Source organism: Xanthomonas sp. 3058, assembly GCF_014199765.1.
In the GTDB taxonomy this organism is placed as follows: domain Bacteria; phylum Pseudomonadota; class Gammaproteobacteria; order Xanthomonadales; family Xanthomonadaceae; genus Xanthomonas; species Xanthomonas campestris_B.
The window spans coordinates 1-57,671 of sequence record NZ_JACHOF010000004.1 but is presented as its reverse complement, the minus strand read 5'-3'; the positions used below and the strand labels follow the sequence as shown (position 1 = coordinate 57,671).

The following is a 57,671-nucleotide window of genomic DNA, read 5'->3' as shown; positions in this document are numbered from 1 at the left end:
ACGAATCCCACAACGCCTACCACGCCTACTACCCCTGCTAATCCAACTACACCGACCACGCCTACGACACCCACAAACCCCACAAACCCCACAACGCCCGGCACGACCACGCCTACGACACCCACAAACCCCACGACGCCCGGCACGACCACGGTACCGGGCACCCGCGAGCCCTTCTTCGTGCCGCCGCCGCGTCCCGAACTGCCGCTGTTGCCGCCGCAAACCCTGCTGGTGGTGACGCCGCCGGAAGAACCGCCGCAAACGCTGTCGTTCGTGACGCCGGAGCCGGTACCGGTACCGGTCAAAGCGCCCGCGTACGTAGCGCCGATGCGCGCCCCCAAGCCGTACCGTAACTAGCATGGGGAGCGCAGTCGACTCACCGCTAGCCTTTCGGCCGCTGCGTGGTCTGCGCGCAGCGGCGAAGCGGGTAGGTGTCGCGGCGCTGCTGACGGTGGCGCTGCAGACCGCGATGGCGGCGGAAAGCGCACCGGCCGTGGCCGCAGCCCCGGCGGCGGTCACGGCCGGCACGGGGCCACAGCTGGCTGATTTCAGGGGCGCGGACACGTCACCCGAGGCCAGGGGCGTCGCGGACTGGGTTGTGCACTCCAGTGACAACGCCGGCATGCCGTATCTGATCGTGGACAAGGTCCAGGCCCGCGTGTTCGTGTTCGACCGGCTCGGGCAGTTGCAGGGCAACGGGCCTGCGTTGCTCGGCATGGAACGCGGCGACGGCACCGTCAATGGGATCGGCAAGCGCCAACTCGCGTCGATAGCGCCCAACGAACGCACCACGCCCGCGGGCAGATACGTGGCATCCCTGGCCCTGGATCTAAAGGGAAAACAAATCCTGTGGATCGACTACGACTCGGCGCTGGCGCTGCACCCCATTGCCAAGGGCACGCCAGCGGAGCGGCGCGCCGAACGCCTGGAAAGCGTCACCCCGGCGGACAACCGAATCTCCTATGGCTGCATCAACGTGGCGGCCGCCTTCTTCGAACGGGTGGTCAGCCCCACCTTCGCGCACAGCAACGGCGTGGTCTACATCCTTCCGGAGACGCGCTCTGCGCACGAGGTTTTCGGCTCTTACGACGCGGATGGGACAGCAACATCGGTGGGGATCGCGCCGCATTGAGCGCTCCAAGACGTCACCGCTAGGGCAGGGCCAGGACAGGCTAGCTCCTTGGCGCCTTCATCGCGCCCACGTTTTCCTGGCGCTGCTGCGGTCGGTCAGGGACCGGAAAAGCAAAACTGCGAGCCGTTGTTCCGGTACTTGCAGCGAAACGACATGGTCGGCTCGACGCAGCACCGACTGTATCGCTGGCATTCGCTCACGCACACCTTCAAGCCTCTGATCGATATCGGCTCGCACACCTGCAACACGCTTCCAGATGACGCGAGTGCCAAGGCCAGCAACGGCAAGACGGATTGAGCGGCGACGTGCGGCAAGCGCAACCCCAACTCGCACCGGGGCACATCGCGATAAGCAAGCACCATGTGCACGAGCACAATGAAGCGCACCACTCCCCGCGTCATTGTTGAGCAGGCGAGCGATTGCGGAGCGGTAGACCCGGCTGAAAGCCATGCTGGAATTGGTGGGCCGTGATGGATTCGAACCATCGACCAAAAGATTAAAAGTCTTCTGCTCTACCGACTGAGCTAACGGCCCCCTGACCCGACTGCGCGCCGGGGTGCGCATTCTACCCTACCCTGGCGTCAAGACGAAATCGCGTACCGGGTCGGGTCCGGAACACCGGCGTCGGCGAAGCCGGCGGCGCGCAGGCGGCAAGCGTCGCAGTGGCCGCAGGCGCGCCCGTCGGCATCGGCGCGATAGCAGGAAACGGTCAGGCCGAAGTCCACGCCCAGGCGCAGGCCTTCGCGGACGATGTCGGCCTTGCTGAGAAATTGCAGCGGCGCGTGCACCCGCAGTCCGGCGCCTTCGACGCCGGCCTTGGTGGCCAGGTTGGCCAGGACTTCGAACGCACGCACGAATTCCGGCCGGCAATCGGGATAGCCGGAATAATCGACCGCATTGACCCCGCAGAACAGGTCGTTGGCGCCGACCACTTCGGCCCAACCCAACGCCAGCGACAACATGATGGTGTTGCGCGCGGGCACGTAAGTGACCGGAATCCCTTCGCCGCCGGCATCGGGCACATCGATATCGTCGGTCAGCGCCGAGCCGCCGATACTGCGCAAGTCCACATCGACAACCTTGTGCGCGACCACCCCTTGCGCGGCGGCGACCCGTGCAGCCGCATCCAGTTCCGATGTGTGCCGCTGGCCATAGCGCACGCTCAATGCGTGCACCGTAAAACCCTGCTCCTGGGCGAGCGCGACGACGGCGGCGGAGTCCATGCCTCCGGACAACAGAACAACGGCTTTTTTCATGGGATCAGGCACCAACAATGGGAGCGGAAGGCTAGCAGGCCCGCCGCATGACGGCGACGCGGCGGCCCGCTGGCGAATGCAACGCGGTGGCACGGGCGATGCCGGAGCAGTGCCGACAGCATCCTACGGCTGACAGGTGGCAAAAACGCAGTCGACGAACTCGACGTAACCCCGCAGTAGCGCCGCGATCGGGTACCAGCGTCCAACCCTCCGGACTCGGCAACGGCGACGCCAGGCATGCACCCTACGCCGCCCGGCGAGCTCGGCCAAGCCGCCGCACCAGCGCATCGGTGCCAGCCATCCCCATTCCACTGTCCCCACCCGCTCAGCCGCGCAGTCTCAGCGGCCCGGCTCATCGTTCCATAGCAGCTTGTGCAATTGCATCTGGAAGCGCACCGGCAGGCGATCGGCCACTATCCAGTCCGCCAATGCGCGTGGGCTCACTTCGCTCTTGCTGGGCGAAAACCACACTGTGCAACGACGATCCAGCGCGTGCGCAGCGACTACATCGCGCGACCACTCGTAGTCCGCGCGGCTACAGATCACGAACTTGATCTGGTCGCGTGCGGTCAATAGCGGCAGGTTGTCCCAGCGGTTGCGCGCCTCTTCGCCGGATGCCGGCGTCTTGATATCGACCACGCGCGAGACGCGCGGATCGACCTCCGAGACGTCCAGCGCGCCGGAGGTTTCCAGTGAGACATCAAAGCCGGCATCGCACAATTTCTGCAGCAGCACCAGGCAGCGCTTCTGCGCCAGCGGCTCGCCGCCGGTCACGCAGACGTGACGCACACCGTGACCAGCCACCTCGGCAACGATCGCATCGATATCGTGCCACTGCCCGCCATGGAAGGCGTACGCGGTATCGCAATAGTGGCAACGCAGTGGGCAACCGGTCAGGCGCACGAACACTGTCGGCCAGCCGGCGGTGTCGGCCTCGCCCTGCAACGACAGGAAGATTTCGGTGATCTTCAATCGCGGCAACGGCGACTGGACGATCTCGCTGGGGGCGGCGGCGGCATTCATGGACAAAGTATGCGCCACGCCGAAAGGCGTGGACGTGCGGACTCAGCGCAGTTGCTGGCCGAGGCGGATGGACTGCAGGCGTTCCTGGGCGACACGTGCAGCGTCGGAGCCCGGATACTGCGATGCGACCTGTTGCAGCGTCTGCTGGGCTTCGTCGTTCTTGCCTTCGCCATACTGCGACAGGCCGAGCTTCAACAGGCCGCCAGCGGCCTTGTCATGCGTGGGATAGCGGCTGACGAGATCGCGGAACTGCACCTCGGCCAGCTGGAAATTTCGGGTGGCGTAATAGCTTTCGCCCAGCCAATACAACGCATTGGGGGTGTAGACGCCGTTGGGGTAGAGCTGGAGAAAGCTCAAGAACAATTGCGAGGCATCGTCGTACTTGCCGTTCTTCAACGCATCGAATGCGACGTTGTAGGCGGTACGTTCGTCGCCACTGACGGCCAGGGTGCCTGGGTCGCCATGGACGGACGGCGGCTTCTCGGAAGTTGCCGCCGCTGCAGGCCGCGCGGCCGGAGCCGGGGCGGGGGTGGCGCTGCCGTTGGCCGGAGGCAATGGCGGTGTTGCACCACCTGCACCTTCCAACCGATTCAGACGCCCGTCCAGGTCCAGATACTGGTCCTTGGACTGTTGCTTGAGTTGCTCGTTGTCGTGCTGCAGCTGTTCCACCGTCGCTCGCAAGCCCTGCAGGTCCGAACGCGCCTGCTGCAGCTGATTGAGAAGATCGGTGTTGGCCTGACTGTTGGCCTGCTGCTGCTCGAGTACGGCCACACGATCAGCGAGACTGGCCCGCTGTGCGTATGCCGGCGCGGCGACCACGAGGGCCGCCGCGACGAACAGGGATGTCACTCGAAAGCGCATCGCTTCTTACTGAGCCGTGTACACGATTTCGACGCGGCGGTTCTGCGACCAGCAGCTTTCGCTGGTTTCGGTGCAGACCGGACGCTCTTCACCGTAGCTTACGACGGTCAGCTGGCTGGCCGAACCACCGGCAGCCTGCAGCGAGGACGACACGGCGTTGCCACGGCGCTCGCCCAGGCCCATGTTGTACTCACGCGAACCGCGTTCGTCGGCATTGCCCTGCAGGGTGATGCGCGAGGACGGACGGTCACGCAGGTACTTGGCGTGGCAAGCCATGATGGCCTGGAATTCCGGCTTCAGGGAGTCCTGATCCAGATCGAAGTAGACAACGCGCTGGCGCAGGCAGGCATCGGTATCCAGGTCGCCCGGGCCGTACAGGCCAGAGGTGGACGGACCGGTCGGAGCAGTGGAACCGGCGGTGGTATCAGTTGCAGGAGGCGGAGTTTCCTTCACCTTCTTCGAGCAACCAGCCAGCACGGCGACGGACAACAGGGAGACAAGCAAGACGCGGGTGGACTTGTTCATGGGATACCTATGGAGGCTCTGGGCCAATGAGTGGTTTAACGCAGCGAAATATTAACATTAATGCGCGGTTCGGTAAGGCCCCCATGCGGGTTCTCTTACATCTCCATCGGCCAGGACCAGACGCTGGCGGACGCGAGCGTCGGAAGACACGGCGTAGAGCACGCCCCGGCCACCCTCACGAGCGGCGTACAGGACCATGCTGGCGTTGGGCGCGAAGCTCGGCGACTCGTCCAACGAACCCGGCGAGAGCGTGCTCCAGCTAGGCGAACCCAGGCTGCGATCCATCATGGCGATGCGGTAGCTATTGCCACTGCCCTGCGCCACCGCGATCTTCTTGCCGTCGAACGACACGCTGGCGGTGGCGTTGTAGTTGCCCTGGAAGGTCACCCGATTGGCGCTGCCGCCGCTGGCAGCCACCTGATAGATCTGCGGGCGACCGCCGCGATCGGAGGTGAAATAGATGCTGCCGCCGTCCGGCGCCCAGGTCGGCTCGGTGTCGATGCCGAAGTGGTTGGTCAGCTGGGTCAACTGCTTGCTGCCCAGATCCATCACGTAGATTTCCGGGTTGCCGCTGCGCGACAGCGCCAGCGCCAGGCGGCGACCGTCCGGCGAGAACGAGGGCGCACCGTTGATGCCACGGAAGCTGGAGACCAGTTCACGTGCGCCGGTGGAGATGTCCTGCAGATAGATCGACGAATTGCCGCGCTCGAAGCTCACGTAGGCCAGCTTCTTGCCGTCCGGGCTCCAGTTCGGCGACAGCAACGGCTCGGCCGACCGCACGATGGTCTGCGGGTTGTAGCCATCGGAATCGGCCACCATCAGCGCATACCGCATCGCGCCGCCCTTACCGCTGGCAGTCACGTAGGCGATACGGGTCCAGAACGCGCCGCGCACGCCGGTGATCTTTTCGTAGATCGCATCGGCCATCTGATGCGAGACATCGCGCATCGCGTTGGCGCGCGCAGTCATTGCCAAGCCGAGCATGCGCTCGCCCTTGGCGACGTCGAACAATTCGTACTCGACGCGGTAAGCGCCCTCGCCCGCATCCATCACGCGACCGACCACGATGTAGTTCTGCTTGAGGGTGCGCCAGGTCTGGAACTGCACTTCGGTGCCGCGCACCGGCTTTTCGACGATCTGCGCCGCCGGCAAGGTGCGGAACTGACCCGAACGATCCAGGTCGGCGCCGACCACGGCGGACACATCGGTCTGCGGGGCAGTACCGGAACCCTGGTAGGGCATGGGGATGACGGCGATCGGCGTGGCCGAGGCACTACCGCCCACGATATCGATGGTGAGCCCTTGCTGCTGCGCGAATGCGCTCAGCGGCAACAACAGGACAGTCAAGGCAGCTAGCCAACGCAGTGGTTTTTTCATGGACGGCTCGGATGGGCGGGAAAAGTGTGCAAGGGATACCAATCAACGAGTGAACATACTCGCAATCGTGAACGAGACAGCGTGAAAATGGAGCGAGCGGTCGAGCACCGTCATCTGCGGGCTCGGCGCGCGTACCGGCCACGCCGCGCAAATCGATCGCTCGACAACGCGGCGTCCGTGCATCCCAGCCGGCACACCACCCACTCAATCCAACCGAGGCGCGGCGCCAACTGCGCTGCCGCACCTCGTCCTCCCAGGCCAGCGTCTACTGGTCCTGCGGAGTGAATACAAAGGTCAGATTGCGCTCGAACACCGACTCGAACCCGCGATACGGCAGCGGCTGCGCACTCAGCACCGCAGCCTCGATCGACCGCTGGCCGGCTTCGTCGTACGGGCAACCCGGCGCAACCTTGGCCTCCATGACCGTGCCACCGGGCAACTGGCGGATGTTGATGGTGCACTTCTGACCCGGCGGCACCGACGGCGGGCGCACCCACTGCGACAGCACCTTCTGCTGGATCGCGGCCGCGTACTTGGCCGACAGGTCGGTATTGGTACCGCCCTGCCCTGCTGTCGGTTGCGCGGTGGCAGCGGCAGCCGACGAGGCTTGCTGCGCACGCGCAGCAGCGACCTGGCGCAACTTCTGCTCGGCCAGCGCCGCTTCCTTGTCGGCCTGGGCGCGCTGACGGCGGATATCGGCGATCTTCTTCTGGCGATCGGCGTCGGCAGCCTGCTGGGCAGCGGCCTGCTTCTTCTTGGCGTCGTCTTCTTCCTGCTGCTTGGCCAGGCGCAATTTCTGCTCGGCTTCTTCCTGGCGTTTGCGCTCGGTCAGGTCGATCTGTTCCTGGCGACGCTTGGCCTCCTGTTCCTGCTTGGCCTTTTCGGCAGACAGCGCGAGCGCATCGACGCGTTCCTGATCGACCTTGTCCGGTTGCGCGACGCGCTCCTGTGCCTGTGCCTGCTGTGGCGTGGGCGCATCCTGCGGGCGCGGCTCGGGAATCGGCTGCGGCGGCGGCACGCTGTCTTCCGGCGCGGGTTCGGGCAATGGCGCGGGCGGTGGTGGCGTCTCTACCGGGGTCGCCTTCAGTGCCTGGCGTGCAACACGCGCCTCGGCAGCGGACACGTCCAGCGAGGCTTCCATGCTGGGATCGCCCGCGGCCGGTTCGACCGAGCGTTCGGGCGACCACAGCCAGCCGGCGATGAACACCAGCGCGACCAGCACGTGCACGACCAGGGCCAATACGACCGGTCGAAGCCAGCCATCCTCGCGCGCCGTCTGCGTGGGAAGTGCGTCAGCGTGCATCGCTGCCTGCAGTGGCGCCGGCGTCGGAAATCAGACCAACCTTCTCGACCTTGGCCTGCTTGAGCACATCGATGGCGTCCATGATTTTTTGATACGGGGCAGCGCGATCGCCAGCCACGACCACGCGCGCCTCCTTGTCCTGCGCCACGATGGCGGCCAGCTGCGCCTGCAGCGCGGCCACGTCCATCGCCTGCGGCTTGCCCTTGGGCAGCTGCAGCGCGAGCTGACCATCGGCAGCGACCACCACCACGATCGGGTCCTGCTTGCTCTCCAGCGCCTTGGCGCGTGAGCTCGGCAGGTTGACGTCGGTGCTGAGGGTCAGCAACGGTGCGGTCACCATGAAGATGATCAGCAGCACCAGCATCACGTCGATGTACGGCACGACGTTGATGTCGGATTTGAGCTTGCGCTTCTTACGGCGGGAAATACCGGAAATCATCGCGAAACGTTCCTATTGATCCCCCGCACAGGGATGTGCGGGCTCTTGCGAGGGACTCGCCCATCCAATCCCTCGCACACGCCTGTGCGAGCTGCCGCGAGTGGCTCGCCTGTCCAATTCCTGCGCGCTGGCACACAGGCGTGTGCAACCGCCCCGCCTGCCACGTCCACGCACAGGAACGTGCGGGCGATGGCGAGGGGCTGGCCTACGCGCCAGCTGTCGCAGGGCACGCGCATCACTCGTCCGCGCCAGCCTGGCGCTGCAGGATCGAGCTGAACTCGTCGGCGAAGGTCTCGTAGCGCACCGACAGCCGTTCCACACGGGTGGTGAAGCGGTTGTAGGCCCACACTGCGGGAATCGCCACGAACAGACCGATGGCGGTGGCGAACAAGGCTTCGGAGATGCCCGGCGCCACGGCCGCGATACCGGCCTGCTCGCCGCTGCTGACCATGTCGTGCATGGTCACCATGATGCCGAACACGGTGCCCACCAGGCCGACGTACGGCGCAGTGGAACCGATGTTGGCCAGCAACTCGAGATTGCGTTCGAGCTGATCGACTTCGCGGGTGAAGGCGGTGCGCATGGCGCGCTGTGCGCCTTCCAACTGCACACGCGCATCCAGCCGACGCCGGTCGCGTAGCCGCGAAAATTCGCGGAACCCGCTTTCGAACATCGACTCCAGACCGCCGACCGTGCGGTTGCGGTCGGTGGCCGAGGCGTACAGCTTGGCCAGATCGGCGCCGGACCAGAAGCGGTTTTCGAACTCGTCCGCCTCGCGGTTGGCTTGCTTGAAGGCGCGCGCCTTGCGGAAGATGATCACCCAGCTGATGAACGAGCCGATCAGCAGCAACAACACGATGATCTTGACCGGGATACTCGCCCGCAGGATCAGATCGACATAGTTGATGCTGCTGTTGTGCGCCACGCTGGCGGTCTGTGCCGCAGCGGCGGCAACGTCCTGCGGTAGTGCTTCCACTACCGTGTCCTGCAGGGCCAGGAGCAATGCAATCGACATCCGTTTGTTCCTCAGTAATCGGATTCTTGGGTTTCTAAAGCTTTCAACACGTCATACAGCGCATCGTCCATCCCACGCGGGCGGAAGTCGCTGGCGCCGAGTGCGGCAATACGCACCTCGGCGGTCAGCAGCACTTCGCCCTCGCGACGTACCGACTGCGCAAACAGCAGGCTGGCCCGTTTGCATTTACGCAAGACCGCCGACACTGACAGCGCGTCGTCGAGCCGGGCCGGCTTGAGGAAATCCAGTTGCATCGAACGGACCGCGAACACCAGATCGTGCTCCTGGCGCATGCGGTCCTGCCCGTAACCGAGTGCGCGCATCCACTCCGTGCGCGCCCGTTCCATGAAAGCGACGTAGCGCGCGTGGTAGACCACGCCCCCGGCGTCGGTATCTTCCCAATACACGCGTGTCGGCCAACTGAATACAGGCGGGGATTGGGGAATCGGGAGTCGGGAATCGGATGTCATGGGCACGGATGCTTGATCGAGACGGCCCGGGCGCGGGACTGACGGAGCGTCATCAGAACAGGTCTCCCGGCTCGCCGATGCCCGGAGAGCGATCGCGCGGTGGCTTCAGGCCCAGGTGCAGATAGGCCTTGGTGGTGGCCATGCGCCCGCGCGCGGTGCGGATCAGAAAGCCCTGCTGGATCAGGTAGGGCTCGATCACATCTTCCAGCGTGCCGCGTTCTTCCGACAGCGAGGCGGCCAGCGATTCCACGCCCACCGGGCCGCCATCGAAGTGATCCACGATCACCCGCAGCATGCGACGGTCGAGCTCGTCGAAGCCTTCCGGGTCGACCTTGAGCATCTGCATCGCCGCCTGCGCCACCGGCAGGTCGATATGGCCGGACGCCTTGACCTGGGCGAAGTCGCGTACCCGCCGCAGCAGCCGGTTGGCGATACGCGGGGTGCCGCGCGCTCGGCGCGCGATCTCGGCCGCGCCATCGGGCGTGCAGTCGATGCCCAGGATCGCCGCCGAGCGGATCACGATGCGGGTCAGTTCCTGCGGGGAGTAGAACTCCAGCCGCTGCACGATGCCGAAGCGGTCGCGCAATGGCGCGGTCAGCAGGCCGGCGCGAGTGGTGGCGCCGATCAGGGTGAACGGCGGCAGGTCGATCTTGATCGAGCGCGCGGCCGGGCCGTCGCCGATCATGATGTCGATCTGGAAATCTTCCATCGCCGGATACAGCACTTCTTCCACCACCGGTGACAGCCGATGGATCTCGTCGATGAACAGCACATCGTGCGGCTGCAGATTGGTCAGCAGCGCGGCCAGGTCGCCGGCTTTTTCGATCACCGGGCCGGAGGTCGAACGCAGGTTCACCCCGAGCTCGTTGGCGATGACGTGGCTGAGCGTGGTCTTGCCCAGGCCGGGCGGGCCGAAGATCAGCACGTGATCCATCGCCTCGCCGCGCGCCTTGGCCGCTTCGATGTAGATCTGCATCTGCTCGCGCACCGGCTGCTGGCCGAGATAATCGGCCAGGCGCTTGGGGCGGATGCTCGCATCGGCGGCATCGTCTTCGCGGGTGGCGCTGCTGGCGATGATGCGCTGTTCGGTCATCCCGCCATCTTCTCATGCCGCGCATCGCCGGCGCAGCATTGATCCGGATTTCTAGAGCTAAAGCTCGGCTTGCCGCAACACGCCGAAGAACGCCTCGAAGCTCGGCGCGCGCCAGGTCGGCACCAGCCCGTCCCAGTCCTCGAAATAGACGACCTCCGGCTCGCATTGCGGGCCGCGTGCGCGATAGTCCAGGCATAGCAGGCAGTCGATGTTATGGGCCGACAGCACCAGCAGCTGATCCAGGCCGGCGTGCAGGCAGGCTGCGGCGCTGAAGTCATTCCGGTCTTCGAAGGCATCGGCAAAATCCAGCACGCTGCGGATTTGCGCCAGCGGCAACAGATCGCGATCCACCAGCACGCATTCCCAGTCCACGTAATGACCCGAAGGAAAGCGGGTCCGCGGCACCCAGCACCAGCGCGTGTCGCCGCCGTCCTGGACACTGTAGAGGCGCTTGAACAATGCCGGCAGGCGCACGCCCAGGCGCGCCTCGGTGGCAGCCAACAGGGTAGCGTCCGCAGCGGCTCCGCCGTCGTTCCAGTGCCCGGCGCCGCTCCAGAACGTGGTCAATGCGGGCGGCTGCGGCTGCCACTGCAGCACATCTCCGTCGTGCTTGGCCTGCAATGCGGGCGACCAGTACACGACATCGACCAGTTGCGACAGCAGGTCATCCACACCGTCGAACACGATCAGCCGACGATTCTCGCCCGTATCCACATAGACCAGGCTGGGCTCGGCGTCCGGCTCGGCGTCCGGCGCGGAGTAGTCCAGGCACAGCGCGCGGCTGGGCGTGCGGTCATCGGCCGCGATGGCGATCAGGCGGCGATCGTCGCCACCTGCGGCCAGGCCGGCATACGCATCGTCGCGGTATTCCTGGCGGGCGCGCACTTCGGCAAAGGAAAACAGTGCGGCGGCGCCCAGCAGGCGCGCACGGGGAATCAGCCACTCGGCCTTGAGCCAGTTGTCGGGCTGCTGCAGCGACCGGCCACGCGCCATCTGCACCGCGCCGCCGTCATAGCGCGCATACAGTTGCCGCAGCCAGGCCGGCAGACGGATGCCGAGCCGGGTTTCGGCCGCTTCGATCGCCTCCGCCGTAGCGGGCATCCGACCAGGATTCAGTGCTTCGTCCCAGAATGTGTCCAGGGTCGGGGAGCAGCCGTAAAGCATCCACTTGAGCGCGGCCATGCTCAGATCTCCACTTGCGCGCCCAGTTCGACCAGGCGATTGCCGGGGATGCGGAAGAAGCCGGTCGCCGGGGCCGCGTTGCGATGCATCAGCGCGAACAGCTTGTCGCGCCAGATCGGCATGCCGCGGTTGGCGCTGGCCACGATGGTTTCGCGGCTGGCGAAGAAGGTGGTATCCATCGGGTCGAAATAGATCCCGCCCTGGTCGCAGGAGCGCATCAGCGCCAGCGGCACGTCCGGCGTTTCCATGAAGCCGAAGCGCACGTAGACGCGGTAGAACTCGTCGCCGATGGCGTCCATCTGCAGCCGTTGCCTGGCGGTGGCATACGGCACGGGCAGCGTCTCCACGGTGAGGAACACATTGCGCTCGTGCAGCACCTTGTTGTGTTTGAGGTTATGCATCAACGCATGCGGCACCACCATCGGGTCGGCGGTCAGGAAGATCGCCGTGCCGGGCACGCGCACCGGTGGCGCCAGCATCAGCCCGGGCAGGAAGCTATCCAGCCCGATGCCGTCCTTGCGGATCTCGCTCTGCAACAGTTTGCGGCCACGTCGCCATGTGCGCATCAGGATGAACAGGATCAGTCCGAGCAGCAGCGGGAACCATGCGCCGTCCATGAACTTGATGATGTTGGCGTACAGAAAAGCGCAATCCACCACCAGGAATACCGCTGCAAGCACCCAGAGCAGGGGGCGCGGCACGCGTGGATTGGCGCGTGCGTAGATGATCATCAGCACCGTGGTGATGAGCATGGTACCGGTCACCGACACGCCATAGGCCGTCGCCAGCGAAGCGGAATTACCGAAGCCAAGCACCGCCACGATGACCAATGCCAGCAGGATCCAGTTGATCGCGGGCACATAGATCTGGCCGATCGTGGAGTGCGATGTATGGCGGATATGCATGCGCGGAATGTAGCCCAGCTGCATCGCCTGGCTGGCCACCGAATACGCACCAGTAATCAGCGCCTGCGAGGCGATCACCGTGGCGGCGGTCGCCAGCACGATCATGGGGTACAGGCCCCAGTCGGGCACCGCTTCGTAGAACGGATTGCGCACCGCAGCCGGGTCGCGCAGCATCAGCGCGCCCTGGCCCAGGTAGGTCAGGGTCAGCATCGGCAGCACCAGGAAGTTCCAGGAGTAGCGGATCGCCTTGGCGCCGAAATGCCCCATGTCCGCATACAGCGCCTCTCCGCCGGTGACCGAGAGCACCACCGCGCCGAGCACGAACACCGCATGCCAGTTGTGCTCGGCAAAAAACCGCACGCCCCACCACGGATTGAGCGCATGCAGCACTTCCGGCGCCTGCGCCAGGTTGTAGACACCAATCGCACCAAGCACCAGAAACCACAGCAGCGTGATCGGGCCGAACGCCTTGCCGACCTTTTCGGTACCGAACCGCTGGGCCAGGAACAGCGCCACCAGCACCGCCACGGTGATGGGGACGATGAAATTGTGCAGCTGTGGCGCGGCGACCTCCAGCCCCTCCACTGCCGAGAGCACGGAGATGGCCGGGGTGATCACGCCGTCGCCGAAAAACAACGAGGCGCCGAAGATGCCGAGCACGCCAACCACGTAGACCGAACGCGAGCCGCCAGGCAGCGCGTTCTGCGCCAGCGCGGTCAGCGCCATGATGCCGCCTTCGCCGTCGTTGTCCGCACGCATGATGATGGCGACGTACTTGAGCGTGACCACAGTCATCAACGCCCAGAACACCAGCGACAGGATGCCGAGCACGGTGTCGTGGTCGGGGGTCAGGCCGTAGTGCGGCGAAAACGCTTCCTTGAGGGTGTACAGCGGGCTGGTACCGATGTCGCCGAAGACGACGCCAATGGCACCCAGCACAAGCGGCAGACCGGTCTTGCCATGCGAATGGCTGGAGCTGGGGGGAGTTGGGGTGGAGGCCATGTGGGAGTCAGATTAGCGCCGCGAGGCGTGAAGAGGGAGATTCGCGCGCAACTCAGCGCAGCGCGGCTTGAAGTGCCTTGCGGATGACGGTGGCGACTTCGTCGCCCTCTGCCCCGGCCTCGCGTGCCATGCGCACGGCCTCGGCCGGCTTGTAACCCAGTTGCTGCAACGCCACGGCGGCTTCGGATACCGCATCCGGGCCGAGCTGACCGGTGATCGGCGCGCCGCTGCTGAAATCGGCGGCGCGGTCGCGCAGTTCCACCACCATGCGCTCGGCGGTCTTCTTGCCGATACCGGGGATGCGGGTCAGCGCGGTGATATCGCCACTGGTGATGAGGCGGGCGAATTCGTCCACGCTCACGCCCGACAACACCGCCAGCGCGATCTTGGCGCCGATGCCGGTGACCTTCTGCACATCGCGGAACAGCCTGCGCTCACCCTCGCGCAGGAAGCCGTACAGCGAGACGCTGTCTTCCTTCTGCGCGTAGTGAGTGAACAGGATGACGTCACGGCCGACATCGGGCAGATCGTAGAAGGTGCTCATCGGCGCCTCCAGTTCATACCCCACCCCGCCCACGTCGATCACCAGCCACGGCGGCTGCTTGTAGGCCAGGATCCCGCGCAGGCGGCCGATCATTGGGCACCGCCATGGCGGTGCCGGGATTGGGCATTCGGGATTGGGGATTGGCTGGATCCCTCGCTGCCGTTAACGACGGCCGCGCACCGCCGCATCGGCACCGCACGCGTGGACTCGCCTTTGCGAATCCCCAATCCCGACTCCCGAATCCCTGCTCTCATCTTTTGCGGCTCCAGGCCTGTTGGGTATTGACGCCCATTCGCTGCGCAGTGGCGCGGACATGGGCGTGGGTGATGGCGACCGCCAGTGCGTCGGCGGCGTCGGGCTGCAGCTTGCCTTTCAGGTTGAGCATGATGCCGACCATGTGTTGCACCTGCACCTTGTCCGCACCGCCCTTGCCGACCAGTGCCAGCTTGATCTCGGTGGCAGCGTACTCGTGTACCGGCAGGTCGCGTAGTACCACCGCGCAGATCGCCGCGCCGCGCGCGTGCCCGAGCTTGAGCGCCGAGTCGGCACTTTTGCCCATGAACACCTTTTCGATCGCCACTTCATCCGGCCGGTAGGTCTCGATCACCTCACCCAGCCCGTGCAGCAGGCGCTTGAGCCGCTGGGCGAAGTCGCCCTCGCCCAGCAGCACCAGCGGCGCGTGATAGACATGCCGGCTGCGACCGCTCTCGTCGATGTCGATGATGCCGAGCCCGGTGCGCTGGGAGCCGGGATCGATGCCCAGGATGCGGGTCATCGAGGGGCCGGGATTGGAGATTGGGGATTCGGGATTGGTAGCGTACGTACAGCGCGGTGCATCCATCGCTGTTGCGAATCCCGAATGCCAAATCCCGCCATCCCGGCTTGCATCAGGCGCCGAGCGCCGCTTGATCGACGTTCGAATACACGTCCTGCACGTCGTCCAGGTCTTCGAGCATGTCGAGCAGCTTGCGGACCTGGATGGCGGTGTCGCCGTCGACGGCGATGTCGTTTTCGGCGCGGAAGGTGATTTCGGCGTGGGCCGGCTCCAGGCCGGCGGCGGTCAGGGCGTCCTTGACCTGGGCGAAGGCGTCCGGGGCGGTCAGCACGTCGATGGCGCCGTCTTCCGGGTACACCACCACGTCGTCGGCGCCGGCTTCAATCGCCGCGTCGGTGAGGGTGTCTTCGTCGCTACCGGCGGCAAAACTGAGCACGCCCAGGCGCTTGAACATGAAGGCCACCGAGCCATCGGTGCCCATGTTGCCGCCGCATTTACTGAAGGCATGCCGCACGTCGGCAACGGTGCGCACGCGGTTATCGGTCAGGCAGTCCACGATCACCGCCACGCCGCCGGGCGCGTAGCCCTCGTAGCGCACTTCTTCGTATTCCACGCCTTCCAGCTCGCCAGTGGACTTCTTGATGGCGCGTTCGATCACGTCCTTGGACATATTCGCCGACAGGCCCTTGTCCATGGCGGTGCGCAGGCGCGGGTTGTTGGACGGATCGCCGCCGCCAGCGCGCGCGGCCACGCTGATCTCGCGGATGATCTTGGTGAACATCTTGCCGCGTTTGGCGTCGGAGGCGTTCTTGCGGCCTTCGATCGAGGGGCCTCTACCCATGGGTGGTTCCAGACTGGCTTGGATGACAGGGCGCGGATTTTACCTGATTGCTCGTCCGCACCGGGGCCGCAACATCCGCCAGCGGATGTTCAAGACGCAAACCGGCCGCTGCGCAGGAAGGCCAGCGCCTGCCGGGCGGCCTCGGGCGAGCGCAACAGCCCGCTGTGGCTGGCGTGCACCACGCAGTGGCCGCGCAGCCCGGGCAGACGGGTTTCGGCCAGCGCCACGGTGCCGTCCGAGCCCTCGGCCAGCGGTGCCAGCCAGCGGCCGACGCCGCGCGGCACGCACCCGGCAACCTGGCCGATCTCCGCCCGCCCGTCCCAGCGCGCAAACCCTTGCTGCAACAGGGTGGCGCTGCGGCCCATCGCCCAGACGCCGCCACGCCGGGCCAGCCCGCGGGCGGCGGCGCTGCCGCACAGGGGCGAGCCCAGGCAGACCACACGGCGCACAGCCAGGTCGGGGGCATCGCACAAGGCCTGCAAGGCCATCAGCCCACCCAGGCTGTGGCAGACCAGCAATTGCGCGCGACTACTGCGCAGGCGTTCGATCAAGCGCGGCACCGCCTGCGCCGGCCCGCCGAGCACGCTGGCATAGCCGAACAGCGCGGGTGACAGCCCATCGGCGCGCATCCGGCGTGCGAGCGGCAACAGCCAGTGCGCGGTATTCCAGATGCCGTGCACCAGCAACACATCGGCGGTGGCGGTGACCGCGTGCTTGCGAGGACTGCGCCGGGGAATGACCGGGATGGCCGACGATGGGCTGGACAAAGGCGTGGTTACCGGGATGGGAGGCGGACGTCAGGCGCGTGTCTGACGCGCGCACGGTGTGCAGGGAACATCGCTGATGCCGATCGCATGCACGCGCTACGCCGATCTTGCGGCAAACGCCGCACACGACTGACCGAAGGCGGCGTCACGTCGCACGGACGCCTGGCTTACTCGGCCGCAACAATCGGCTTGCGGCGCAGGATGAACTCGCGGTCGACGATCTTGCCCACCGGGAAATCGTATTCGCCAACTTTCTCGAAGCCGTAGCGGGCATAGAAGCGCTGCGCGCCGAAATTCTCCGACCACACGCCGATCCATAGCGTGCGTGGGCCGTCGCGCTCCAGCCATTCCAGTGTGGTTTCGAACAGGCGGCTACCCCAGCCGCTGTTTTGATAGTCCTTCAACAGATACAGCCGCTTGAGCTCTCCATCACCGGGACGCACATCTGCGTGCGGCAGCCCGCACGGCCCGGCGGCGGCGTGGCCGACCAACAGGTTGTCCATCTCCAGCAACCAGATCGCATAGTCCGGGTGCGCCAGCACGATGCGGGAGCGCTCCACTGCGTAGGTCTCTTCCAGAAAGCCGTGCAGGTCTTCTTGCGGATACAGATGCCCGAAGGTTTCGGTGAAGGTCTGTGCGGCCAGCAGCGACAAGGCTTCGGCATCGTCCGGTGTGGCGCGGCGGATGCGGGTCATGCGGGACTCTCGTGCCGGGTAGACGTGGCAGCTTCTCGCATGCGGCGGCGTTGCTGCAAGCGGGGAATCGGGAATCGGGAAAGCATCTGTGGTGCGTGTATGACCCGTGTGCAGGATTCGGTATGGGCGCTGACGGGTTTCACCAAGCGCGCACGGCCGGCTCAGCATGGCACCGCGCAGGAAAGATGAACACTGCGAGGGATGGCTCCCTATTGGCGGAGCTCAGGCGAGCTTGAGGCGGACCTGCAGGACGCACTGCCGCCGGTGATCGGCGGCGGTTGGACGGCGGTGACCGGTGCGCAGCGCCCAGCCCCTGACCCTGGCGCTAACGGTTCCACCAAAGCGCGCAGCGCTGGCTGCGCTGGGCGCCTCGTACAGATGACCACGCACACCGCATGGCCATCTGCTAGCGCAGGTCACACCTGCTTCGGGCGTACCTGCACGTGCACTTCGGCCAACTGATCGGCCGGAATCGGCGACGGGGCGTCGGTCATCAGATCCTGCGCGCCGGTGGTCTTGGGGAACGGGATCACGTCGCGGATCGATTCGGTGCCGGCCATCAACGCAGCGATACGGTCGATCCCGAAGGCGATGCCGCCGTGCGGCGGTGCGCCGTAATTCAGCGCATCCAGCAGGAAGCCGAACTTGGCGCGCGCTTCTTCTTCGCCGATGCCGAGCAACTCGAACACCGCGCTCTGCATGTCGGGGCGGTGGATACGGATCGAGCCGCCGCCGATTTCGTTACCGTTGAGCACCATGTCGTAGCCGCGCGACACCGCCGTGCGGGCATTGGCGCGCAGGTCGGCGATATCGTCCACGGCCGGTGCGGTGAAGGGGTGATGCAGGGCGACGTAACGCTGCGCTTCGTCGTCCCATTCGAACATCGGGAAGTCGGTGACCCACAGCGGTGCCCAGCCATCGGCGATCAACTTGAAGTCCTTGCCGGCCTTCAAGCGCAGCGCGCCCATGAAATCGGACACCTTGTTATAGCTGCCGGCACCGAAGAACACGATGTCGCCATTGCTCGCACCCACGTGCTTGAGCAACGCGGCAAACGCCTCTTCGGAAAAGAACTTGGCGATCGGCGAGCTGACTTCGCCGGTTTCCGACAGCTTGATATAGGCCAGGCCCTTGGCGCCGTACTTGGCGGCATGCGCGGCGTACTCGTCGATCTGCTTGCGCGACAGCGCGGCGCCACCGGGAATGCGCAGCGCGGCCACGCGGCCGTCGGCATCGTTGGCGGCAGCGGTAAACACCGGGAATTCGCTGGATTTGACCAGCTCGGCCACATCGACCAATTCCAGCGCGATGCGCAGGTCCGGCTTGTCCGAGCCATAGCGACGCATCGCCTCGGCCCAGGTCATGCGCGGGAACTGCGCGGCCAGCGCGACGTCCACCACCTCCTTGAAGATGGCGCGGATCATGTCTTCGACGAAATCCTGCACGTCACGCTCGCGCACGAAGGCGAACTCCATGTCGAGCTGGGTGAATTCCAGCTGGCGATCGGCGCGCAGCGCTTCGTCGCGAAAGCAGCGCGCGATCTGGTAGTAGCGGTCGAAGCCGGCCACCATCAGGATCTGCTTGAACAGCTGCGGCGACTGCGGCAGCGCGTAGAACTCGCCCGGATGCATGCGCGCCGGCACCAGGAAGTCGCGCGCGCCTTCCGGGGTGGCCTTGGTCAAAATCGGGGTTTCGATGTCCTGGAAATCGCGCGCATCCAGATGGCGGCGCAGCGCCTGTACCAGCTTGATGCGGGTGCGCTGCATGCGCTGCATTTCCGGACGACGCAAATCCAGATAGCGGTACTTCAGGCGGGTTTCTTCGCCCGGATTTTCGTGCGCATGGAACGGCAGCGGCGCGGCCTTGTTGAGGATGGTGATGCGGGTGGCGATCACTTCGACCTTGCCGCTGCGCAGCTTGTCGTTGACCGCATGCCGCGCACGCACCACGCCTTCGACCTGCAGCACGTCTTCGTAGCCAAGGCTGGCGGCCACCGGGAACACCTCGGCGTTCTCGGGTTCCACCGTCACCTGCACGATGCCTTCGTGGTCGCGCAGGTCGATGAAGCACACCCCGCCCAGGTTGCGGGCCACGTCGGTCCAGCCGGCGAGAGTGACGGTTTGGCCGATCAAGGTCTCGTCGACCAGGCCGCAGAAGTGGGTACGCATCGAAAGCTCCGCTGAAAACCCGACACAGGACAGCGCCGGAGAGCCGGATATTCTGGGGCCGGCGGGCGGCAGGAGCAAATGCGCAGGCACTCATGGGCGCTTAAGTCAGCGCCCGGCTGAATAGGCGCCAGATCCCTCCGCACCAAGGACGACACGATGCTGCGCACCGCCCTGCTGCTTTCCGGCTTCGGCCTGATCTCCCTGACCGGCCTGCTGACCAGCGCCCCCGCCGCCGCGCAGGACCGCAGCTGGAACGGCCCCAGCATCACCTGCTCGAGCAACGACAACCGCCGCCGCGAATGCGATACGCCATTCCGTGGCCGCGCCGTGCTGGTGGAAAACATCTCCGGCACACGCTGCATCGAAGGCCGCAACTGGGGCAGCGACCGCGGCCGGGTCTGGGTGGACGATGGCTGCCGCGCGCGCTTTGTCGAAGGCCGCGGCGGCGGCTGGGACCGTGGCGATCGTGGCTACGGCGGCCGCGACGACCGGCCGCGCGACGACTACGCCCTGACCTGCGCCAGCGACGATCGCCGCCTGCGCACCTGCGACTGGGACCGCCGTTACGGGCGCCCGGTGCTGACGCGGCAGCTGTCCGACGCGCGCTGCGCCGAGGGCCGCAACTGGGGCTACGACGCGCGTCGCGCGACGATCTGGGTCAACGATGGCTGCCGCGCACGCTTTGAGGCACGTTGAGCGGCCGCGCCTGCCGGCCGATCCTGGATTGGATCGGCCGGCGTGCGCCAGCCAGCCGCCGGCGCCGCTAGAAAGCCGCTCAGTGCCGCAAAAGACGGGTTGCGCCGCGTGTCAAGCGGCTTGCCCGTAAACGCCCCTGGCGTCGCGGATGCCGACATATCGACAACCACCGACCGGCAAAGGCCTGACCGCAATACCCGGCAAAGTGCGGCGAGAAAGCGATCGGCAGGCGCGGGACTGGCGGCGACGGCGTGCGGCGACGTGGACATCGCGCATCCGCCAGCGGCGGCGAGCGCCGCCAGCAGCAGGATCAGGCGGAAGCTCATCCGTTACGCGCGTGCCGCACCGGTCACGCAGGGTCGGAGGCGGGCTTGGCGGCCGGCTTGCTCTCGGCGGCCGGCGCTGGCTTGGCATCGCCCCCGCCGCTGCTGTCGGTGAGGTTTTTCTTCTTTTCCCCGGCCGATTTGAAGTCGGTCTCGTACCAGCCACTGCCCGACAGACGGAACGACGGCGCGGTGATCTGGCGCTTGATCGTGGCGGCAGCGCACGCCGGGCAGTTCTGCGGATCGGGGTCGGCCATCTTTTGCAGGCGGTCGAAGGCGTGGCCGCAGGTGGTGCACTGAAACGCGTAGATGGGCATGGAACTCTGGTCGGTGACGATGCGAAGGCGCAGATTCTAGAGCGTGCCGGGCGGTTTGAGGTGGGCCGCACAGTCTGCGCGAGGTGGGCGCAGACGCATCGCGGCACCGTTGGCAAGCCGCGCACCGGATCCTGCCGACGATGTTCTTCGCTCTCTGGCAACCTCCACGCGCTGGAGGCTGCATCTGTCATGGGCAGCGCCGACCACCCACGCATCGCAACAGCGTTGCGCAGGCATGCAGAACACCGGCACGCAGCGCCATGCGGTGACCGATGCGGCGGCGACCACACGCTAAAACAAACATCGCACGCACTGGCTACATAACGCAGCGCCGATGCGTTGCACGTCTGCAGTAAAAAACAGGCAACTGCGCAAACGTAGCGACGAGGTGAAAGAGGCCAATCGAGCGGGCTGTTAAACTTGGTCACGTGATCGACGCGCCTTTTCCCCCACAAAGGCCGCTTCCATGTTGCGGCTGACTGCGCTTTTGCTCGGTGTTGCCCTGCTGCTGACCGGCGGCGGGCTGCTCGGCACGCTGCTGGCCGTGCGCGGCGGGCAGGCCGGTTTCGACGCGCGTGCGCTGGGGCTGATCATGTCCGGCTATTTCGCCGGCTTCTTTCTCGGCACCTTCTTCGCACCGCCGCTGATCCGCCGGATCGGCCATATCCGCGCCTTCGCGTTCTATGCCGCGCTGGCCGCCATCGCGGTGCTGCTGCATCCGATCTGGCTGAGCGCCTGGGCCTGGGGTTTGCTGCGGCTGGTCACCGGTGTGGCGCTGGTCGGTCTCTATACGGTGATCGAGAGCTGGCTCAATGCCGAGCCGGATGCACGCCGACGCAGCCGGGTGTTCTCGGTGTACATGGCGATCAATCTGTCTGCGCTTGCGCTGGGCCAGGTACTACTCACTGCCGGTGATGCGCGTGCGCCGGCGATGTTCACGCTGACCGCGATCCTGATCTGCGCGGCGGTGATGCCGGTGATGACCACACGGCTGATCCCGCCCGAGGTGCCGCACGTGTCGCGCCTGCGGCTGAAAACGCTGTACGCGCTCGCCCCGGTGGCGACCATCGGCGCGGGATTGTCCGGCCTGGCGATGGGTGCGTTCTGGGGCCTGTTGCCGGTGTACGCCGACCGCATCGGGCTGGATGCCGATGGCGTGGCGATGTTCATGCTGAGCGCCATCGTCGGCGGCGCGGTGCTGCAATGGCCGATCGGGCGCATCAGCGACGGCCATGACCGCCGCATCGGGCTGGTGGCGGTGAGCGTGCTGGCGGCCAGTGTCGCCATCGCTGCGGCGCTGCCGATGGTGCAGGCGCAGACCACGCTGCTGTTCGTGCTGTTCTTCGTGTACGGCGGGCTGGCGTTCTCGCTGTATCCGTTCGCGGTTGCGCACATGCTGGACTACCTGCCGCGCGAACAGCTGCTGTCCGGCTGCAGCAGCCTGCTGCTGGTCCACGGTGTGGGCGCGGCGCTCGGCCCCGCATTGGCCGGCGGCGCGATGCAGAAATTCGGACCGGCCGCATTGCCGGTGTATTTCGCGGTGATGCTGCTGGGCCTGGCCGGTTTCACCCTGACGCGGCTGCTGCGCTTTGCGCGCCTGCGCACCCATCCGATTGCGTTCCGTCCGATGTTGCGCACCACGCCATCGGCGTTGGAACTGATCCCGGAAACCGATTCTCCCTCCCCTCCCAAAAAGGACGCCCATTGACTGATCAAACACTTCATTCGCATCCCTCATCCCCGACTCACCCCCGCCCGGATCCGGCCGTGATCCTGGCCACCGACCTGGACGGCACCTTCCTGGCCGGCTCCGCCGAGCAGCGTCACCAGCTCTATCGTCTGGTCGATCAGCATCCGGAAATCCGCCTGATCTTCATCACCGGGCGCGGCCTCGAAGCAGTGATGCCCCTGCTCACCGACCCCACCATTCCCCGCCCTGATTACGTGGTCTGCGACGTTGGCGCCACCGTGGTCGATGGACACACCCTGCAGCCGCTGCAGCCGTTGCAGTCGATGATCGATGCACACTGGCCGGGCGAACAGGTGGTGGCGCAGGCGATGCGCGCGTTTCCGCAACTGCAGCGCCAGGACGTACCGCAGGAACGCCGGTGCTCGTATTTCTGCGATCCGGCGACGCTGGCACCCTTGCGCGCGCAGATCGAAGACAGCGCACGCGCACTCGGCTGCGACGTGCTGTATTCGGCCGATCGCTATCTGGACATCCTGCCGCCGGACACCGACAAGGGCCGCACGCTGGCGGCCCTGGCGCGCCATCTGGACTTGCCGCGCGAACGCATCCTGGTGGCCGGCGACACGCTCAACGATCTGTCGATGTACCGGGCCGGTTTTCGCGGCGTCTGCGTCGGCGATTCGGAGCCGGCGCTGACGCAGGCCACCGCTCATCTGCCCGAGACCTATCACGCCAGCGCGCCCGGCTGCGGCGGCATCCTTGAAGCGATCGCGCACTTCGGTCTGTTGGCCGCCAACGACCCGCATGTGCCGGCGATGCAGGTACCGCCCAAGGGTGGCGCCGATCTGGTGATGGTCTATCACCGCCTGCCCTATGACGAAGTGGTCGAAGACGGCCAGCTGGTGCGCCGCGCGCCACGTTCGCCGAACGGCATCATTCCCTCGCTATTGGGCTTCTTCGAAGGCGGCCAACGTGGTTCGTGGGTGGCCTGGAGCATCGACGATCCCAAGCGCGGGCCGTTCCAGACCCATACCGAGGTCGATGCGCAGCGCTATCCCACGCTGACGGCCGCACGCGTGCCGCTGAGCAAGAGCGAGGTGGACATCTTCTACAAGCGTTTCTCCAAGGAAGCGTTCTGGCCGATGCTGCATGTGTTCTGGGAGCGCGCGCGTTTCCGCGAAGACGATTGGCAGGTGTTTTTGACCGTCAACCGCAAATTCGCCGAAGCCACCTCCGCCGAAGCCGCGCACGGCGCCACCGTGTGGATCCACGATTACAACCTGTGGATGGTGCCGGCGTACCTGCGCGAGCTGCGCCCGGACCTGAAGATCGCCTTCTTCCATCACACCTATTTCCCCTCGGCCGATGTGTTCAATGTGGTGCCGTGGCGGCGCGAGATCATCGGCAGCCTGATGTGCTGCGACTATGTCGGCTTCCATATTCCACGCCAGGTGGAGAACTTCGTCGACGTGGTGCGCGGCGTGATGCCGGTGGAACGACTGGCGCAGGAAAGCTGCGCTCCGCGCTTTCTGACCTATGGATGCGCGGTGGGCCTGGATACGATGACCACCTGCCTGCGCGTGGCCGACCGCGACGTGGCGCTGGGTGCGCACCCGGTCGGCACCGATCTGCGCCGCATTCGCACCAGTCTGAGCCAGCCGGACGTGCGCAATGACATCTTCAAACTGCGCCGCGAGATCGGAGCGCGCAAGCTGGTGCTGTCGGTGGAGCGACTGGATTACACCAAGGGCACGCTGGCCAAGCTGGAAGCCTTCGAGCGCCTGCTCGATCGCCAGCCGCAGCTACTCGGCAAGGTCACCTTGCTGATGGTGTGCGTGCCCGCCGCGCGCGAGATGACCATCTACCGCACCTTGCAGACACAGATCGAGCAGGCAGTGGGTCGCATCAACGGACGCTTCTCGCGGCTGGACTGGACCCCGGTACGGTTCTTCGCCCAGGCACTGCCGTTCGAGCAGGTGGTGGCGCATTACGCCGCCGCGCAGGTGATGTGGATCACCCCGCTGCGCGACGGGCTGAACCTGGTCGCCAAGGAGTTCGTCGCGGTGCAGGGCATCGAAGGTGGCAGCGGTGTGCTCGTGCTCAGCGAATTCGCCGGCGCCGCCGCCGAATTGAAGGGCGCGGTGCTGACCAATCCGCACGATCCGCTCGATCTTGCCGCCGGCCTGCTGCAGGCCTTGTCGATGCCCGACGACGAGGCCGCCGGGCGCTTGCGACAGCTGTACGACAGCGTGGAGTACTACGACGTGGACCGCTGGGGACGCGAGTTCCTGCAAGCGGTCGCACGCAGCCGCGGCGCGCAGGGGCGGCCGGCGCTGCACGCGCCCACCACGGCCGTCGAACCGGTGGCCTGACCCGACCGGCAGTACGAACGCATGACAACGCCCGGCTCGTCCGGGCGTTGTCATGTGGGCGCAGATGCGGTGCGCCTGCGACCCGACGCACCACCCGTCATCATCACGCAATGCAGACGCGGCAGGCTTGCGAGCTCCCTCCCCGCTTGTTGGATTGCAATGGATTCGACGTCCTCCTCGCGCGTGCGCCACCCGGCCACGCTCGCGCTGCTGCTGGTTCCGCTCACCCTGCCCGCCTACGCACAGCAAACCCCGGACGGCGCAACGCCAGGCCCGACCGCGGCCGAACCGGCCGGCAACGGCGAGCAGGTGTCCACGCTCGACCAGGTACAGGTGGTCGGCCAGGCGATGACGTATTCCAAGACCACCGTCAGCAAGGAAATGCTGGACCGCCAGTTCGTGCTCGGCAGCGTCAACGACGCGCTCAACGAACTGCCCGGCGTGGTGGTCACCGAAGCCGATGCGTTTGGTTCCTCGGACTGGGGCACGCAGATCAGCATGCGCGGCTTCGTCAGCAATCGCGACACCCAGCAGATCGGCACCACCATCGACGGCGTGCCCAACGGCGGCTCGGCGTATGGCGGCGGCTCCAAGGCCAACCGCTTCATCGACATGCCCGATCTGGAAACGGTGGAAGTCAGCCAGGGCACCGCCGACATCGCCTCGCGCTCCAACGAAGCGCTGGGCGGCACCTTGAACTATCTCACCGGCGAACCGCTGGAAACGCAGCGTGTGCGCGTGATCGGCGGCATCGGCGACAACCAGGCGCGCAAGTATTACGCGCGCTACGACACCGGCCTGCTCGGCGACAACACGCGCGCCTGGGTCAGCGGTTCGTCGGCACGCAACGACGACTGGATCGACGGCAGCGGCCACACCAGCCGCGATCACCTGGCCGGCAAGTTCGTCAGCGTGTTGGACAAGTGGACGCTCAGCGGCTACGCGTCCTACGACGATGCCGACGAATCCGAATACACCAGCGTGACGCCGGAGCAGTTCGTGCGCGATCCCGAACATGACCTACTCACCGGCACGCTCACCGGCATTCCGTACCTGGATCAGAACTACCGCTCCGGCTCGCGCGCACTGCGCAAGAACACCTTCGGCTACCTGCGTGGCGCCTTCGATGGCGGCAATGGGTTCAAGACCACGCTCACCGGCTACGCGCACCGCATGCAGGGCCGTGGCGACTGGATTCCGCCGTACCTGGTGGACGTCACCAACGATGGTGCCGGCGCACCGGAATCGGAAGCGCGCGGCGGCAACACCGTGTATGCCGGCAGCGACCTGGGCAAGCTGTATTACCTCACCCCCGGCGGCGCGGCCGCCACCATGCTGGCCGGCTGCGCAGGCAGCGATGCATTGCCTGCCGAATCCAATCCGGCCTGCTATCCGGCAGGGTCGGTCCCGGTGCAGTCGTACCGACACAGTCACTACGACAACCACCGCGCCGGTGCGATGGCCGATGTGGAATGGCGTGCCGATCTCGGCGCCATCGACAATACCGTGCGCGCCGGTGCCTGGCTGGAGCGCTACGATCGCAGCGTCACCCGCGACTGGCACCGCCTGCTCAACGTCGGCACCAACATCAGCTTCGATCACCAGCCGTACTGGGTGCAGTTCAAGGACCAATACCAGACCGACGAACAGATGTACTACGTCGAAGATGTGATGCGCTATGGCGCGTTCGCCTGGCGCGTGGGCGTCAAGCAGTTTTTCGTCGACCAGACCCGCGATCGCCGTATCGGCGACGCGCAGCATGTGGAATCGGATTCGCATTCGGACCCGCTGCTGTCGGCCGGCCTGACCTGGACCACCCCGGTGCAGGGCCTGGAAGCCTTTGCCGGTTACTCGCAGAACTTTGCCGCGATTCCCTCCGGCGTGCTGGGCGAAACCGACCCGGTCGCGCTGAGCCGGGTCAAGCCGGAAACCGCCGACAACGTCGAGCTCGGCCTGCGCATCAGCCGCTGGCCGTTGACCGGCAGCGTGACGCTGTACGACATCCGCTTCGACAACCGCATCGTCTATGTGCCGGCCAACTTCGTCAGCGGCATCGACTATCTCGGCGAAACCGATGGCGTGTATGAAAACTTCGGCGGCGTGCATGCGCGCGGCGTGGAAGCAGCGCTGGGGTATGGCTGGGACAACGGCTGGCGTCTCAACGGCGCCTACACCTACAACAAGGCCGATTATCTCGGCAGCGGCGATGCTGCGCGCGATACCGCGCTGGAGATCACGCCTGGTGCGCAGGTGATCGGCCAGCCGCGCAACACGCTGGTGGTGTCGGCCGATTGGCGCGGCCAGGCATGGCGCTTCGGTGTGTCCGGGCGTTATCTGGGCAAGCGCTATCTGGATGCATCCAACGTTGCCGCGCTCGACGGCGTGACCACCTTCGATGCCAACCTCGGCTTGGAACTGTCGCAGCTATCGTCGCAACTCAAGGGAATGCAACTGGCGCTCAATGTCAGCAATCTCACCGACAAGCGTTATCTGGAAGGCGTGGATGGCAGCGACAGCGCGTTCATCGCCGCACCGCGCACGGTCGGCCTGACGCTGACGCTGGATCTGTAACGGCAGATCGACAGCTGCGTGGATGCGCCGACGCTGTTGCTTCTTGGGCTGGTGAGAGAGGAAGGATTGGGGTGAGGGCACAAGCGCCCCCATCCGCCCTTCGGGCACCTTCCCCCGCAGGCGGGGGAAGGGAGTCGGAGAGGTTCGGCCAATCACGCAGGATGCAGGGAGATCCTCCCCCAGCAATCCGCCCCCTCTCCCGCCTGCGGGAGAGGGCTGAGGTGAGAGCACGGCGCCCTCATCCACCCTTCGGGCACCTTCCCCCGCAGGCGGGGGAAGGGACTCGGAGAGGTTCGGCCAATCACGCAGGATGCGGGAAATCCTCCCGCAGCAATCCGCCCCCTCTCCCGCCTGCGGGAGAGGGCTGGGGTGAGGGCACAAGCGCCCCATCCGCCCTTCGGGCAGCTTCCCCCGCAGGCGGGGGAAGGGAGTCAGAAGGGTTCGGTCAATCACGCAGGATGCAGGGAGATCCTCCCGCAGCAATCCGCCCCCTCTCCCGCCTGCGGGAGAGGGTTGGGGTGAGGGCACAAGCGCCCCCATCCGCCCTTCGGGCAGCTTCCCCCGCAGGCGGGGGAAGGGAGTCGGAAGGGTTTAGCCAATCAAGAGGTGACACGATGATCGATCTTCCCCGCCGCCGTGTGTTGCAGGCCGGACTCAGCGCTGGTACGGCGGCGCTTTTGCCGAGCATCGCGCGTGCCGCAGCAATCGCACCGGACCGTCGCACCGGCACGCTGGAAGATCTGCAACACGTGGTGATCCTGATGCAGGAAAACCGCGCGTTCGATCATTACTTCGGCAGCCTGCCGGGCGTGCGCGGGTTCGGCGATCGCTTTCCGATTCCCGCGCCGCCGCTGCCAGGTGCCCCCACACGTACGGTGTGGCTGCAACCCAGCCAGGATGGCCGCCAGTGGCTGACCCCGTTCGCACTGGATACGGCAGCGCAATTCGGCTTCATGCGCGTGCAGGGCACGCCGCATAGCTGGGTGGACGCCCAGTACGCCTGGGACCATGGACGGCTCGGGCATTGGACCGCAGCCAAGCACAACCACGCACTCGGCTATTACGGGCGTGCGGACATTCCGTTTCAGTACGCGCTGGCCGATGCATTCACCGTCTGTGATGCATACCACGCCTCGATCCAGACCGGCACCAATTCCAATCGCGTGTTTCTGTGGACCGGCAGCAACGATCCGCAGGCACGCGCCGGTGGGCCGGTGATCGGCAACTCGCACGACAACTTTGCGGAATTGGGCGGTTTCGCCGAGCCGTATCGTTGGACCACGTATGTCGAGCAGTTGCAGAACGCCGGGGTGTCCTGGCAGATCTATCAGGACATGCGCGACAACTTCACCGACAACCCGCTCGCCGGCTTTGCGCCATTTCGCCAGGCGTTCAGCGGCGCCCCCGGCCACGATGCGCCGCTGCGCGCGCGCGGGGTGAGTACGCGCGGCGTGGAGCAATTGCGCGACGACGTGCTTGGCGGGCGTTTGCCGTCGGTGAGTTTCCTCATTGCCGATGCGGCCGGCAGCGAACATCCGGAACCGTCCAGTCCCGCACAAGGCGCCGCTTACACCGCGCGCGTGCTGGATGCGCTGACCGCCGATCCGCAGGTCTGGAGCCGCACCGCGTTGCTGTTGATGTTCGACGAGAACGACGGCTTTTTCGATCACGTGCCACCGCCGGCACCACCGTCGCTGGACCCACGTGCGGCCGGCGGCGTTGCCGGGGCATCGAGCGTGGCCACCGACGACGACTACCATCGCCACCCCGCACCCGGCGAGCAAAAGGTGGATCTGCCCGACTTGCGCGGCCGCCCCTACGGCCTGGGCCCACGCGTGCCGCTGTACGTCATTTCGCCGTGGAGTCGCGGCGGCTGGGTGGATTCGCAGGTGTACGACCACACCTCGGTGCTGCGCCTGCTGGAACGTCGCTTCGGCGTGCCCGCGCCGGAGATCACGCCGTGGCGGCGTGCGGTCTGCGGCGACCTCACCAGCGCGTTCGATTTCCGCAACGCGGATACGCGCCCGTTCGTTGCCGCGTTGCCCGATATCAGCGCCAGCGCAGCGCGCGCGGCGGCATTGCGCGAACACAGCTTGCCGCCGCTGCCGGCGACGCTGCAACCGCCGCAGCAGCCGTTCGGTGTGCGGCGCTCACGCGCGGTGCCTTATCGTCCCGCCGTGCAGCTGGCCTATGGGCAGGAGGAGCCCGGCAAGGTGCTGCTACGCATGTCCAACAGCGGCGCTGCCCTCGTGCTGCATGTCTACGACCGCTACGACCTGACCGCGATTCCGCGCCGCTACACGGTCGGCAATGGCGCCACATTGGAAGGCAGCTGGCCCACCTACGATGGCCGCTACGATCTGTGGCTGATCGGCCCCAATGGCTTCCATCGCCACTATTGCGGCGATCTGAGCGCTGCATTGCTCACCGCCGATGTCATGCAGGATCCGAACGATCCGACCCTGCTGGCGGTAACCCTGCGCAATGCCGGCAATGCCGCCGTGCGCGTTGCGCTGCAGCCGGCGGCGTATGCGAATGCGCAGCCACACGAACGACTTGCCGTTACGCCCGGCAGCATCCAGCGACGTAGCTGGAAGGCCGGTGCAAGCGGCGGCTGGTACGACCTGTGGGTGCAACACGACGGCGCAGCCCAGCGTCTGGCCGGACGCATCGACACTGGTGCAGACAGCGTCAGCGATCCAGCCATGGGGGGGCCGGCGCGGCTGCAGCAAGACATGCCTTTGTCGATCGGCGCACTCGGCTGAGCCTTGCAGCCAGGCGTGCGGTGGGAGCGCATGTCTGACTGCGTGATCAGCACGCTGGCGCACGGCCGCGCTCAGCGCGCGTCGGCCGCGTCCAGCATGCCGATCGTGCCTAACCAGGTTTCCACCAGATGCGGCCATTGCGCGATCGGCAGTGCGCCCGCGCGCAGACCGAACGCATGCCCACCTTCGGCATAGAGATGCATTTCGACCGGTACGCCGGCCTGATTGAGCGCCACGTAGTAGGCCAGCGACTGACTGACGCCATCCACCGCATCGTCCTCGGCCTGCAGCAAAAAGGTCGGCGGCGTTCGGGCAGTGACGGTGATGTCTGGCCGCAGCGACAGATGGGTCGGATCGCGCGTGGCGCCGTCTTCATCCTCGTGCGCCCACAGATGGCCCGGGTAGACAGCGATGGCGAAGTCCGGGCGGCAACTCTGCGCATCCGCCGCGTCCACCGGCGGATACGTGCGCTTCGCGAAATGCGTACTGATCGCGGCCACCAGGTGTCCGCCCGCAGAAAAACCGAGCACACCGATCTTGTGCGGGTCCACGGCCAACTGGTCCGCCTGCGCGCGCACCAGCCCTAGCGCACGCTGGGCGTCCTGCAGGGCCGTTTGCACCTTCGGGTAATAGCGGCGGTCGTTGATCCAGGTCGGCCCCGAGTTCGGGACGCGGTATTTCAACAGCACACAGGTGATACCGCGCGCGGTCAGCCAGTCGCAGATTTCCGTCCCTTCCAGATCCATGGCCAGGACTTGATAGCCACCGCCGGGAAACACCAGCACCGCCGCACCGGTGTTGTGCGTTTTGGGCGTATACACCGTCATCGTCGGGCGGCTGACATCGTTGACCCTGGCCCACCACGTGCGCCCTTCGCCGGGACCGACCGATTCCGGCTTCGGATGCGGCAACGCATTGGGAACCTTGCCAGGCCAGATCGGTACCTGCACATGGCCCGGCGCCGGTTGCCAGATCTCCGCCTGCGCCGATGTGTGAGCGAGCACAAGTGCAGCGGCTGCGACTGCAAAAAGAAGCGAATTACGCATTGGGAGTGATCCAGTGGATGGCGAGAGTGGGATAGGAGTGGATGCGATGCGTTCGATTGCAGGCCTGGCAGCGCATGCGCCTGGATGTCGTGATCTGCAATGCGAGCGCGGCTGCCGCGCTCCACTGGAATGCGCGATGCCGCAAGCCTGCGGCGGCATACGCTGGGCCGCCACGCTCGCGGAGCGAGGAGATGGCTACGCCGCAGACGCGCCTAGCACCGCGACACTCAATCCGCGAGCGTCTCGCGCACCGCGACCGCCACCGCCTTCAGCGCCGCATCGCGTGCTGCGTCGTCGACCTTGGCGCCGTTCAAGTACGTCGTCAGCAGCAGTGGCGCCCGGCCCTTCGGCGGCCAGAGGATGGCGATGTCGTTGCGGGTATCGGTGCCGTTGCTGCCGGTCTTGTCGCCGATCGTCCAGTCGGGCGTGAGCCCCGCACGCAGGCAATCGTCGCCGGTGCGGTTGTCGATCATCCAGGCGGTCAGCTGCTTGCGCGAGGCCGGTTGCAGCGCGTCGCCGAGCAGCAGCGTGCGCAGCGTGGCGGCCATCGCCGCAGGGGTGGTGGTATCGCGCGGGTCGCCGGCGGCAAACCGGTTCATCTCCGGCTCGTAGCGGTCGCTGCGGGTCTGGGCATCGCCGATGCTGCGCAGGAAGGCGGTCAATCCGGCCGGGTCGCCGATCAGCGGAAACAGCAGGTTGGCGGCAGGATTGTCGCTGTAGATCATCGTGGCCCGGCACAGTTCGCCGACACTCAGCGAACCGCCGACATGGCGCTCGGTCACCGGCGCATGCTCGAGCATGTCCGAGGCACGGATCTTGACCCGTTGCGCCAGCGTCAGCCTGCCCTGGTCCACCCGCTGTAATACTGCAGCAGCCAATACAAATTTGAAGGTGCTGCACATCGGAAAGCGCTCGTCTTCACGCTGACCGATGCGCTTGCCGGTGGCGCTGTCGAGCAGGCCGATGCCCAGGCGGCCGCCGGTGCCACGTTCGATCTCCGCCCACCGTGCCCGCAGCGCATCGTCTGCCGTCATCGCCGGGGTAAGCGCCCATGCGGGTCTGGAGGCTGCAAGCAGCACGCTCGCGCCGGTGGCGCACAAGAATTGTCGACGGTTCAACATGGACTATGCCTCCTCGGGAGAGCCCGCAGTATCGGCGCAGGCTGGCCACCGGACTATTGCGATGTTTCAATCCCTGGCATGAATTGAACTAATCTCTGCGCATGCCCCGCCCTCGCCTCCCACTCAATGCCCTGCGCGCCTTCGAGGCCGCTGCGCGTCATCAGAACCTGACCCGCGCGGCCGGCGAGTTGTGCGTCAGCCAGGCCGCACTCAGTCACCAGATCAAGGCGCTGGAGCAACAGCTGGGCACCAGCCTGTTCCACCGTCTGCCGCGCGGCGTGGCGCTCACCGACGAGGGCGCGGCGTTGGCGCCAGTGCTGGGCGAGGCCTTCGACCGCATCGCCGCCACCCTGGAGCGCTTTGCCGATGGGCGCTATCGCGAGGTGCTCAGCGTGGGCGTGGTGGGCACCTTCGCCACCGGCTGGCTGCTGCCGCGAGTGCCGGCCTTTCATGCCGCGCACCCGGAGATCGAATTGCGCCTGTCCACTCACAACAACCGGGTCGACCTGGCCGGCGAAGGGCTGGATCTGGCGATCCGTTTCGGCGATGGCGACTGGCAGGGCCAGATCGCGCATGCGCTGATGGAGGCGCCGTTTGCGCCGGTGTGCGCGCCCAGCATGGCGCGCGGCTTACGCACCCCGGCCGATCTGGCGCAGCTGCCGTTATTGCGTTCGTACCGCCAGGACGAATGGCCGCAGTGGTTTCGCGCCGCGGGTGTGGCCGAAGTCACCGCACGCGGGGCGATGTTCGATTCGTCGTTGACCCTGGCCAGCGCGGCGGCGGCCGGTGCCGGCGTGGCGTTGCTGCCGCTGCCGATGTTTCGCCAGGATCTGGATGCAGGGCGCCTGGTGTGCCCGTTCCCGATCCAGATCGACGCCGGGCGCTATTGGCTCACCCGGCTGCGCTCGCGCCCGGAAGGCGACGCCGATGCGCGACTGCGCGACTGGCTGCTGGCAGAGCAACAGCGCTCCGGCTGAGCGGCCTCACTGCAACTGCGTGCTCAGCGGCGCGCGGACGCCTCGATGCCCTGCACCGCCACGCGGCGAAACGCCTCGTAGTGCGCCTTGTCGGCGAACCAGTGCGGGGCGAACAGCTCGAACAAGCGGTCGTTGTGATACAGCAGCAGCACGCGCTCGTTCTCGCGGTAGCGGATGTAGTCGGACCACGGCCGGCGCAGCCGCCCGTCCGCCCAGGTGATCTCCAGCCCGGTCTCGTCCCACGCATAGGTGTAGGTGTACCGCAGCGAGGCCTGCTGGGCGTGCAGGCGTTTGATCTTGCGTGGCAAGCCCCAGACGTGCAACAACGCCAGGCCGATCAAGCCGCCGCCGCCGCCGCCGATCAGCACCGGGCCGATGATTTCGCTGGCCCCGACCAGTTGAAACACCCCTACCCCGATCAGGAGCAGGACAACCAGGAACACGATCAAGAGCTTGGCCGTATACCGTGCATGCAACCGCTGCGCGGCCAGATGGTCTTCCAGGCTGATGGTGACGGTGATCATGTTCGCGACATCCTTGTGCTTGGTTAGCTGCGCATCGTAACGCCTGCGCGTTACGCGCCCTCGATCAACTCCATCCACGCCGCTTCCGCTGCAGCCAGCTGCTGCGCCGTCGCCTCGCGGTCGCGGCCCAGCACCGCCATCTTCTCGGTGTCGGCGTAGTTGCGCGGGTTGGCCAGTTCGCGGTCGAGCTCTGCCAGCGTCGCTTCCAGCTCGCCGACGCGCTTTTCGGCGCTGGTCAGCTTGTGCGGGTTGACGGCTTTTTTCGGCGGCAGCGGTTTGGTCGGCGGCGGCGGGGTCGGCGCCACTTCGGCCATCTTCTGCTTGGTGCCTTGCGCGGCCGGGCGGCTGCGCAACCAGGCGGCGTATTCGTCCAGATCGCCATCGAACGGCTCGACCACGCCATCGGCCACCCGCCAGAAGCTGTCGCAGACCAGGCCGATCAGATGGCGGTCGTGCGAGACCATCACGATGGCGCCTTCGAAGTCGCTCAGCGCCTCGGCCAGGGCTTCGCGCATTTCCAGATCCAAGTGGTTGGTCGGTTCGTCGAGCAGCAGCACGTTCGGCTGCTGCCAGGCGATCAAGGCCAGCGCCAGACGCGCGCGCTCGCCACCGGAGAAGCCATCCACTGCTTCAAACGCGCGGTCGCCGGCGAAATTCCATTTGCCGAGGAAATCGCGGAAGGCCTGATTGGAGCCATCCGGCGACAGATCGCGGAAGTGATCCATCGGCGACTGGCCTTCGTGCAACGATTCCACCGTGTGCTGGGCGAAGTAGCCGATGCGCAGATCCGGATGCGCGCTGCGCTCGCCGGCCAGCGGCGCCAGTTCGCCCACCAGCGTCTTGACCAGCGTGGTCTTGCCCGCGCCGTTGGGCCCCAGCAGGCCGATGCGGTCGCCCGCTTCCAGGCCGAAGCCGACGTCGTGCAGGATGACGGTCGCTGCGCTGCCCCCATCCGCCCTTTGGGCACCTTCCCCCGCTTGCGGGGGAAGGGTAGCGGGATAGCCCGCTTGTAGATGATTGAGACGGATCAACGAAAACGGCAGGCGATTGGGCTGCGCAAACTGGATGCGGAATTCGCGCTCGGCACGCACCGCCTCGGTGCCGGCCATCTTGGCCAGCCGCTTCATGCGGCTCTGCGCCTGGGTGGCCTTGCTGGCCTGCGCCTTGAAGCGGTCGATGAAGCTCTGCAGATGCGCGCGCTCGGCCTGTTCCTTGTCGTGCGCGATCTGCTGCTGGCGCAGGTGCTCGATGCGCTGGCGCTCGAAATCGGTGTAGCCGCCGACGTACAGCTTGGCGGTGCCGCCGTGCAGATGCAGCGTATGCGTGGCTACGTTGTCGAGGAATTCGCGGTCATGCGAAATCAGCAACAAGGTGCCCGGGTACTTGAGCAACCATTGTTCCAGCCACAGCACCGCGTCCATGTCCAAGTGGTTGGTCGGTTCGTCGAGCAGCAGCAGGTCGCTGGGCATCATCAGCGCGCGCGCCAGATTCAACCGCACCCGCCAGCCGCCGGAGAACGAGGACACCGCGCGGTGATGGGTGTCGGCCGGGAAGCCCAGGCCGTGCAGCAACTTGCCGGCACGCGCTTCGGCATCGTAGGCACCGAGTTCGGCCATCTTCTGGTGCGCGTTGGCGACCGCTTCCCAATCTTCGCGCGCGGTGGCGGCAGCTTCTTCCTGCAGCACCGCAGACACCTCGATATCGCCGCCAAGCACGAACGACAGCGCCGGATCGGGCAGCGACGGGGTTTCCTGCGAGACGCTGGCGGTGCGCACCTTGCCGGGCAGATCGACATCGCCCTTGTCCGCTTCCAGTTCGCCCTTCACCGCAGCGAACAGGCTCGACTTGCCGGTGCCATTACGGCCCACCACACCGACGCGGTAGCCGGCATGCATGGTCAGGTCGACGTTGGACAACAGCAGACGCTCGCCGCGTCGCATGGAGAAGTTGCGCAGGGAAATCATTGATGGGCAGTCCGATAGAACGAAAAGGAATGAGCAGATGAGCAGCACTCCTGCGACGCCATTCTAGCGTTAACGAATAATTAGCGCCTTCGGGCTGGCCGCCATCTTCATCCACCGTGTTGCGACCAGACCCTGCCCAGCCTTGCAGGTCCTGCATGGACCCCCGTTTCGGAGTTGCCATGAATACCCCGTTGTCCACGCTCGCAACCGCTGTCGTTGCGGCGCTGCTTGCCTCCCCCGCGCTCGCCCAGACCGCCACACCGGCCACCGCGCCCGCCAATACGCTCGACACCGTCATCGTTACCGGTACCCGCGTGTCCGACCGCACCGTGGCCGAATCGCAATCGCCGATCGACATCATCAGCGCCGAATCGCTGCAGGCCACCGGCACCTCGGAGCTGGCCACCGCGCTGGCGCGTGCGCTGCCGTCGCTGAACTTCCCGCGCCCGGCGCTGAGCGACGGCACCAGCGCGATCCGCCCCGCGCAGCTGCGCGGCCTGTCGCCGGATCAGGTGTTGGTGCTGGTCAACGGCAAGCGCCGCCACACCTCTTCGCTGCTCAACCTCAACGGCACCATCGGCCGTGGCGCGGCGGCGGTGGATCTGAACACCATTCCGGTGGCGGCCATTGCGCGCGTGGAAGTGCTGCGCGACGGCGCTTCGGCGCAATACGGCTCCGACGCCATCGCCGGCGTGGTCAACATCGTGCTCAAGGGCGCTGAAAAGGGCGGCAGCCTGCAAGCCGGCTTCGGCCAGTATTCGGCCGGCGATGGCAGCAACTACGAGCTGTCCGGCGATACCGGCGTGGCCTACGGCGGCGAGCGTGGCTGGTTGCATGTGGCCGCCCAGCTCAATCAGCAGGACCCCACCGACCGCGCACGCGGCTATGCCGGCGCGCCCAGCGCCGCGCAGCCGGCCGTGGGCCAGAAGGCATTCAAGATCGGCGACCCCGACGTCAATGCGCAGGCAGTCTCGGCCAATACCGAATTCGCCTTCAGCGACAGCATCACCGGCTATGCGTTCGCCACCGCCAGCAACCGCGACATCACCTCGTTCGCGTTCTTCCGCGCGCCGGGCAGCACCACCCAGAACATCCTGTCGGTCTATCCGCAGGGCTTTTTGCCGGAAATCCAGACCTACGCCAAGGACCGCTCGCTGGTGGCCGGCGTGCGCGGCTCCACCGCCAGCGGTTGGGATTGGGATGCCAGCTACAACTACGGCTACAACAAGATCGATTTCCACACCCGCAACACGCTCAACGTGAGCCTGGGCCCGACCTCGCCCACCGCGTTCTACGATGGCGCGCTGGAGACCACGCAGAACATCGTCAACCTGGACGTCAAGCGCGGTTTCGACTGGGGCCTGGCGTATCCGGTGACGGTGGCCTTCGGTGCCGAATACCGCAACGAGAAGTGGAACCAGTCGCCGGGCGAAGTGGGCTCGTATTTCCAGAGCGGCACGCTGGCCGGTGGCGCGCAGGGTTTCGGCGGATTCGCGCCGAGCGTGTCCGGGCAGTATTCGCGTGACAGCTACGCGCTGTATGCCGACCTGGAAGCCGATTTCACCGACAAGTTCTCCGCCGGCCTGGCCGGGCGCTACGAGGACTTCAACGATTTCGGCAGCCAGGCCTCGGGCAAGGTGTCCGGGCGCTATGCGTTCACCGACAAACTCGCGCTGCGCGGCACGGTGGCGTCGGGCTTCCGCGCGCCGTCGCTGGCGCAGCAGTATTTCCAGTCCACCAGCACCACCTTCCTGGCCGGCAATCCAACGCCGTTCGAGATCCGCACCTTCCCCGCCGACAGCAGCGTGGCGCGCGCGTTGGGCTCAGAGCCACTGGATGCCGAGACCTCACTGTCCTACAGCCTGGGCCTGGTGTTGCAGCCCACCGATGCGCTCTACCTCACCATCGATGCCTACCAGATCGATGTGGACGACCGCATCGTGCTGTCGTCCAACCTCACCGGCACCGGCGTACGCAACCTGCTCGAAGCGCAGGGCATCTTTGGCATCAACGGCGGGCGCTACTTCACCAATGCGGTGGACACCCGTACGCGCGGCGTGGACGTGGTCGGTAGCTACCGCTGGCAGCTGGCCGCCAGCAGCGTGGACCTGACCGCCGGGTACAACTATTCCGAAACCGAGGTGCGCAGCGTGGCCGCCAATCCGGCCGCGTTGTCGGCCAACGGGCTGAGCCTGGAGCGCATCGACCGCACCGAGCGTGGCCGCATCGAAGAAGGCTTCCCGCGCGACAAGTTCCTGGTCAACGGCAGCTGGAATCTGGAGCACTGGACGCTGGCGCTGGGTGCCACCCGCTACGGTAAATACAGCACCCGTCCGGCCGCAGCGATCAACGACCAGACCTTCGGCGCCAAGTGGGTGGTGGATGCCTCGGCCAGCTACAAGGTCGATCGCTGGACGCTGACCCTGGGTGCGGACAACCTGCTGGACGAATACCCGGACGAGAACAACTTCGCCAACTCCACCAGCGGGCAGTTCCCGTACAGCAATCTGTCGCCGTTCGGCTTCAACGGCGCCTACGTGTACGGGCGTATCAACTACCGCTGGTAAGCGCGGCGGGTTGCGCTTGGAGGTTTGAGCCCACGCCCCGGCCCGTCCGGGGCGTGGGCGTTCTGGGCGCTGCCGCAGCTGTCGGCGCTGCCTCGCTTGCAACGTCGATGCAGCCGACGCGGGACTGCCTGATGCCTGCAGTGTCACCTCTGCGGCTGCGCCTTCCGCCGCAATGTCGGCGCAATCCACCGGCGATTCTGCGCAAAACCGCACACATGCGGCATGGATCACGTTCTGATACGAAAATTTTATAGCTTGTATTGCCGTCCAAATTGGTGCGTGCGGTGCCGCACCGCGACAGCGGTGGTGCAAGTAGCGCATCACTTTGGTGCACGATGACAACGTTGCCAGCAGCACGTCATCGATGACGGTTGCAAGCGCAACTCAACGAAAATTTGACATGCGGTTACGCGTGGTTAATGGTTGAGAACGCAATGCAGCTGCCGCAATGGACGCGGCCTGGGAGGGGGGCCCACTGCGCTGCATCCGTTCCCCACTCGGAGTTGTCACCGCATGAATCGCAAGACCAGTCCACTCGCAGCCGCCGTCGTTCTGGCCCTGTCGTTTTCCGCTTCAACCGCATCCGCGCAGTCGCAAGCTCCCGCCCAGAAAACCCTCGACACCTTGATTGTGACCGGCACACGCGTGGCCGATCGCACCGTGGCCGAATCGGCGTCGCCGATCGACATCATCTCGCCACAGGCACTGGAATCGACCGGCACCACCGAGTTGGCTACCGCGCTGTCACGCGCGATCCCCTCGTTGAATTTCCCACGCCCCGCCATCTCCGACGGCTCGGACGCGGTGCGCCCGGCGCAGCTGCGCGGCCTGTCGCCCGACCAGGTACTGGTGCTGGTCAACGGCAAGCGCCATCACAGCACCGCGTTGATCAACCTCAACGACACCCAGGGCCGTGGTTCGTCGCCGGCCGATCTCAACACCATCCCGATCGCGGCGGTGGAGCGCATCGAAGTGTTGCGCGACGGTGCGTCGGCGCAATACGGCTCCGACGCCATTGCCGGCGTCATCAACATCGTGCTCAAGGGCAGCGGCGAAGGCGGCAGCATCAATGGCCGCTACGGCAAATACAGCGCCGGCGACGGCGAGCAGTACCAGCTGTCCGGCGATGCCGGTTTCAGCTTTGCCGGCACCGGCAAGGTGCATCTGGCTGCGCAGGCCGGGCACTCGGACCAGACCAACCGCGCATTGCCGTTCGGCGGCCGCGTGGAGCAGCGCTACGGCGACCCGGAGATCGACCAGGGCGCGGTCTCGTTCAATGGCGAATACAGTCCCACCGATTACCTGACCTTCTACTCGTTCGGCATGCTCAGCCGCCGCGAAGTGCTGTCCAACGGCTATTTCCGCTTTGCCGGCGATAACCGCAACCGCCCGGAAATCTATCCGGACGGCTTCCTGCCGCAGATCTACAACGTCAGCAAGGACGTGTCGTGGGTGGGCGGGTTGAAGACCTCCACCGAAGGCGGCCTGAACATCGATCTGAGCTACAACTACGGCCAGAACAACCTCACCTTCGATGTGCGCAACAGCTTGAACAACAGCCTGGGCCTGGCCAGCCCGACCGACTTCCATGCCGGTACGCTGGAAGTCACCCAGAACGTGCTCAATGCCGACTTCACCAAGACGCTCGATTGGGGCCTGGCCTACCCGGTCACGCTGGCCTTCGGTGCGGAATGGCGCGGCGAGAAGTTCAACCAGTCGCCCGGCGACGCGGCATCCTCGGCCAACGGTGGCATTCCGTCGGCGGCCGGTACGCTGATCCCGGGCGCGCAGGTGTTTCCGGGCTTCAAGCTCTCCGATGCCGGCTATTACAACCGCAACAGCCACTCGGCGTACGTGGATCTGGAAGCGGATCTGACCGAGAAATTCTCGGCCGGTCTGGCCGGTCGCTACGAGAAGTACAGCGACTTCGGCGATACCGCGACCGGCAAGCTGTCGATGCGCTACGCATTCACCGACAAGGTGGCGCTGCGTGCCACTGCATCCACCGGCTTCCGTGCGCCGTCGTTGCAGCAACAGAACTTCCAGTCGATCGCCACCCAGTTCCTCAACGTGGCCCAGCCCAACGGCACGGTCACCGCCGTTCCGTTCGAGATCGGCACCTTCCGCACCGACAATCCTGCCGCGATCGCGCTCGGCGCCGAACCGCTCAAGGCCGAGGAATCCAAGAACTACGGTCTTGGCGTGGTGCTGCAGCCGGTCGATAACCTGTACATCACCATCGACGCCTACCGCATCGATATCGACGACCGCATCGTGCTGTCGGAGAACCTCACCTCCAATGCGGCGCGCAATTATCTGCAGGCCAATGGCTTCCCGGGCATCGGTGGCGGGCGTTACTTCACCAATGCGGTGGACACCAAGACCCAGGGCGTGGATGCGGTCGGCACCTATCGCTGGAACTTCGACGGCGGCAGCGCCGAGCTGACCTCCGGCTACAACTACAACAAGACCGAAGTGGAACGCATCGCCGACAATCCGGCGGCGCTGGAAGCGATCGATCCGGGTGCGGTGCGCATCGGCCGCGCGGAAATCGGCCGTATCACCGAAGGCACGCCGCGCGACAAGTTCTTCCTGGGCGGCACCTGGTCGCCGGGCAACTGGTCGTTCACCGGCACCGCCACGCGCTGGGGCGAGTTCAGCACCTTCGGCACCAACGCCGGCAGCGACCAGACCTATGCTGCCAAGTGGACGCTGGATCTGGCCGCATCCTACAAGTTGAACGACTGGAACTTCACCATTGGTGGCGACAACGTGCTCAACGAGTACCCGGATCGCCAGGAAGCCGGACTGGGGACGCGCACCTATCTGCCCTACAGCAGCGCCTCGCCGTTCGGTTTCAACGGTGCGCTGGTGTACGCCAACGTGAGCTACAAGTGGTAAAGCGCTGCGCGCTGGTCGGCAACGGCCAGCGCTTGTCTTGCCTCGCAAAACGCACCACGCACCACGCAGCGCTGAAGCGCTGCAGGTAACGCCGCAGCATCGCTCCCCCTCTCGCATCGATGCGCGAGGGGGAGATCAACGCTCTTCTTCAGCAAGGATGCGCAACGCAGCAGCATGGCTGCGTCACCGGCCGACGTCATTGCTGCACACGCCGTCTCCGCGACGCGGAATGCATCTGGCGCGCAAGCACGACGGGCCACGCAGTACGCAGTCGCATTCCAGTCGCACTCCCCCGAGCAACACGCGCATTTCCTTACCTGCGTCCATCATCCCCTTTGAGTCTCCATTCCCATGCACACCTCCAACGCACTCTCGCTTGCGATCTCGGTCGCACTCACCGTCTGCACGTTCACCGCCAGTGCGCAATCGCAGCCTGCCCAGCCGCAGAAAACCCTCGATACCCTGATCGTCACCGGTACGCGCGTGAGCGACCGCACGGTGGCCGAATCCGAATCGCCGATTGACATCATCACCGAGCAATCGCTGCAGGCCACCGGTGCCACCGACATCGCCACCGCGCTCGGCAAGCTGCTGCCCTCACTGAACTTCCCGCGCCCGGCGATCTCCGACGGCAACGACGCCGCGCGCCCGGCCACGCTGCGCGGGCTGTCGCCGGATGCGGTGCTGGTGCTGGTCGATGGCAAGCGTTATCACACCTCGTCGTTGATCAACTACAACCCGTATGTCGGCCGCGGCTCTGCGCCTGCCGACCTGAACTCGCTGCCGATGTCGGCGATCGCGCGTATCGAGGTGCTGCGCGATGGCGCGTCGGCGCAATATGGCTCCGATGCGATCGCCGGCGTGGTCAACATCGTGCTCAAGCATGGTGCCGACGCCGGCAGCAACAGCATCTCGGTCAACGGCGGCATCATGGACAAGGGCGATGGCGAGCAGAACGGTCTCGATGGCTCGGTCGGCCTGCCGTTCGGCGGAAGCGGCGGCGATACCGCACCGGGCTGGGTGCGGCTGTCATGGAATTACCAGAACACCATGAGCACCAATCGCGGCGAGAACACCAATCGCGCCACCACCGTGCCTGGCGCCTTCAATCCCAGCGGCGTGCCGTATCAACGCCACGGCGACCCGGCGTCCACGTTCTATCAAGGGCTGGCCGCATTCGGCTATACGTTCTCGCCGAATCTGGAACTGTACGGCCACCTCAGCATGAGCCGTCGCGAAGTCACCTCCAACGGTTACTACCGCGCAGCCGACAATCCCAGCCGCAACGTGCAGGCCATTTATCCCAACGGTTTTCTGCCGCAGATCTACAACCCGGTCAACGATCGCTCGGCCGTGCTCGGCATCAAGGGCAGCACCGCCAGCGAGTGGAATTGGGACGTGTCGGCCACTTATGGCAAGAACGACATGACCTTCAATATCCTCAACACCATCAACACCAATCTGTACTGGACCACCGGCAGCTCGCCGACCACCTTCAATTCCGGCGGCTTCGAAACCGAGCAGGGCACGGTCAACCTGGACGTCAACAAGTCCTTCGATTGGGGCCTGGCGTATCCGGTCAATGTCGCCTTCGGCGCCGAGCATCGCCAGGATCGTTATCAGATCACCGCTGGCTCGCCGGAGTCCTATTTCTTCGATCCGAACACCATCGACCCGAGCACCGACGCGCCCTACCCGGGCGGTGCGCAGGTGTTCTCCGGCCTGGAGCCGACGGTGGCCGGCAAGTTCGGCCGTCACAGCAATGCGGTCTATGCCAACCTGGAAGCGGACCTGACCGACAAGCTGTCCGGCGGCATCGCCGGGCGCTATGAAAACTACAGCGATGCCGGCTCCACGCGCTCGGGCAAACTGTCGGCGCGCTACGCGTTCAGCGATACGTTCTCGCTGCGCGGCACCATCTCCAACGGCTTCCGCGCACCGTCGCTGGCGCAGCAGAACTACGCCTCGGTGGTCACGCTGATCCAGAACGGCGAGCTGGTGCAGGTCGGCACCTACCGCACCTCCGACCCGGTCGCAGTTGCGCTTGGCGCGCGGCCGCTGAGCCCGGAAAAATCCACCAACTACGGCATCGGCGGCGTCTGGCAACCGACCGCCAATTTCACCTCCAGCCTGGACGTCTACCAGATCCGTATCTGGGACCAGATCCTGTACTCGGATCAATTGCAGCTCGCCGAGCCGATCGGGCAGGTGGCCGCCGTGCAGTTCTTCGTCAACGGTGCCACCAGCCGCACCCGTGGCGTTGACTGGATCAACAGCTACCTCGCCGACCTGGGCGAATACGGCAAGCTCAATCTCACTGCCAGCGCCAACTACAACAAGACCACGATCCTGGAGTTGTCCAACCCCAACTTCGGACGCGCCAGCCAGGGCCTGCTCACCGATGCAACGCCGCGCACCAAGTACATGGCTGCGGCAGACTGGTCGATCGGCGGATTTGCGCTGAACTTCAACGCCACCCGCTACGGCTCGGTCAAGCGCATCAGCGACCCGGCCGATGGCAGCCAGGACCAGACCTACGACGCGCGCTGGCTGCTGAATCTGGCCGCCAGCCAGACCTGGAACCAGTTCACCTTCACCGTGGGTGCGGACAACATCACCAACCAGTATCCGACCAAGGCGCAGCTGACCACGGCCTACGACGACCGCGCCGGCGGCCTGCAGTATTCGTCGTTGTCGCCGTTCGGCTTCAACGGACGCTACTGGTACGGCAAGGTCACCTACCGGTTCTGATCTGCACTCACGGCATCGGCAACATCGCAAAGATGGCTGCGATGTTGCCGACTGCCGGCATGCGAGGTCGCGCGCACGCATCGACTTCGCTGATCGCGCGTCTGCAACGTCGACCGGCGTTACCGCCTGCGATCTGCGGTCTGCATGTGGCCTGATGGCGTCACGCGATCGGGCACGCGTGCAGTGATAGAGGCGCCCGATACCGCCTGTCCTGCCCACGTCGCATCACGCATCGATGCAACGGCGCATGTCCGTCGGCCACAGCGCTGCGCCGCCGCTTGTCGATGCCGTCGCGGACGTACGCGGTGGCAACGCGCTGACTGCAGACAACGAGGTGCATCGATGGCAAACGCAAACAGCCCCGAACGCGGGGCTGTTTGCGTTTTTGGCGCATCCTTGGGCCACGTGTCGCATCGCGTTAATCAAGCGCTGTGTACTATGGGCATCCGGCCACCCGGACCAGCAACGCGGTCCCGGTCTCCCCCGCGCCGGACCCCAGCCATGACCACGCAATGCCCGCAGGCGACGCCCGGCGCAGTGCCGTTGGCTGGTCGCGCCCGCGATGCTCTCTCGGACACTCACAACGGATTGGAATGCATCACGACACCAGCCTCATCGACATCATCGCCGTCGGCCTCGCGGTCGCTTTCGTGCTGGGCACGCTCGCACAGAAAGTGAAACTCTCGCCGCTGGTCGGCTACCTGCTGGCCGGTGTCTGCGTCGGACCATTCACGCCCGGCTTCGTGGCCGACCAGACCATGGCCAACCAGCTGTCCGAGCTGGGTGTGATGCTGCTGATGTTCGGGGTAGGCCTGCACTTCTCGCTCGATGATCTGATGGAAGTGAAGTGGATCGCGGTGCCTGGCGCGCTGGCGCAGATCGTGGTCGCCACACTGCTCGGTTGGGCGCTGGCCTGGAGCATGGGCTGGCCGTTGATGCACGGCCTGGTGTTCGGGCTGGCGTTGTCGGTGGCCAGCACGGTGGTGCTGCTGCGCGCACTGGAAGAACGCCGCCTGCTGGAAACCCAGCGCGGCCGCATCGCGGTGGGCTGGCTGATCGTCGAAGACTTGGTCATGGTGATCGCGCTGGTGATGTTGCCGGCCTTGGCCGAGGTGCTCGGCACCGGCGCACCGGCGGCCGCGCATCCAGGCGAGTCCACCTCGCTACTGGCTGCGCTCGGTTTGACCGTGTTGAAAATGGTGGCGTTCGTGGCCGTGATGCTGGTGGTCGGGCGCCGGGTGATTCCGTGGTCGCTGGAAAAAGTGGCCGCCACCGGCTCGCGCGAGTTGTTCACCCTGGCCGTGCTCGGCATCGCGCTGGGCGTGGCGTTCGTGTCGGCCACGCTGTTCGGCGTGTCGTTCGCGCTGGGGGCATTCTTCGCCGGCATGTTGTTGAAGGAATCCGAGCTCAGCCACAAGGCCGCCAGCGATTCGCTGCCGTTGCGCGATGCCTTCGCGGTGCTGTTCTTCGTCTCGGTGGGCATGTTGTTCGACCCGATGATCCTGGTCGAGCACCCGTGGCAGGTGCTGGCCACGTTTCTGACCGTCACCGTGGGCAAGTCGCTGGCCGCGTTCGTGATCGTGCGTGCGTTCGGCCACCCCACCGGCACCGCGCTGACCATTTCCACCAGCCTGGCGCAGATCGGCGAGTTCTCCTTCATCCTGGCCGGCCTGGGCGTGCAGCTGGCGATCCTGCCCGAGACCGGGCGCGACCTGATCCTGGCCGGCGCGCTGCTGTCGATCATCGCCAACCCGTTCCTGTTCTCGTGGCTGGATCGCTGGCAGGCCAGGCAGGCGCAGGACGCCCCGGCAACGGTGGAGCCGGAACTGCCGCCCGGCCCGGCGCTGCCGCTGGATGGCCATGCGATCGTGATCGGCTACGGCCGCGTGGGCAGCGCGCTGGCGCAGTTGCTGCGCAGTCGCGGGGTGCCGGTGCTGGTAATCGACGACAACAGCGACCACGTGGCCAAGGCGCATGCGGCCGGCATTCCCGGCATCCGCGGCAGTGCGGCGGCCGACCGCGTGCTGGCCGAAGCCCGCCCTGAGCACGCCAAGATCGCGATTCTTGCGATCCCGCAGCCGCTGGAAGCCGGCGAGGCGCTGGCCAAGCTGCGTGCAATCAATCCCTCGCTGACCTTGCTGGCCCGTGCGCATAGCGATGCCGAGGTCAAGCATCTGCTCGAACACGGCGCCGATGGCGCGGTACTGGCCGAACGCGAGCTGGCCTATTCGCTGGCCGAGATGGTGATGTCCACGCCGCCGTATCGGGCATTGCGCGTACCGGCGTCGTAACCGCAGCGCGGCATCACGCGAGGCCGCAGAGACCCCAAACCCGCCGGCAGCCGTCGCGGGTTTTTTGTTGCCCGCAAGTTGTTCAGTGCGGAATGGCCCGCCCCATGCATTGAGCAAACTGCGACCAGGGCACCGAAAACCTCCCAACAGATCCACTTGATAATCATTCCCATCCGGAGCAGGATGAGCGCCCGTTTCCTTGCGGCCTCATCCATGACGTTTGCGGTTGGCGTTCTCAATGCAGTGCCAAGCGTGCAGGTGTGCGAGCTGCTGGGCCGCATCGGCTACGGCTTTGTCGTGCTCGATCTGGAGCATGTACTGCGCGCGCCGGACGAACTGGAACACGCCATCCGCGCCTGCGAGCTGTCCGGCTGCGAGGCCTGGGTGCGGGTGCCGGAGGTGGACGAAAAACTGATCGGCCGCGTGCTGGATGCCGGCGCGCGCGGGATCGTGATTCCACGCGCCGAATCGGCCGCGCAACTGGCCTCTGCCATCGCTGCGGCGCGCTTTCCACCGCTGGGCCGGCGCGGCATCACCGGCGGGCGTGTCACCGGCTTCGGCAACGTCGACCTGCACACCTATATCGCTCAGGCCAATCGCGATATCCGCATCGTGCCGATGATCGAAAGTGCGGCAGGCGTTGCGGCATTGCCCGAGCTGCTTGCGCTGCCCGGCGTGGCACTGGTGATGGAAGGCGCACTGGATCTTGCGCTGGATCTGGGCCTTGGCCCGCAACCGACCCATCCACAGGTCTGGGAGCTGCTGCTGCAACTGCATGCGCAATGCGTTGCCGCCGACGTGCCGTTCTGCCCCAATCCGCGTACCGATGCGCAACGCGCGCACTGGCTGCAACAGCCCGATCTTCGCTGGCTGCTTGCCGGCGAAGACCGCGCGCTGATCCAACGCGCACTGCGCGCTCACCTGGCCACCTTCGCCGTACCCACTTCACCGCCCGCCTGCAGGAGCACGCCGTAGATGTCGACGTTCCGTTTCCACGCCCTGGCCATCGCCATCGCTGCGGCCACCCTGATCATGCCGCCGTTGGCGTTCGCCATCGAGTCGCCGGATGCGGCGTCCACCGATCCGCAGACGCCGATCCGCGCGCTGGACGCGATCCAGGTGCAGGGCAGCCTGCTCGGGCGCTCCAGGCCCGACGATGTGCAGCGCTATGCAGGCAGCCGCCAGGTGATCGACCGCGAGCAACTACGCAACGGCGGCAACCGCTCGCTGGACGATGCGCTGCAGCGCGTCCCCGGCATCAAGATCTTCGACGAGACCGGCACCGGCGCGTTGCCGCAGCTGATGCTGCGCGGCCTGTACGAAAGCCGCAGCGGCCGCGTGCAGGTGCTGGAAGACGGCATTCCGCTTGCCTTGGCGCCGTATGGGCAGACCAGCCTGTCGCTGTTTCCGGTGGGGCTGAATCAGATCGACCGCATCGATATCGTGCGCGGCGGCGCGGCGGTGCAGTACGGGCCGAACAACGTGGGCGGGGTGATCAACCTGGTCAGCAAGGACATCCCCAGCGCGTGGAGCACCACGCTGGCGCACAAGATCACCGCCGGCGGCCAGGGCCAGTTTCTGCAGGACAGCGCGCTCAGCAGCGGCGGCTATCTCACCGACAACGTCGGCATGCAGGTCGATGCCAATCGCAGCTACGGCGAGTATTGGCGCGCGCACAGCGATACCGATATCAGCAATCTGCGCGTGCGTGCGGAGTGGTGGCTGGACGACACCAAGTTGCTCAAGGCCAGCGTGCAACGCTATCTGGTCGACATGGATCTGGCCGGCGCGCTCAGCCCGGACGACTACCGGCGCGACCCGCGTCAGTCCACGCGTCCGTTGGACAGCTTCAATGGCCGCACCACGCGTGCATCGCTGGGTTATGAGCAGCTGTTGGGAGACTGGGGGCCGCTGCAGGATGTTCGGTTGTCCTGGACCAACTTCAGCGCGCGCAGCAGCCGCAACTTCATCGTCGGCATGCGCCAGGCCTCCACCGAGACCTGGCGCTCGGATCTGCCGCCGCAGCTACGCCAGACCGCACCGCGCGACTTCCGCGTGGTCGGCAGCGAGCCGCGGCTGACCTGGACCATGGGCGATGCCGGTGGTGTGCAACAGCAATGGACGCTGGGCGCGCGCGCGGTGCACGAGGACATCGACTTCCTGGTCGGCAATCTACGCCTGCGCGATGGCCTGTTCACCAGCGTGCGCGATTGGCAGTTCGAAGACCGCGCCGTGGCGGCCTACGTCAGCAATGCGATCACCCTGCCCGATGCACGCTTCACCATCACTCCCGGGCTGCGCTACGAACGGCTGGATTCGCGTTACTTCAATCGCGCCACCGGCGTCAGCACGCGCAACCAGACCCGCGATGTGTTGCCGGGTCTGACGGTCGGGTTTCAAGCCAACGAACAGTGGTTCTTCTATGCGGACGGACAACGCTCGATGCGTGCGCCGCAGGTCACCCAGATCATCTTCGGCAACAACCTGGATGCCGAACTGGCCTGGAATTACGAAGCCGGTACGCGCTATCAACCCAACGACCGCACCCGCATCCAGCTTGGTGCGTATCTGATCGATTTCGATCAGCAGATCCAGCTGGACAACACCACGCGCGTGTTCCGCAACCTCGGCAAGACCCGCCATCAAGGCGGCGAGTTGGAACTGCAATGGAGCCCGGAAAACCTGCGCGCGCTCACCCTAAACGCCGGCTATGCCTATCTGGATGCCAGCCAGGAATCGGGCGCATTTCGCGGCCTGCGCGTGCCTTACACCTCACGCAACCAGATCACCCTGGGCGGCAACTACACGCTCGGTCACACCACTGTCGCACTGTCGAGCTACTACTTCAGCAAGGCCTACAGCGATGCGGCGAATACCGTGCAGGAGAACGCGATTGCCTCGGTCGGCGAACTGCCGTCGTACTGGGTATGGAACACGCAGGTGAGCCATACGCTGTTCGAACGCGATGGACAGAAATTCAGCGCGTCGCTGGCGATCAACAACCTGTTCGATCGGCAGTACTGGTTCCGCGGCGTAGATACCAGCCCGTGGGGCCGCCAGGCCGCGCCGTCGCGCACCGTCACCGCCGGGCTGGAGTACACGTTTTAAGTCGGCACCAGTAGGCACCGCTACAAACGACCGCCGCACAGGGGCGTCGGTCGCGCCTGACGGCAACGGCGGTCGCGCTGGCGAGCGCCGCAGACAAACACGGCGTGCATGACGCACGCATCCTTAGCCGCAGCATGCGGCATGCGATCACCGCATCGCAGGCCACCCAACGCCGTCACGGCGCCAGGCAGCCCGTTTCAGTACCGGTTTCCCCACCGTCCTGTCGAACGAGAACTGCCATGACCGCAACATCCGCTGCACCATTGGTGATCCTCACCCATGTCTGCCACCCGGCCATCACCGACGGCTTTCTGCCGGCAGCGCACGCGTTGGGCCTGCCGGTGTGGTTGCTGACCGACCACCGACTCGATCACCTCAGCCATTTCCGCGAGCACCCCGAGCATGCGCCACAGCGGGTGATCGAATGCGATGTGTTCAACCCACTCGGTGTGCTGGATGTGCTGCACGACGCCGATGTGTCGCCGCGCGCGGTGTTCAGCAACAGCGATCATCTGCAGACCAGCACCGCGCTGGTCGCTGCCGGTCTGGGCCTGCCGGGCAAGGATTGGCAGGTGTGCTACGCGGCCAAGAACAAGGCGGCGATGCGTCAACGTCTGCGCGCGCGGGCACTACCATCGCCGTGGTTCTGCACACTGGCGCCAGGCGCCGCATTGCCGACCGACATTCCGTGGCCGGTGGTGGCCAAACCGCGTGAGGGCGTGGCCAGTCTGGACGTACGCCACTGCGCAGATGGCGCGCAATTGCAGGCCTATCTGGACGATGTGTGGCAGCGCCATCCGCAGCGCACCGTGTTGCTGGAAGGCATGCTGCAAGGCGCGCTATTTACGCTGGAAACGCTGGGCGACGGCCACACGCTGCAGCCACTGGGCGGCTTCAAGGTGCGCTTGTCGCCGCCGCCGCACTTTGTGGAATGCGAGGCGCAGTGGGATGCCCGCGTGGACACGCCGGTGATTGCGCAGGCGCTGGAGCAGCTCCGCAGTTTTGGCGTCGGTTTCGGGCTGTGCCATAGCGAATTCATTCTCACCGGCGATGGCCCGGTGCTGGTGGAGATCAACTACCGAAGCATTGGCGACCGCCGCGAATTCCTGCTCGACGACATGTTCGGCAGGCAATGGTTCACTGCCGCGCTGGCGCCGCATCTGGGCTTGCCGCTGCCGCAGCTGCGCTGCGATCGTGCCCATGCCTTGCTGCGTTACTACGTTGCCGAGCAGGACGGCGAGCTGGTGAGCGCCAGCGAAGATCGCCGCCATCACGCTACGCACAGCGACGTGCAGTACCGGCGCATGCGCGCACCCGGCGAACGGATCCGCTTGAGCCATTCCAACAAGGATTACCTGGGTGTGCTGAGCGCGCTGGCTAGCGATGCCCAAGCGTTGCAACAAGCGGTGCTGCATGCCGAAGCGGGGCTGCACTGGCGGATCGATGGCGCGGAGCTGCGCGCATGAGCAGCGCCGCCGCCCAACGCTATATCGCCACACGCGTCATCGATGCCTGCCTGCGCGAAGACCTGCGCGGAATCGCCACGCAAGGCAGTGCCGCAACACCTGAAGCACGCGTGCTGGCCGCATGGACCGACCCCGGCCCGGTGGAAGACTGGTGGCGCATCGCGCATCTGCCCGATGGCACGCTGTGGTTGCCGATCCATCGGCAGGGCTATCTGCAGGACATCAGTGCCTGCGGCGACAGCTGGATCGTGCACACCGCCGAGGGCGCGCATGTCGAACGCGGTGCGCAGGCGTGGCTGCGGCGCATGAGCGCGCAGCTCGACATGGAAACGCAACAGCTGCATCGCGCCTATGCCGAAGAAGCCGAGTGCGCTACCGCCCACCTGGGCCTGGCACGCCAGGCCTACAACGCGCAGGCACCTGCGCTGCTCAACGCGCTGCAACACGCAGACGCCACCGAGCGTGCGTATCGCTGCGATCAACTTGCCAGCTACCGCGACCATCCGTTCTATCCGACCGCACGCGCCAAGGCCGGGCTGGATGCCTCGGAACTGCGCGATTACGCGCCGGAGTTTGCGCCCACCTTCGCGCTGCGCTGGCTGGCGATTCCACGTGCGCAGGTCAGCTGCACCGGCGCAGCGCCGGCCGAGCTGTGGCCGGACTTCGCCACGCTGGGCCTGCCGCCCGCGCTGGCCGATACGCATGTCGCCTGGCCGGTGCATCCGCTGGTGTGGGCGCGCCTGGAGCAGGACGGTTTTGCGCTGCCGGCAGGTAGCCTGCGGGCACCGCAGGCCTGGCTGGAGGTGCGCCCTACCCTGTCGGTGCGCACGCTGGTGCCGCTGCACCATCCGCAGCTGCATCTCAAGTTACCGATCCCGATGCGCACGTTGGGCGCGCTCAATCTGCGCCTGATCAAGCCCTCCACGCTGTACGACGGTCATTGGCTGGAGCGCGCACTGCGTCGCATCGATGCGCTGGATCCGGCCTTGCGCGGCCGCTGCGTGTTCGTGGACGAATCGCATGGCGGGCATGTGGGTGAGACGCGTCATCTGGCCTATCTGGTGCGGCGTTATCCGCCGCTGGGCGACGCTACGCTGGTGCCGGTTGCTGCGCTATGCGCGCTGTTGCCGGATGGCCGGCCGATGGCGATCCATCTGGCCGAGCGCTTCATGCAGGGCGATGTATTGAGCTGGTGGCGCGATTACACCGAGCTGATGCTGGCGGTGCATCTGCGCCTGTGGCTGCGCTACGGCATCGCACTGGAAGCCAATCAGCAGAACAGCGTGCTGGTGTATGCCGATGGCCAGGCGACACGGCTGCTGATGAAGGACAACGACGCCGCCCGCATCGCGCTGCCGCAGTTGCGCGCACAGCTGCCGGATCTGGACGCGCTGGGCCCGCTGCACGATGCGCGCATCGCGGTAGACGACCCACAAGCCCTGGCGCAGATGTTCTGCACCATCGTGCTGCAACTGGATCTGCAGGCGGTGCTGGAAGGCGTGGCGGAATGGCAACCGACGTTGCGCACCCCGCTGTACACGCAGCTGCAGACGCAGTTCGCATTGACGCTGGCGCAGCTGGATGTCGATGGCATCGATACCGGACCCGCGCGTCGCCTGCTGGCCGCACCGCGACTGCCGGTGAAGTACCTGCTCAGCGCCGGCAGCCTGCTCAGCAAACAGCTCACCGGTGCGAGCGACATCAACAAGTTCTACGGCGATAGTGCGCCCAATCCCTTCGGCGACGCCTTCGCGGGTGCGCAGCACATGCCACGCCGGCAGGCGGGTGCTCAGCGATGAAGCGCATCCTCGGCCCGGTGCTGGCGGCGCATTACCTGGCCGCCTTCACCGCATTGGGCATGCCGCTGTTTCTGCCGCAGGTGCTGGCCGAGCTGGCGCCCTCGGCAGCGGTGGGCTGGAGCGGCGTGCTGTACGTGCTGCCGACGCTGTGCACCGCGTTGACGGCCAGCACCTGGGGACGCCTGGCCGACCGCTATGGACGCAAGCGCTCGTTGCTGCGGGCGCAACTGGGGCTGGCGCTGGGCTTTGCGATCGCCGGCTTCGCGCCCTCGCTGACCTGGCTGGTACTCGGGCTGATCGTGCAAGGCACCTGCGGCGGCTCGCTGGCAGCGGCCAATGCCTATCTGGCCAGCCAGCCGCAGGCCGGCCCGCTGGCGCGCGCGCTCGACTGGACGCAGTATTCGGCGCGCCTGGCGATGGTCAGCGCGCCCGCGTTGTTGGGCCTGGCATTAGCGCTCGGCCCTGCGCAGTCGCTGTATCGCGCGCTCGCACTGCTGCCGCTGCTGGCGTTCGCGCTGACCTGGCGTCTGCCGGCCGACCGGCCTGCGGGGCGGCCGACAGCATCCACTGCGCCGTCGACACCCTCCGGGCGCGCAGCTGCGTCGTCGCTGTCGGCGTCACCACAGACCGTCACACCGGCCAGCGCTCTGTGGCCTGCGTTGCTGATCGCGCAGTTCCTGTTCTGCTTCGCGATGGTGGTGACCTTCCCCTACTTCATCCCGTATGCGCTGGCGCGCGGTGCCGGTCACGACGCGCTGGCCGGCCTGCTCTACAGCCTGCCGCATCTGGTCTATCTGGTGGTACTGCCGTGGTGGCGGCGCGGCGATGGCGACGCCTGGCTGGTGCCTGGCCTGATGCTGTTCGCGCTGGCCTGCCTGTGGCAGGCGCTGTTGCACGACGCCGTCGCATTGGCAGTGGCGCGGTTGCTGTTCGGCCTGGGCATGTTGTTCGGCCTGCGTGGGCTCAACCGCAGCCTGGCGATCGTCGCCAGCGGGCACGGCGCCGGACGCCTGTTCGGCCGCTTCGATGCCTGCGGCAAATGGGCCGGCGTGTTCGCCGGTGCCGCTGCCGGCGCGCTGGCCCAGGCGGCCGGCCCCGCCATCCCTTTTCTGGCTGCCGCGCTGGCTGCGGCGGCCGCTGCGCTCACCGTTCTGGTGCGCTTCCCTTCGAGGAGATCCGCCGATGTCGCCGCACACGATGCATGACCCCTGGTACGACAGCATGGCCGACGCGCAGGCCTGCACCTGCTGGTTGAACTGCTACCTGCGCGAGTTCGCGATTCCGCAGCGCACAGTGGACTTCGATTATCGCGGGCTGGATCGCCCCGGCCCACGCGTGGCCGAACACCATTGGCTGCGCATCGCGCTGGGCGATGCCGGCGCGCTGTGCGTGCGCATTGCCTATGCCGATCGCCTGGGCCGCTGTCGCTTTGCCTCCACGCCGTTTCTCAAGAGTGGCGGCCAGCCGTGGCAGAGCCTGGACGCGCATGCCTTGGCGCGTCGCCTGCTGCAGGCACTGGGCAGCACGCAGGCGGTCAATCCGGAACTGCTGGCGCAAAGCGCCAACAGCGTGGCGATCACTGCCGCACTGCTGCGCCAGGCACAAGGCACCTTGCCGACCGGCGAGGCGATGATCGACGCCGAACAATCGATGCTGTGGGGGCATGCCTTGCATCCCACGCCCAAGAGCCGCGAAGGCATCGATCTGGCGCAGGTGCTGGCCTGCGCGCCGGAAGCGCGCGCGGCGTTCCAGCTGTTCTGGTTCCGCATCGATCCACGGCTGCTGCGCATGCAGGGCCGCGATGTGCGCGCGAGCCTGCGGCAGCTCTCCGGGAGCGAGGATCTGTATCCCTGCCATCCGTGGGAAGCGCAGCGGCTGCTCGACGATCCGTTGCTGCGCACCCTGCAGGCGCGCGGCTTCATCGAGCCGGTCGGTGTGCTGGGCGAAGCACTGCGGCCGACCTCCTCGGTGCGCACCTTGTATCACCCGGAACTGGACTATTTCCTCAAGTGTTCGGTGCATGTGCGGTTGACCAACTGCGTGCGCAAGAACGCCTGGTACGAGCTGGAAAGTGCGGTCGCGCTCACCGAGCTGCTGGCGCCGAGCTGGCGTGCACTGGCGACGCAGGTGCCGGGCTTCGATGTGATGCTGGAGCCTGCGGCCACGTCATTGGAGATCGCCCAGGTCGATCCCGCCTTGCACGACGCCGACCCGTTGGCGGCGCGTGGCTTGTCGGAGAGCTTCGGCATCCTGTATCGGCAGACCCTGCCTGCCGCGCAACGGGCGCGTTGGCAGCCGCAGGTGGCCGCCGCCTTGTTCACTTGCGATGCGCAGGGCAACAGCGTGTGTGCGTCGAAGTTGCAGGCACTGGGCAGCGCGCAGATGGATCGCCACACCGCCACGCTGCTGTGGTTCCGCACCTATGCCGGCTTGCTGCTGGATGGCGTATGGACTGCCCTGTTCCAGCACGGCATTGCCTTGGAACCGCACCTGCAGAACACCGTGATCGGGTTTGCCGATGGCTGGCCGACGCGGGTATGGATCCGCGATCTGGAAGGTACCAAGCTGCTCGCACACCATTGGCCCGCCACGCGCTTGCTGGGCGTGGGCGAACGCGCGCGGCAATCGCTGTACTACACGCCGGAACAAGGCTGGAATCGCGTGGCGTACTGCGCGCTGGTCAACAATCTGGCCGAGGCGATCTTCCATCTGACCGAAGGCGATGGCGTGCTGGAAGCGCGCCTGTGGCAATGCGTGGGCGAGCTCGCCGCATGCTGGCAGCAGCGTCATGGCACGCAAGCCGCGTTGCAGGGCCTGATCGACGGCGCGCCGCTGCCCGGCAAGAACAACCTGGGCACGCGGCTATGGCAACGCGCCGATCGACAATCCGATTACACCGCGCTGCCCAATCCGATTCCGCGCATCGCAGCGGTGCGGCGGGTGGCAGCATGAGCCTGCGCATCGACACCGCCGCAGTGCTGCAGGCATTGCCCAGCCTGCGCGACCAGAGCGATGGCCCGCTCTGCGCGTATGTCTACGACCTGGCCGCATTGGACGCACACGCAGAATGGATGCGCGCGCAACTGCCGGCCGAGTGCGAGCTGTTCTACGCGGCAAAGGCCAATGCGGAGCCGCCGATCCTGCGCACGCTCGCCCCGCACATGGATGGCTTCGAAGCGGCCTCCGGCGGCGAACTGGCCTGGCTGCATGCGCAACAACCGCAGGCCACACTGTTGTTCGGTGGGCCGGGCAAGCTCGATAGCGAACTGGCCCAGGCCGCTGCGCTGCCCGATTGCACCATGCATGTGGAAAGCCTGGGCGAGCTGGAACGCCTGGCCGCGATCGCCGCGCAGGCCCGCCGCTGCGTACCGGTGTTCCTGCGCATGAACATCGCCGTGCCAGGCGCGCAGAGCACGCGCCTGATGATGGGCGGGCAGCCCTCGCCGTTCGGCCTGGACCCGGACGATCTGGATGTGGCGATCCATCGGCTGCGTGCGAGCCCCTCGCTGCGGTTGGCAGGCTTCCATTTCCATCTGATGTCGCACCAGCGCGATGCCGGCGCGCAACTGCATCTGATCGCCGCCTACTTGCGCACCGTGCAGCAGTGGCGGCAACGCTACGGGCTTGGCCCGGTGCGGGTAAATGCAGGCGGTGGCTTCGGTGTGGATTATCTGGCGCCGGAAGCGTCGTTCGATTGGGCCGGCTTCTGCGCCGGCTTGCCTGCGTTGCTACGCGAACATGGCGACGCACTGCGTCTGCGGTTGGAGCCGGGGCGCTATGTCAGTGCCAGCTGCGGCTGGTATCTGATGGAAGTGCTGGATCTCAAGCGCAGCCACGGTGCGTGGTTTGCAATCGCACGCGGCGGCACCCATCACTTCCGCACCCCGGCCGCACAAGGCCACGATCACCCGTTCCGTGTGTTGCGTGGCGCACGTGCGCCTGTGCTGCGCGACACGCCGGTCACCCTAGTCGGACAGTTGTGCACGCCCAAGGACGTGCTAGCACGCAACCAGCACGTCGCGGCGCTGGCACCGGGCGACTGCCTGGCCTTCCCGCTGGCCGGCGCGTATGCGTGGAATATTTCGCACCAGCAGTTCCTGATGCATCCGCCGCCGCAGATGGCGTTCTTGCAGGTGACGGCTCAGGCGGCAGCAGCGGCGTCCGTCGAAGCCCGGACCGGCACACGGATGTCGGCACGCAGCTCGGCCTCTGCCACGGTGTCGGGATCATCCAGGTAGAGATAGCGACTGCGCACCTCACCCGATCAAGCTACCGGCCTGCTGCAGGCGCTTCTCGAAACCGGCGACCGACGTGTCCATGCCCTGCTGGACATTTCGCACCAAGGTGTCGGGGACGCGCTGCAAAGTCTGTTCGGCCGAACGGGTCATCACCCCGGGCAACGACTGCGCCACCTGCTCCAGCTGCTGCGCATGGCGACGTTGCTGCTGCTCCATGTCATTGCAGCGGCGCTCGAACTGCTCCATCAGCGAGGCGGCCTTGCTGGTCAACGTCAGCGGGTCGTTTGCATTCATCGTGCATCGTCCTTTGCTGCTGATGACGGTTACATGCTGCGCCCACCGATGCGCATCGTTTCCTGCTGTTGTTGTTGTTGCTGCTGCGCCTGCATCGCCTGCTGGGCCGCCTGCTGTTCCTGCTGGTTCACCGTCTCGATGGCCTCGGCGCGCAACACGCGGCCGGCTGGTTCATTGGCCAGGATCTGCGTCATCTGCCGGAATTGATCGCGGTCGCCATTCTGCGCGGCGGCCAACATGCGGTCCAGGAATGCGTCCGGGTCGTCACGCAAGGATGGCGGCTTGTCGGCCGCTGTCCGCGTCTGCTGCGCCTCCGCCTTCATCGGCACATGCCATTGCTGCGGCGCATGGCTGCGCTCGCGCTCTTGCTGCAATTGCTGCATCTGCTGCTGCCAGCTTTGCGCATCGGTCTCACGACGCCATTCCCCAGGTTCCAATGGACCGCGCAGGTGATCGATTCCATCCCGGACAAGGCCATCTACCCCTCGCGAGTAAAGCGTCAAGCCTGCGCGCAGCG

Annotated in this window: 43 protein-coding genes, 1 tRNA gene and 2 pseudogenes (1 of these 46 running past the window's edge); 20 read left to right on the top strand and 26 right to left on the bottom strand. The window is 66.1% G+C overall.

Features of this window, described 5'->3' with window-relative positions; all coding sequences use genetic code 11:
- From GGR61_RS07430 to GGR61_RS07420, 3 genes are all read left to right on the top strand, one after another.
- A protein-coding gene (locus tag GGR61_RS07430) for a filamentous hemagglutinin N-terminal domain-containing protein (protein ID WP_221237320.1) crosses the window boundary here: on the top strand, window positions 1-357 show its final stretch. It extends 1,983 nt beyond the left edge of the window; the window shows 357 of its 2,340 coding nt (coding positions 1,984-2,340); its start codon lies beyond the left edge, outside the window; it ends in the stop codon at window positions 355-357.
- 94 nt (window positions 358-451) lie between these two features.
- Complete coding sequence (locus tag GGR61_RS07425; RefSeq protein WP_221237319.1) at window positions 452-1,132, top strand: L,D-transpeptidase; 681 nt, start codon at window positions 452-454, stop codon at window positions 1,130-1,132.
- Window positions 1,133-1,180: 48 nt separating this feature from the next.
- On the top strand, window positions 1,181-1,429 hold the full coding sequence (locus tag GGR61_RS07420) for a hypothetical protein (protein ID WP_184620992.1): 249 nt from the start codon (window positions 1,181-1,183) through the stop codon (window positions 1,427-1,429).
- Window positions 1,430-1,590: 161 nt separating this feature from the next.
- Here GGR61_RS07420 and GGR61_RS07415 read toward each other — a convergent pair.
- The 19 genes from GGR61_RS07415 to aspS form a co-directional block, all read right to left on the bottom strand.
- Window positions 1,591-1,666: transfer RNA gene (locus GGR61_RS07415), tRNA-Lys, on the bottom strand.
- Window positions 1,667-1,713: 47 nt separating this feature from the next.
- On the bottom strand, window positions 1,714-2,388 hold the full coding sequence (queC, locus tag GGR61_RS07410; RefSeq protein WP_184407174.1) for a 7-cyano-7-deazaguanine synthase QueC: 675 nt from the start codon (window positions 2,386-2,388) through the stop codon (window positions 1,714-1,716).
- 339 nt (window positions 2,389-2,727) lie between these two features.
- Window positions 2,728-3,411 (bottom strand): 7-carboxy-7-deazaguanine synthase QueE, encoded by a 684-nt coding sequence (queE, locus tag GGR61_RS07405; RefSeq protein ID WP_184620991.1) that lies wholly within the window; start codon window positions 3,409-3,411, stop codon window positions 2,728-2,730.
- A gap of 42 nt (window positions 3,412-3,453) precedes the next feature.
- On the bottom strand, window positions 3,454-4,272 hold the full coding sequence (gene ybgF, locus GGR61_RS07400; RefSeq protein WP_184620990.1) for a tol-pal system protein YbgF: 819 nt from the start codon (window positions 4,270-4,272) through the stop codon (window positions 3,454-3,456).
- A 6-nt stretch (window positions 4,273-4,278) separates the two neighbouring features.
- The gene (pal, locus tag GGR61_RS07395; RefSeq protein ID WP_184407177.1) at window positions 4,279-4,797 is read right to left on the bottom strand and encodes a peptidoglycan-associated lipoprotein Pal; all 519 of its coding nucleotides are present in this window, start codon (window positions 4,795-4,797) and stop codon (window positions 4,279-4,281) included.
- A 57-nt stretch (window positions 4,798-4,854) separates the two neighbouring features.
- Window positions 4,855-6,174, bottom strand: a complete 1,320-nt coding sequence (gene tolB, locus GGR61_RS07390) for a Tol-Pal system beta propeller repeat protein TolB (RefSeq protein WP_184407178.1) — start codon at window positions 6,172-6,174, stop codon at window positions 4,855-4,857.
- 265 nt (window positions 6,175-6,439) lie between these two features.
- Window positions 6,440-7,477: a cell envelope integrity protein TolA gene (gene tolA, locus GGR61_RS07385; protein ID WP_184620989.1), complete on the bottom strand. Its 1,038-nt coding sequence runs from the start codon at window positions 7,475-7,477 to the stop codon at window positions 6,440-6,442.
- Complete coding sequence (gene tolR, locus GGR61_RS07380) at window positions 7,467-7,916, bottom strand: protein TolR (protein WP_184407180.1); 450 nt, start codon at window positions 7,914-7,916, stop codon at window positions 7,467-7,469. The genes tolA and tolR overlap by 11 nt, the downstream gene beginning before the upstream one ends.
- A 235-nt stretch (window positions 7,917-8,151) precedes the next feature.
- Window positions 8,152-8,931 carry a protein TolQ gene (tolQ, locus tag GGR61_RS07375; protein ID WP_003482569.1) on the bottom strand — a complete coding sequence of 260 codons (780 nt, stop codon included), beginning with the start codon at window positions 8,929-8,931 and terminating at the stop codon, window positions 8,152-8,154.
- Window positions 8,932-8,942: 11 nt separating this feature from the next.
- A complete protein-coding gene (gene ybgC, locus GGR61_RS07370) occupies window positions 8,943-9,401 on the bottom strand; it encodes a tol-pal system-associated acyl-CoA thioesterase (RefSeq protein WP_184407181.1) in 459 nt (152 codons plus the stop codon).
- Window positions 9,402-9,453: 52 nt separating this feature from the next.
- Complete coding sequence (ruvB, locus tag GGR61_RS07365; RefSeq protein ID WP_184620988.1) at window positions 9,454-10,494, bottom strand: Holliday junction branch migration DNA helicase RuvB; 1,041 nt, start codon at window positions 10,492-10,494, stop codon at window positions 9,454-9,456.
- 57 nt (window positions 10,495-10,551) lie between these two features.
- Window positions 10,552-11,676, bottom strand: coding sequence for an SMI1/KNR4 family protein (locus tag GGR61_RS07360; protein WP_184620987.1), 1,125 nt, complete (start codon window positions 11,674-11,676; stop codon window positions 10,552-10,554).
- Between the two features lie 2 nt (window positions 11,677-11,678).
- The gene (locus tag GGR61_RS07355; RefSeq protein ID WP_184407184.1) at window positions 11,679-13,583 is read right to left on the bottom strand and encodes a potassium transporter Kup; all 1,905 of its coding nucleotides are present in this window, start codon (window positions 13,581-13,583) and stop codon (window positions 11,679-11,681) included.
- 52 nt (window positions 13,584-13,635) lie between these two features.
- Window positions 13,636-14,220 (bottom strand): Holliday junction branch migration protein RuvA, encoded by a 585-nt coding sequence (ruvA, locus tag GGR61_RS07350; protein WP_184407185.1) that lies wholly within the window; start codon window positions 14,218-14,220, stop codon window positions 13,636-13,638.
- Window positions 14,221-14,377: 157 nt separating this feature from the next.
- Entirely contained in the window at window positions 14,378-14,902 is a 525-nt protein-coding gene (gene ruvC / locus GGR61_RS07345; protein ID WP_184620986.1) for a crossover junction endodeoxyribonuclease RuvC, read from the bottom strand.
- Window positions 14,903-15,014: 112 nt separating this feature from the next.
- Window positions 15,015-15,743 (bottom strand): YebC/PmpR family DNA-binding transcriptional regulator, encoded by a 729-nt coding sequence (locus GGR61_RS07340; protein ID WP_184620985.1) that lies wholly within the window; start codon window positions 15,741-15,743, stop codon window positions 15,015-15,017.
- Window positions 15,744-15,832: 89 nt separating this feature from the next.
- Window positions 15,833-16,510: an alpha/beta fold hydrolase gene (locus tag GGR61_RS07335; RefSeq protein WP_184620984.1), complete on the bottom strand. Its 678-nt coding sequence runs from the start codon at window positions 16,508-16,510 to the stop codon at window positions 15,833-15,835.
- Window positions 16,511-16,677: 167 nt separating this feature from the next.
- A complete protein-coding gene (locus tag GGR61_RS07330) occupies window positions 16,678-17,205 on the bottom strand; it encodes an N-acetyltransferase (protein WP_184620983.1) in 528 nt (175 codons plus the stop codon).
- A 416-nt stretch (window positions 17,206-17,621) separates the two neighbouring features.
- Window positions 17,622-19,373: an aspartate--tRNA ligase gene (gene aspS, locus GGR61_RS07325; protein ID WP_184620982.1), complete on the bottom strand. Its 1,752-nt coding sequence runs from the start codon at window positions 19,371-19,373 to the stop codon at window positions 17,622-17,624.
- A 156-nt stretch (window positions 19,374-19,529) separates the two neighbouring features.
- Here aspS and GGR61_RS07320 point away from each other — a divergent pair, with 156 nt between their 5' ends.
- Window positions 19,530-20,069 (top strand): DUF3011 domain-containing protein, encoded by a 540-nt coding sequence (locus GGR61_RS07320; protein ID WP_184620981.1) that lies wholly within the window; start codon window positions 19,530-19,532, stop codon window positions 20,067-20,069.
- 349 nt (window positions 20,070-20,418) lie between these two features.
- Here the strand turns inward: GGR61_RS07320 and GGR61_RS07315 are convergent, their stop codons facing one another.
- Window positions 20,419-20,709, bottom strand: coding sequence for a zinc ribbon domain-containing protein (locus tag GGR61_RS07315; RefSeq protein ID WP_184407195.1), 291 nt, complete (start codon window positions 20,707-20,709; stop codon window positions 20,419-20,421).
- Between the two features lie 466 nt (window positions 20,710-21,175).
- Between GGR61_RS07315 and GGR61_RS07310 the strand changes: the two genes are divergently transcribed.
- The 4 genes from GGR61_RS07310 (at window position 21,176) to GGR61_RS07295 (ending at window position 30,107) form a co-directional block, all read left to right on the top strand.
- A complete protein-coding gene (locus GGR61_RS07310; protein WP_184407197.1) occupies window positions 21,176-22,417 on the top strand; it encodes an MFS transporter in 1,242 nt (413 codons plus the stop codon).
- A gap of 59 nt (window positions 22,418-22,476) precedes the next feature.
- Window positions 22,477-24,771, top strand: coding sequence for a glucosylglycerol-phosphate synthase (gene ggpS, locus GGR61_RS07305; protein WP_184620980.1), 2,295 nt, complete (start codon window positions 22,477-22,479; stop codon window positions 24,769-24,771).
- A gap of 159 nt (window positions 24,772-24,930) precedes the next feature.
- Window positions 24,931-27,342 carry a TonB-dependent receptor gene (locus GGR61_RS07300; RefSeq protein WP_184620979.1) on the top strand — a complete coding sequence of 804 codons (2,412 nt, stop codon included), beginning with the start codon at window positions 24,931-24,933 and terminating at the stop codon, window positions 27,340-27,342.
- A gap of 614 nt (window positions 27,343-27,956) precedes the next feature.
- Window positions 27,957-30,107 (top strand): phospholipase C, phosphocholine-specific, encoded by a 2,151-nt coding sequence (locus GGR61_RS07295; protein ID WP_184620978.1) that lies wholly within the window; start codon window positions 27,957-27,959, stop codon window positions 30,105-30,107.
- A 71-nt stretch (window positions 30,108-30,178) separates the two neighbouring features.
- On the opposite strand, the gene GGR61_RS07290 is transcribed toward GGR61_RS07295, so the two are convergent.
- Together GGR61_RS07290 and bla are read right to left on the bottom strand one after the other, a co-directional pair.
- Complete coding sequence (locus GGR61_RS07290; protein ID WP_184407226.1) at window positions 30,179-31,153, bottom strand: alpha/beta hydrolase; 975 nt, start codon at window positions 31,151-31,153, stop codon at window positions 30,179-30,181.
- A 227-nt stretch (window positions 31,154-31,380) separates the two neighbouring features.
- Complete coding sequence (bla, locus tag GGR61_RS07285; protein ID WP_184407201.1) at window positions 31,381-32,274, bottom strand: class A beta-lactamase; 894 nt, start codon at window positions 32,272-32,274, stop codon at window positions 31,381-31,383.
- 101 nt (window positions 32,275-32,375) lie between these two features.
- Between bla and ampR the strand changes: the two genes are divergently transcribed.
- On the top strand, window positions 32,376-33,251 hold the full coding sequence (ampR, locus tag GGR61_RS07280) for a LysR family transcriptional regulator AmpR (protein ID WP_184620977.1): 876 nt from the start codon (window positions 32,376-32,378) through the stop codon (window positions 33,249-33,251).
- Between the two features lie 23 nt (window positions 33,252-33,274).
- Here the strand turns inward: ampR and GGR61_RS07275 are convergent, their stop codons facing one another.
- The gene (locus GGR61_RS07275) at window positions 33,275-33,775 is read right to left on the bottom strand and encodes a YcxB family protein (protein ID WP_184620976.1); all 501 of its coding nucleotides are present in this window, start codon (window positions 33,773-33,775) and stop codon (window positions 33,275-33,277) included.
- 50 nt (window positions 33,776-33,825) lie between these two features.
- The gene (locus GGR61_RS07270) at window positions 33,826-35,739 is read right to left on the bottom strand and encodes an ABC-F family ATP-binding cassette domain-containing protein (RefSeq protein WP_184407204.1); all 1,914 of its coding nucleotides are present in this window, start codon (window positions 35,737-35,739) and stop codon (window positions 33,826-33,828) included.
- A gap of 179 nt (window positions 35,740-35,918) precedes the next feature.
- Here GGR61_RS07270 and GGR61_RS07265 point away from each other — a divergent pair, with 179 nt between their 5' ends.
- The 11 genes from GGR61_RS07265 (at window position 35,919) to GGR61_RS07215 (ending at window position 56,860) form a co-directional block, all read left to right on the top strand.
- The gene (locus GGR61_RS07265; protein ID WP_184620975.1) at window positions 35,919-38,306 is read left to right on the top strand and encodes a TonB-dependent receptor; all 2,388 of its coding nucleotides are present in this window, start codon (window positions 35,919-35,921) and stop codon (window positions 38,304-38,306) included.
- A gap of 513 nt (window positions 38,307-38,819) precedes the next feature.
- Window positions 38,820-41,207 carry a TonB-dependent receptor gene (locus GGR61_RS07260; RefSeq protein ID WP_184620974.1) on the top strand — a complete coding sequence of 796 codons (2,388 nt, stop codon included), beginning with the start codon at window positions 38,820-38,822 and terminating at the stop codon, window positions 41,205-41,207.
- 351 nt (window positions 41,208-41,558) lie between these two features.
- A complete protein-coding gene (locus GGR61_RS07255) occupies window positions 41,559-43,958 on the top strand; it encodes a TonB-dependent receptor (protein WP_184620973.1) in 2,400 nt (799 codons plus the stop codon).
- Window positions 43,959-44,551: 593 nt separating this feature from the next.
- Window positions 44,552-46,249 (top strand): YbaL family putative K(+) efflux transporter, encoded by a 1,698-nt coding sequence (gene ybaL, locus GGR61_RS07250; RefSeq protein WP_184620972.1) that lies wholly within the window; start codon window positions 44,552-44,554, stop codon window positions 46,247-46,249.
- A 213-nt stretch (window positions 46,250-46,462) separates the two neighbouring features.
- Window positions 46,463-47,224: an aldolase/citrate lyase family protein gene (locus GGR61_RS07245; protein WP_184621151.1), complete on the top strand. Its 762-nt coding sequence runs from the start codon at window positions 46,463-46,465 to the stop codon at window positions 47,222-47,224.
- Window positions 47,225-49,357, top strand: a complete 2,133-nt coding sequence (locus GGR61_RS07240; RefSeq protein ID WP_184620971.1) for a TonB-dependent siderophore receptor — start codon at window positions 47,225-47,227, stop codon at window positions 49,355-49,357.
- Window positions 49,358-49,596: 239 nt separating this feature from the next.
- Window positions 49,597-50,823: a siderophore biosynthesis protein PvsA gene (locus GGR61_RS07235; protein WP_184620970.1), complete on the top strand. Its 1,227-nt coding sequence runs from the start codon at window positions 49,597-49,599 to the stop codon at window positions 50,821-50,823.
- Window positions 50,820-52,622, top strand: a complete 1,803-nt coding sequence (locus GGR61_RS07230; RefSeq protein WP_184620969.1) for an IucA/IucC family protein — start codon at window positions 50,820-50,822, stop codon at window positions 52,620-52,622. Before GGR61_RS07235 ends, GGR61_RS07230 begins: the two co-directional genes overlap by 4 nt.
- Complete coding sequence (locus GGR61_RS07225) at window positions 52,619-53,827, top strand: MFS transporter (protein WP_184620968.1); 1,209 nt, start codon at window positions 52,619-52,621, stop codon at window positions 53,825-53,827. The genes GGR61_RS07230 and GGR61_RS07225 overlap by 4 nt, the downstream gene beginning before the upstream one ends.
- Complete coding sequence (locus tag GGR61_RS07220; RefSeq protein ID WP_184620967.1) at window positions 53,805-55,574, top strand: IucA/IucC family protein; 1,770 nt, start codon at window positions 53,805-53,807, stop codon at window positions 55,572-55,574. The genes GGR61_RS07225 and GGR61_RS07220 overlap by 23 nt, the downstream gene beginning before the upstream one ends.
- Entirely contained in the window at window positions 55,571-56,860 is a 1,290-nt protein-coding gene (locus tag GGR61_RS07215) for a type III PLP-dependent enzyme (RefSeq protein WP_184620966.1), read from the top strand. The genes GGR61_RS07220 and GGR61_RS07215 overlap by 4 nt, the downstream gene beginning before the upstream one ends.
- A gap of 21 nt (window positions 56,861-56,881) precedes the next feature.
- On the opposite strand, the pseudogene GGR61_RS07210 reads toward GGR61_RS07215, so the two are convergent.
- Both GGR61_RS07210 and GGR61_RS07205 read right to left on the bottom strand, forming a co-directional pair.
- A pseudogene (locus GGR61_RS07210) lies at window positions 56,882-57,154 on the bottom strand (relaxation protein); the annotation flags it as partial.
- Between the two features lie 29 nt (window positions 57,155-57,183).
- Window positions 57,184-57,671, bottom strand: a pseudogene (locus tag GGR61_RS07205) (lipase); the annotation flags it as partial.

Coding starts and splice junctions, on each gene's coding strand:
- GGR61_RS07320 (WP_184620981.1), top strand. CDS start 19,530: ATGCTGCGCACCGCCCTGCTGCTTTCCGGCTTCGGCCTGATCTCCCTG.
- GGR61_RS07295 (WP_184620978.1), top strand. CDS start 27,957: ATGATCGATCTTCCCCGCCGCCGTGTGTTGCAGGCCGGACTCAGCGCT.
- GGR61_RS07260 (WP_184620974.1), top strand. CDS start 38,820: ATGAATCGCAAGACCAGTCCACTCGCAGCCGCCGTCGTTCTGGCCCTG.
- ruvA (WP_184407185.1), bottom strand. CDS start 14,220: ATGATCGGCCGCCTGCGCGGGATCCTGGCCTACAAGCAGCCGCCGTGG.
- GGR61_RS07265 (WP_184620975.1), top strand. CDS start 35,919: ATGAATACCCCGTTGTCCACGCTCGCAACCGCTGTCGTTGCGGCGCTG.
- GGR61_RS07230 (WP_184620969.1), top strand. CDS start 50,820: ATGAGCAGCGCCGCCGCCCAACGCTATATCGCCACACGCGTCATCGAT.
- ybaL (WP_184620972.1), top strand. CDS start 44,552: ATGCATCACGACACCAGCCTCATCGACATCATCGCCGTCGGCCTCGCG.
- GGR61_RS07290 (WP_184407226.1), bottom strand. CDS start 31,153: ATGCGTAATTCGCTTCTTTTTGCAGTCGCAGCCGCTGCACTTGTGCTC.
- GGR61_RS07310 (WP_184407197.1), top strand. CDS start 21,176: ATGTTGCGGCTGACTGCGCTTTTGCTCGGTGTTGCCCTGCTGCTGACC.
- tolB (WP_184407178.1), bottom strand. CDS start 6,174: ATGAAAAAACCACTGCGTTGGCTAGCTGCCTTGACTGTCCTGTTGTTG.
- tolA (WP_184620989.1), bottom strand. CDS start 7,477: ATGCACGCTGACGCACTTCCCACGCAGACGGCGCGCGAGGATGGCTGG.
- queC (WP_184407174.1), bottom strand. CDS start 2,388: ATGAAAAAAGCCGTTGTTCTGTTGTCCGGAGGCATGGACTCCGCCGCC.
- ybgC (WP_184407181.1), bottom strand. CDS start 9,401: ATGACATCCGATTCCCGACTCCCGATTCCCCAATCCCCGCCTGTATTC.
- GGR61_RS07340 (WP_184620985.1), bottom strand. CDS start 15,743: ATGGGTAGAGGCCCCTCGATCGAAGGCCGCAAGAACGCCTCCGACGCC.
- GGR61_RS07360 (WP_184620987.1), bottom strand. CDS start 11,676: ATGGCCGCGCTCAAGTGGATGCTTTACGGCTGCTCCCCGACCCTGGAC.
- GGR61_RS07220 (WP_184620967.1), top strand. CDS start 53,805: ATGTCGCCGCACACGATGCATGACCCCTGGTACGACAGCATGGCCGAC.
- aspS (WP_184620982.1), bottom strand. CDS start 19,373: ATGCGTACCCACTTCTGCGGCCTGGTCGACGAGACCTTGATCGGCCAA.
- GGR61_RS07225 (WP_184620968.1), top strand. CDS start 52,619: ATGAAGCGCATCCTCGGCCCGGTGCTGGCGGCGCATTACCTGGCCGCC.
- GGR61_RS07315 (WP_184407195.1), bottom strand. CDS start 20,709: ATGCCCATCTACGCGTTTCAGTGCACCACCTGCGGCCACGCCTTCGAC.
- GGR61_RS07215 (WP_184620966.1), top strand. CDS start 55,571: ATGAGCCTGCGCATCGACACCGCCGCAGTGCTGCAGGCATTGCCCAGC.
- GGR61_RS07255 (WP_184620973.1), top strand. CDS start 41,559: ATGCACACCTCCAACGCACTCTCGCTTGCGATCTCGGTCGCACTCACC.
- GGR61_RS07355 (WP_184407184.1), bottom strand. CDS start 13,583: ATGGCCTCCACCCCAACTCCCCCCAGCTCCAGCCATTCGCATGGCAAG.
- GGR61_RS07245 (WP_184621151.1), top strand. CDS start 46,463: ATGACGTTTGCGGTTGGCGTTCTCAATGCAGTGCCAAGCGTGCAGGTG.
- GGR61_RS07235 (WP_184620970.1), top strand. CDS start 49,597: ATGACCGCAACATCCGCTGCACCATTGGTGATCCTCACCCATGTCTGC.
- GGR61_RS07240 (WP_184620971.1), top strand. CDS start 47,225: ATGTCGACGTTCCGTTTCCACGCCCTGGCCATCGCCATCGCTGCGGCC.
- ruvB (WP_184620988.1), bottom strand. CDS start 10,494: ATGACCGAACAGCGCATCATCGCCAGCAGCGCCACCCGCGAAGACGAT.
- bla (WP_184407201.1), bottom strand. CDS start 32,274: ATGTTGAACCGTCGACAATTCTTGTGCGCCACCGGCGCGAGCGTGCTG.
- GGR61_RS07300 (WP_184620979.1), top strand. CDS start 24,931: ATGGATTCGACGTCCTCCTCGCGCGTGCGCCACCCGGCCACGCTCGCG.
- GGR61_RS07330 (WP_184620983.1), bottom strand. CDS start 17,205: ATGACCCGCATCCGCCGCGCCACACCGGACGATGCCGAAGCCTTGTCG.
- ampR (WP_184620977.1), top strand. CDS start 32,376: ATGCCCCGCCCTCGCCTCCCACTCAATGCCCTGCGCGCCTTCGAGGCC.
- GGR61_RS07275 (WP_184620976.1), bottom strand. CDS start 33,775: ATGATCACCGTCACCATCAGCCTGGAAGACCATCTGGCCGCGCAGCGG.
- queE (WP_184620991.1), bottom strand. CDS start 3,411: ATGAATGCCGCCGCCGCCCCCAGCGAGATCGTCCAGTCGCCGTTGCCG.
- tolQ (WP_003482569.1), bottom strand. CDS start 8,931: ATGTCGATTGCATTGCTCCTGGCCCTGCAGGACACGGTAGTGGAAGCA.
- pal (WP_184407177.1), bottom strand. CDS start 4,797: ATGAACAAGTCCACCCGCGTCTTGCTTGTCTCCCTGTTGTCCGTCGCC.
- ybgF (WP_184620990.1), bottom strand. CDS start 4,272: ATGCGCTTTCGAGTGACATCCCTGTTCGTCGCGGCGGCCCTCGTGGTC.
- ruvC (WP_184620986.1), bottom strand. CDS start 14,902: ATGACCCGCATCCTGGGCATCGATCCCGGCTCCCAGCGCACCGGGCTC.
- tolR (WP_184407180.1), bottom strand. CDS start 7,916: ATGATTTCCGGTATTTCCCGCCGTAAGAAGCGCAAGCTCAAATCCGAC.
- GGR61_RS07270 (WP_184407204.1), bottom strand. CDS start 35,739: ATGATTTCCCTGCGCAACTTCTCCATGCGACGCGGCGAGCGTCTGCTG.